The sequence below is a fragment of the Paraburkholderia gardini genome (assembly GCF_907164575.1).
Lineage (GTDB): Bacteria > Pseudomonadota > Gammaproteobacteria > Burkholderiales > Burkholderiaceae > Paraburkholderia > Paraburkholderia gardini.
This window is the reverse complement of sequence record NZ_CAJQYY010000012.1, coordinates 55,301-112,971: the sequence shown is the minus strand read 5'-3', so window position 1 is coordinate 112,971 and position 57,671 is coordinate 55,301. Positions and strand designations below refer to the sequence as shown.

The window sequence follows — 57,671 nt, the reverse complement described above, 5'->3', positions numbered from 1 at the left end:
TGCACGCTGCCGTCGACATGAAGCCCGGGTCGTACGTGAACTTGCCAGTCTGGCCGTACAGTTTGCGGATGTCGATTACATCCGGGCCCATCGTGCCCTTGTAAATCGGCATTTCAACGCTCGGCGAATTGTCGCTGAACGATAGCGTGGCTTTAACATCTGACGGGGTCATAGCACATCCTCAATCGAAGTATGGAAACAGGGTTTCGATAATTGCACGCCGGGACAAGACAGCTACGCATGCGCGCGTGATGCTCACGCTGTGCGCAGCAGCTCCAGCACCCGTTGGGTATCCGGGTCGGCAAGGTCGCCTTCTGGTTCCTTGCGCGAGAGAAGCAAGTCCATCAGGTCGTTATCGCTCAGCTCGAGCAGACGGGTAAGTGCCCCCACGTCGGCGTCGCTGAGGTCATGCTCATATCGGCTGAAAAAACGTTCGAAGATCAGATCGTTTTCCAGCAAACCGCGCCGCGCACGCCAGCGAAGGCGCGCGCGGCGAAGAGGGTCGGACTGATGCGGTGATCCGTCCATCTCAGACAGCGCGGCGAACCATCAATTCCTTGATCTTGCCAATCGCCTTCGTCGGATTGAGGCCCTTCGGGCACACATCGACGCAGTTCATGATCGAATGGCAACGGAACAGACGGTACGGATCTTCCAGGTTGTCGAGGCGTTCACCCGTCGCTTCGTCGCGGCTGTCCGCGATGAAACGATAGGCTTGCAACAGGCCCGCCGGACCCACGAACTTGTCCGGGTTCCACCAGAAGCTCGGGCACGACGTCGAACAGCTCGCGCACAGAATGCACTCGTACAGGCCGTCGAGCTCGTCGCGTTCTTCCGGCGACTGCAGGCGTTCCTTTTCCGGCGGCGGCGTATCGTTGATCAGATACGGCTTGATCGAGTGATACTGGTTGAAGAACTGCGTGAAGTCGCAGATCAGGTCGCGCACGACGGGCAGTCCCGGCAGCGGACGCAGCACGATCTTCTGCGGCAGGTCGTTCATGTTCTGCAGGCACGCCAGACCATTCTTGCCGTTGATGTTCATTGCGTCCGACCCGCACACGCCTTCACGGCACGAACGGCGGAACGACAGCGTTTCATCGACCGCTTTCAGCTTGAGCAGCGCGTCGAGCAGCATGCGCTCGTGCGAGTCGATTTCGATCTCGTACGTCTGCATGCGCGGTGCCGCGTCCTGGTCCGGATCGTAGCGGTAGATTTCAAATGTACGCTTTGCCATTTCTGAATTCCTTTGACTTGTGCCTTAGAAGGTTCGCGCTTTCGGCGGTACCGATTCGACGGTCAGCGGCTGCATGTGAACCGGCTTGTAGTCGAGGCGGTCGCCTTCGCTGAACCACAGCGTATGGCGCAGCCAGTTTTCGTCGTCGCGATGTTCGAAGTCGTCCTGTGCGTGCGCGCCGCGGCTTTCCTTGCGCGCCTCGGCGGAGACCATCGTGGCGCGGGCCACTTCGATCAGGTTCGCCAGTTCCAGCGCTTCGACGCGTGCGGTGTTGAACACCTTCGACTTGTCCTTCAGATGAATGCTGTCGACACGTTCAGCCACTTCGCGAATCCGCTCGACGCCTTCGGCCAGCAGCTTCGACGTGCGGAACACGCCGGCATGCGCCTGCATCGTGGCACGGATGTCGCTTGCGACGGCTTGCGTGTACTCACCCGACGACGACTTGTCGAGCTTGTCCAGACGCGACAGCGCGAAATCGGCAGCATCGGCGGGCAGCGGCTTGTGCTCCTTGATTTCCTTCACATGCTTGACGATGTGATTGCCGGCCGCACGGCCGAACACCACGAGGTCGAGCAGCGAGTTCGTGCCAAGACGGTTCGCGCCGTGGACCGACACGCACGAGCATTCGCCGACCGCGTAGAAACCGTTGACCGGATCTTCGTGACCCTTCGACGTGCCCACGACCTGACCGTGGATGTTCGTCGGAATGCCGCCCATCTGGTAGTGAATGGTCGGAACAACCGGAATCGGCTCCTTGATGCAGTCGACGTTCGCGAATTTCATCGCGATTTCGCGAATCGACGGCAAACGCTTCATGATCGTCTCGGCGCCGATGTGCGACAGGTCGAGCAGCACGTGATCCTTGTTCGGACCGACGCCACGGCCTTCCTTGATTTCCTGGTCCATCGAGCGCGAAACGAAGTCGCGCGGCGCCAGATCCTTCAGCGTCGGGGCGTAGCGTTCCATGAAACGCTCGCCGTTCGAGTTACGCAGAATGCCGCCTTCACCGCGCACGCCTTCGGTGATCAGCACGCCCGCGCCGGCCACGCCGGTCGGGTGGAACTGCCAGAATTCCATGTCCTGCAGCGCGATGCCCGAGCGCGCGGCCATGCCGAGGCCGTCGCCGGTGTTGATGAACGCATTGGTCGACGCCGCGAAGATCCGGCCTGCGCCGCCCGTGGCGAACAGCGTGGTCTTGCCTTCGAGGATATAGACGTCGCCGGTTTCCATTTCCAGCGCGGTCACGCCGAGCACGTCGCCCTCGGCGTCGCGGATCAGATCCAGCGCCATCCATTCGACGAAGAACTGCGTCTTCGCCGCGACGTTCTGCTGATACAGCGTGTGCAGCAGTGCGTGACCGGTACGGTCAGCCGCCGCGCAGGCACGCTGCACCGGCTTTTCGCCGTAGTTCGCCGTGTGGCCGCCGAACGGACGCTGGTAAATCGTGCCGTCGGCGTTACGGTCGAACGGCATGCCCATGTGTTCAAGTTCGTAGACTGCGTTCGGCGCTTCACGGCACATGAACTCGATCGCGTCCTGGTCGCCGAGCCAGTCGGAACCCTTGATCGTGTCGTAAAAGTGATAGTGCCAGTTGTCTTCGCTCATGTTGCCAAGCGATGCGCCGATACCGCCCTGGGCCGCCACCGTGTGCGAACGCGTCGGAAACACTTTCGACAGCACGCAGACCGACAGGCCCGCACGCGCGAGTTGCAGTGAAGCGCGCATCCCCGAGCCGCCCGCGCCGACGATGACCACGTCAAACTTGCGACGCGGCAGAGAATTTTTGATTGCAGCCATTCTTTTACACTCTCCAGAGAATCTGCGCAGCGTAGCCTGCACAACCGAGCAGCCAGACGATCGTCAGCGCCTGGAGGAACAAACGCAAACCCGCGGGCTTGATGTAATCCATCCAGATGTCACGGATGCCGACCCACGCGTGATAGAACAGCGACAGCAGCGTGACAAACGTGGCGAGCTTCATCCATTGCATCGCGAAGATCGATGCCCATCCGTCATACGAGAAATCGTGCGCGCCGAAGAAAAGCGCAAGCAGGATGACGGTGTAGACCGCCATGATGCAGGCGGTGATGCGTTGCGCGAGCCAGTCGCGCAGGCCGTAATGCGCGCCGACGACGAGGCGTTTCGAGCCGATCCGGTTATTGGCTGCCATTTTTCAGAATGCTCCAAACAGTTTTGCCGCAAACACAATCGTGAGCAGCGACGACACGACCAGCACGACGATCGACGTCTGCTTGCCACCTTCCTTCGACACTGCGTAATGCATGTCCATCACGAGGTGACGGATGCCGGCGCAGAAGTGAAACAGGAAGGCCCACGCAAGAACGAGCGTGATGAGCTTGACGATGATGTTGGAGAGGAAACCCTTGAAGACTTCGAAGCTGAGTTCTGAGGTGAGACTTTGATCGAAGAGGTACAGCAGGAACGGAAGAAATACAAAAAGCAGCCCACCGCTCAAACGATGGAGAATCGACACACGCCCCGCCAGAGGGAGACGGTATGCCGTCAAAATCTGCCCGATACCGATATTCCGGAATTCCGGTCTCGGTTTTTTTACGGCTTCAGCCATGCTAGACCCCTACTTGTAGTCACACTAATCCGCGATTTTAGCGCCTTTTCTTTTCGCGCTGCAGCGTAACAACGCTCAACACTGTTACGGCACACGCGATAAAGGCGTCTTCATACGGGCTGCGCGCCTGGCGCAGCGCCATCATTCAGCTCAAGTCATTCTGATAGTAATACCCTGTTGTGACATACCATCCACGCCGCACTTCGACGGGACGATCGCCATAGGTATATGAAACGCGTTCGACGGAGAGTAGCGGAAAGCCAGCCGGTACGTGCAGCAGGTCCGCCACCGACGGCTCCGCGGCTACCGCGCGGATCTTTTCGGTCGCGCGGATCATGCGCGTGCCGAACTCCGTTTCGAACATCGCGTAGAGCGGCCCCTTGTACTCCTGGAGACGCTCGAGCGTCAGCCCGCGGAACACAACGCCGGGCAGCCAGATTTCATCGAGTACGGTGGTTTCGCCGTCGAACTGCAGCAGGCGCTTGATGAGCACGACCGGGTCGGCCGGCTTCAGGTCGAGCTGGCGGGCAATATCGGCCGAAGCGCGCAGCCGCCTGCATTCGAGCAGCCGGCTGACGTGCGGATGTTCCACGCCGTCATCGGCCAGTAATCTGAGGAAGCGAAACTGGGCGCGGTCTTCGTTGTGCGTTGCAACAAACGTACCCTTGCCCTGACGGCGCACCAGCAGGTTGTCGGCGGCGAGCTCGTCGATCGCCTTGCGCACGGTGCCCTGACTGACCTTGTAGCGCGACGCCAGTTCGACTTCACTCGGAATGATCTCGCCCGGCTTCCATTCGCCGGACTCGAGGCTCTGCGTAATGAGCCCCTTGATCTGCTGGTAAAGCGGACTGAACGTGGGCGACATGGCAGGCACGGCAGCGGGCACTGCCTCGCCGCTGGCAGCCGGGCCGATCGGGTTCGCGGTGCTCGCCGGGTTCGAAGTCATCCGCGCATTTCATCATAAAGGGCCGTCCGCCGTCCAGAGTTTTCCCCTTTACACTTATGTCTTATATAAGACATAAGATAATGTTGACTTTGCGCTGCCTGACTTCTACACTCCTTGTCGAGCAAGGGTTTGCGGGTGGTCAGGCATTGCATTTTCTGCATGATCGCCGCGCCGCGAAAGCCGCCCTGCACCACGCCGCACCCTCCCGCAGTTCAGGTTTCGATTCGCCCGTCAGTGCTTCGTCAGACGCTTCCGGAACACGCTGTTGCAGGGCCCGCGTCATGCAGTGGCCAGATGCAGCGCTCGCCGCTCCCTGTTTTACCCGCTCAGCCGTACAGGCACAGGTTTTCCGGCATGGCGGCCTCGCCGCAGCACGCCTTCCAGCTTCATTACAGGCTGTCCGCGCGCTGCGAATTCCGCTGTGTTTAACCGACGCTTCGAGCAACGCGCATATAGAATGGCGTTTTCCCTTAGCGTCTAACGCATCGTCCTGGAGATTTCTCAATGGCTAAGCCCGCAAAGCGCGTTGCCGTCACCGGCGCCGCAGGTCAAATCGCTTACTCCCTGCTGTTCCGCATCGCCAATGGCGACCTGCTCGGCAAGGACCAGCCGGTCGTCCTGCAGTTGCTGGATCTGCCGCAGGCGCAAGCCGCCGTTAAAGGCGTCGTGATGGAACTGGATGATTGCGCATTCCCGCTGCTGTCGGGCGTCGTGATCACTGACGATCCGAAGGTCGCATTCAAGGATGCCGACGTCGCCCTGCTGGTTGGCGCGCGTCCGCGTTCGAAAGGCATGGAACGCAAGGACCTGCTGTCGGCGAACGCCGAAATCTTCACCGTTCAGGGCAAGGCGCTGAACGAAGTCGCAAGCCGCGACGTGAAGGTGCTCGTGGTCGGCAACCCGGCCAACACGAACGCCTATATCGCGATGAAGTCGGCGCCGGATCTGCCGAAGAAGAACTTCACCGCCATGCTGCGTCTCGACCACAACCGCGCGCTGTCGCAGCTGGCCGCGAAGTCGGGCAAGCCGGTCGCCTCGATCGAAAAGCTCGCCGTGTGGGGCAACCATTCGCCGACGATGTACCCGGATTTCCGCGTTGCAACGGCTGAAGGTCAGGACCTGACGAAGCTGATCAACGACGACGAGTGGAACCGCAACACGTTCATCCCGACCGTCGGCAAGCGCGGCGCGGCGATCATCGAAGCGCGCGGCCTGTCGTCGGCAGCATCGGCGGCGAACGCAGCGATCGATCATGTGCATGACTGGGTGCTCGGCACGAACGGCAAGTGGGTCACGATGGGCATTCCGTCGGACGGTTCGTATGGCATTCCGGAAGACATCATCTACGGTGTGCCTGTAACGTGCGAAAACGGCGAGTACAAGCGTGTCGAAGGCCTCGCGATCGACGCTTTCTCGCGTGAAAAGATGGACGGCACGCTGAACGAGCTGCTCGAAGAGCGCGACGGCGTGCAGCATCTGCTTGGCTAATCGCTGATGCAAATGAACCGGAGCTCCGTTGCAGCGCGGCGGGTTCCGGTTTTTTCACGTGCGGATGCGTGCATGGCGCCTCGTTCGAACGCAACCTGAACGAAGCATCGCCCACGTTTTCCTCACCTGATCCGGATGCGTTTTGCCAGCCTGCCGCCCCGCAGAGCGCGCCCGAATCGGTTTGATCAACAGACACCCACGCCCCTGACGTCGACGATGCGCGCCCTTTCCCCCGCCGAAGTGTTGTTCGAAGGCGAAGCGCCACCCGCTGTTCTGCCTGCCTGCGATCACTACGCCGGCAGCGAAAAGCTGATGCTGAAATCGCTTGCCTTGCAGCAGGCGCTCGGGCCCGTATTCGACGTCACGCTCGATTGCGAAGATGGCGCGCAGGTCGGCCGCGAGGCGGAGCACGCGGAACTCGTCGCTTCGCTGCTGGGCAGCGAGCATGACCGCTTTGGCCGCGTCGGCGTGCGGATTCACGATTTCCAGCATCCTCACTGGCGCGACGACGTGCGCCTGATCCTGCGCGCCGCGAAGCGCGCGCCGGCGTACATCACCCTCCCGAAGATCCGCAACGTGCCCGATGCCGCCGAAATGTGCGCGTTCGTCGAGGCCACGCGTCGCGAACTCTCGATTGCGCAGCCGGTTCCGGTGCAGTTGCTGGTCGAGACGCACGGCGCGCTCGCGCGCGCGTTCGATCTTGCCGCGTTGCCGGGCGTCGAGGCGCTCAGCTTCGGCCTGATGGATTTCGTTTCGACGCATGACGGCGCGATTCCCGATAGCGCGATGCGCTCGCCAGGCCAGTTCGACCATCCGCTCGTACGGCGCGCCAAGCTCGAGATTTCGGCGGCCTGCCATGCGTACGGCAAGGTGCCGTCGCACAATGTCAGCACTGAAGTGCGCGACATGAGCGTCGTCGCGAACGACGCGAGCCGCGCCCGCAACGAATTCGGCTACACGCGCATGTGGAGCATTCACCCCGCGCAGATCGAAGCGATCGTCGCGGCGTTCGCACCGCGCGACGCGGAGATCACCACCGCTGCCGAGATCCTGCTTGCCGCGCAATCGGCGCAATGGGGCCCCACGCGTCACCACGACACGCTCCACGACCGCGCGAGCTATCGCTACTACTGGTCGGTGCTGCGCCGCGCGCGTTCGACCGGCCGCGCCGTGCCCGACGAAGCCGCGCCGCTGTTCGCAACCCAGGTTGCAACCGGGAGCGCCGTCTCGTGACCGATCGACGCAATGCATTCATCCAGAAGCGCGACTTTTCGCTGGAAAGCCGCGACTGTCAGGCCGCAGGTAATCGACATACCGCCGCCACGAAAATGAGCGGATATACAGGAGATTGCTGGAGATGAGCGAGACGACACAAGCCGCGGCACCGGTCGGAAGCGGCGCATTCAAACCGAAGAAATCCGTCGCCCTGTCGGGCGTGACGGCGGGCAACACGGCGTTGTGCACGGTCGGCAAGACCGGCAACGACCTGCACTACCGCGGCTACGACATCCTCGACATCGCCACCACGTGCGAGTTCGAGGAAATCGCGTACCTGCTCGTGCACGAAAAGCTGCCCACGCAGGCTGAACTGGCGGCCTACAAGACGAAACTCAAGGCATTGCGCGGCCTGCCCGCGAACCTGAAGGCCGCGCTCGAATGGATTCCCGCGTCGGCCCATCCGATGGACGTGATGCGCACCGGCGTCTCGATGCTCGGCACCGTGCTGCCCGAGAAAGACGACCACAATCTGCCAGGCGCGCGCGATATCGCCGACCGGCTGATGGCGTCGCTCGGTTCGATGCTGCTCTACTGGTATCACTATTCGCACAACGGCAAGCGTATCGAGGTCGAAACCGACGACGATTCGATCGGCGGCCACTTCCTGCATCTGCTGCACGGCGTCGCGCCGTCGAAGTCGTGGGTCGAGGCGATGCACACGTCGCTGAATCTGTACGCCGAGCACGAATTCAACGCATCGACCTTTACCGGCCGCGTGATCGCGGGCACGGGCTCGGACCTTTATTCGGCGATCACCGGTGCGATCGGCGCGCTGCGCGGCCCGAAGCACGGCGGCGCGAATGAAGTCGCGTTCGAGATCCAGTCGCGCTACCAGACGCCCGATGAAGCCGAAGCGGATATCCGCCGGCGCGTGGAGAACAAGGAAGTGGTGATCGGTTTCGGCCATCCGGTGTACACGATCTCGGACCCGCGCAACAAGGTGATCAAGGACGTCGCGAAGAAGTTGTCGAAGGAAGCCGGGAACCTGAAGCTCTTCAGCATCGCCGAGCGGCTCGAAACGGTGATGGCCGATGCGAAGAAGATGTTCCCGAATCTCGACTGGTTCAGCGCGGTGTCGTATCACATGATGGGCGTGCCGACGGCGATGTTCACGCCGCTTTTCGTGATCGCGCGAACCGCGGGCTGGAGCGCGCACATCATCGAGCAGCGCATCGACAACAAGATCATCCGACCCAGTGCGAATTACACCGGTCCGGACAATTTGCCGTTCGTGCCGCTAAATAAGCGAAAATAGCGTCCGCTGTGCGCTCCTGAAGCGCGTGCAGTTCAAACCTGGCGGTTGCGTGGTTCGCACCGTCCACCGTTTAACTGATATTAGATAGAAAGGTTTCTCCGATGAAAAAACTGCTGATCGCCGCCATCGCTGGCGCGCTCTCCACGACGTTGCTGGTCGCCACCCCCGCCGCTTTCGCGCAGACCGCGACGGCTACCACGAAGGCCAAACCGAAGGCGCCGCAACCGAAACGCCTGATCAAACGCAAGCCGAAGGCCGCCGCAGTAGCGAAGGTCGATCCGGTACCGGATGGTTCGGAAAAATGGTCGTGCAGCGATGGTCTGTCGTTCGACATGAAGGGCGACATGAAGCGCGACCAGATCGTCACGGTTCACTGGGGCTCGAAGAACTACAACCTGCCGCGTGAAGTCACGACGACTGGCGCCGACCGTTTTCACGACGCCGCTACCGGCATGGATCTGGTCGTGATCCCGACCAAGGCCATGCTGTTCTCGGACAAGGACAGCTCGCGTCTCGCCGACGAATGCAAAACCGCTGCGATGCTGCAAGGCGCGCCGGCTCCGACGCAGTCGAACGAGCTGAACAAGACCAGCAAGTAATTATCTTCACCAGGAAGCCTCGATGTCCGCACCGATCTCCAACGTCCGGCCCGAACCGGATCAAGTTCTCGTCGATATCGTCGATTACGTGCTCAACTACACGATCGACAGCACGCTCGCGCTCGAAACAGCGCGTAACTGCCTGATCGACACGCTCGGCTGCGGACTCGAGGCACTCACGTACCCCGCCTGCACGAAACTGATGGGACCGATCGTGCCCGGCACGATCGTGCCGAACGGCGCGAAGGTGCCGGGCACCTCGTTCCAGCTCGATCCGGTGCAGGCCGCCTTCAACATCGGCGCGATGATCCGCTGGCTCGACTTCAACGACACGTGGCTCGCCGCTGAATGGGGCCATCCGTCGGACAACCTCGGCGGCATTCTCGCCACCGCCGACTGGCTCTCGCGTAACGCCATCGCCGCGGGCAAAAAACCGCTGACGATGAAAGACGTCCTGGTCGGCATGATCAAGGCGCACGAAATCCAGGGCTGCATCGCGCTCGAAAACTCGTTCAACAAGGTCGGGCTCGATCACGTGCTGCTCGTGAAGCTCGCCTCGACCGCCGTGGTCGGCCAGCTGATCGGCCTCACGCGCGATGAGCTCATCAACGCGGTGTCGCTCGCGTTCGTCGACGGTCATTCGCTGCGCACCTACCGTCACGCGCCGAACACGGGCTCGCGCAAGTCGTGGGCCGCGGGCGACGCGACCTCGCGCGCCGTGCGTCTCGCGCTGATCGCGAAGACCGGCGAAATGGGCTATCCGTCCGTGCTGAGCGCTAAAACGTGGGGCTTTTACGACGTGCTCTTCAAGGGCAACGCGTTCCAGTTCCAGCGTCCGTACGGCTCGTACGTGATGGAGAACGTGCTGTTCAAGATCTCGTTCCCGGCCGAATTCCACTCGCAGACCGCGGTGGAAGCGGCGATGACCCTGCATGAAAAGCTGCGTGCAGCCGGCAAAAAAGTCGAGGACATCAGCAAGATCACGATCCGCACGCACGAGGCGGCGATTCGCATCATCGATAAAAAGGGTCCGCTGAACAATCCGGCCGACCGCGATCACTGCATCCAGTACATGATCGCCGTGCCGCTGATTCACGGTCGCCTGACGGCAGCCGATTACGAAGATTCGATCGCCCAGGACGCGTGTATCGATGCGCTGCGCGACAAGATGGAATGCGTCGAGGACACGCAGTTCACGCAGGATTATCACAACCCGGAAAAGCGCTCGATCGCGAACGCGCTCACGGTCGAATTCAGTGACGGTTCGAAGTTCGACGAGGTCGTCGTCGAATATCCGATCGGCCACAAGCGTCGCCGCACCGACGGCATTCCGCTGCTGGTCGAGAAGTTTAAAACCAACCTCGCCCGACGTTTCCCGGCGAAGCAGCAACAGGCGATTCTCGACGTGTCGCTGGATCAGGCAAGGCTCGAAGCCACGCCGGTCAATGAATACGTCGATCTGTATGTGATCTAGTTAGTAGAAACGTAGCAACGTCATTTCCTCGAAAACCCCAGGAAAAAATCATGGCCCACAATCTCCACAAAACGCTCAAGGAATTCGACAGCGGTTCCGGCAAAGCCAGGTTCTATTCGCTGCCGCAACTTGGTAAGGCACTCAACGTCAAGATCGACCGTCTGCCGGTCTCGATCCGCATCGTGCTGGAATCCGTGCTGCGTAACTACGACGGCAAGAAGATCGCCGAAGAACACATCCAGCAACTGATCAACTGGAAGCCGAACGCAGCGCGCGTCGACGAAATTCCGTTCGTCGTGTCCCGCGTGGTGCTGCAGGACTTTACCGGCGTGCCGCTGCTTGCCGACATCGCTGCCATGCGCGGCGTCGCAAAACGCGTCGGCAAGGACCCAAAGTCGATCGAACCGCTGGTCCCGGTCGATCTGGTTGTCGATCACTCGGTGCAGATCGATCACTTCCGCGAAAAGAACGCGCTTGACCTGAACATGAAACTGGAATTCCAGCGCAACAATGAGCGCTACCAGTTCATGAAGTGGGGCATGCAGGCATTCGATACGTTCAAGGTCGTGCCGCCAGGCGTCGGTATCGTTCACCAGGTGAACCTCGAATACCTCGCACGCGGCGTGCACAAGAAGACTGACGGCAACGACACCGTGTACTACCCGGATTCGCTCGTCGGCACCGACAGCCACACCACGATGATCAACGGCATCGGCGTGGTGGGCTGGGGCGTGGGCGGCATCGAAGCGGAAGCCGGCATGCTCGGCCAGCCAGTGTACTTCCTCACGCCGGACGTGGTCGGCGTCGAGCTGAAGGGCAAGCTGCGCGAAGGCGTGACGGCCACCGACCTGGTGCTGACCGTCACCGAACTGCTGCGCAAGGAGAAGGTCGTCGGCAAGTTCGTCGAATTCTTCGGCGAAGGCACGAAGTCGCTGTCGCTGCCGGACCGCGCGACCATCGGCAACATGGCACCGGAATACGGCGCGACGATGGGCTTCTTCCCGGTCGACGAAAAGACGATCGACTACTTCAAGGGCACGGGCCGCACCGACGCCGAAATCTCCGCGTTCGAGAACTACTTCAAGGCGCAAGGCCTGTTTGGTATTCCGAAGGCTGGCCAGATCGACTACACGAAGGTCGTCACGCTCGACCTCGGCACGGTTGCACCGTCGCTGGCGGGTCCGAAGCGTCCGCAGGACCGTATCGAAATCGGCAACGTGAAATCGAACTTCACGGAACTGTTCTCGAAGCCGGTCGGCGAAAACGGCTTTGCGAAGAAGGCCGCTGACCTCGACGCGCAATACGTCACGTCGAACGGCGTGAACGTGAAGAACGGCGACATCCTGATCGCCGCGATCACGTCGTGCACGAACACGTCGAACCCGAGCGTGCTGCTGGCCGCCGGCCTGCTGGCGAAGAAGGCCGTCGAAGCCGGTCTGACGGTGGCACCGCACATCAAGACATCGCTCGCACCGGGATCGCGTATCGTCACCGAATACCTGACGAAGACGGGCCTGCTGCCGTACCTCGACAAGCTCGGCTTCACGCTCGCTGCTTACGGCTGCACGACCTGTATCGGTAACGCCGGCGACCTCACGCCGGAACTGAACGAAGCGATCACGAAGAACGACATCGTCGCGGCAGCCGTGCTGTCGGGCAACCGTAACTTCGAAGCGCGTATTCACCCGAACATCCGCGCGAACTTCCTGGCTTCGCCGCCGCTCGTCGTCGCTTACGCGATCGCCGGCAACATCACGCACGACCTGATGACGGAACCGGTCGGCAAGGGCAAGGGCGGCAAGGACATCTACCTGGGCGACATCTGGCCGACCAGCGACGAAGTCAATGCACTGCTCAAGTTCGCACTGGACGCCGACGCATTCCGCGCGAACTACGCCCATCTGACGAAGAAGGGCGACCTGTGGAGCAAGATCGAAGGCGAGGAAGGTCAGGTCTACGACTGGCCGAAGTCAACGTACATCGCTGAGCCGCCGTTCTTCGGCAAGGACTTCTCGATGACGCCGGCTGCGAGCATCGCCGCGGTCAAGGGCGCGCGCGCACTGGGCATCTTCGGTGACTCGGTCACGACCGACCACATCAGCCCGGCTGGTTCGATCAAGGAAGACTCGCCGGCAGGCAAGTGGCTGAAGGCAAACGGCGTGCAGAAGGCCGACTTCAACAGCTACGGCTCGCGCCGCGGCAACCACGACGTGATGATGCGCGGCACGTTCGCGAACGTCCGGATCAAGAACCTGATGATCCCGGTGAAGGCAGACGGTACGCGTGTGGAAGGCGGCCTGGCGATCCACCAGCCGTCCGGCGAACAGATGTCCATCTACGACGCCGCGATGAAGTACATCGCAGCGGACACGCCGACCGTCATCTTCGCGGGCGAAGAGTACGGCACGGGCTCGTCGCGTGACTGGGCAGCGAAGGGTACGCAACTGCTGGGCGTCAAGGTCGTGGTCGCGCGCAGCTTCGAGCGGATCCACCGTTCGAACCTGGTCGGCATGGGCGTGCTGCCGCTGCAGTTCAAGGGCTCGGACAGCGTCCAGTCGCTTGGCATCACCGGCGAGGAAACGTACGACATCGAAGGCCTCGGCAGCGACTTCAAGCCGCAGCAGGAAGTAACGCTCGTGATTCGCGGCAAGGACGGCAAAGAGAAGCGCGTGCAGGTTCTGCTGCGTATCGACACGCCGATCGAAGTCGACTACTACAAGCACGGCGGCATTCTGCCGTTCGTTCTGCGCTCGCTGCTCGCAGCGTAAGCGTTGCATTAGCGGAAAGCTTTTGCAGGTGCCGCGGCCCTTCGGGGTTGCGGCAATTTATGAAGCCCGACCTGGTCGGGCTTTTTTTTCGGTTATTCGCTGGATTCCGCGCGCCACGCGTTCGTCCTGCAAATGGGCGCTGCTTTCAAGAGCATCGGCCTTGTCGCCATTGCGACTAGAACTGTGCCGTCGCCTGCACGCCCACGGTCACACGCGAAGTTGAAAATCCCTTGGGCTTGTAGATCGGCGTACCCGCGAACAGGTCATAGGAAACACCGACAAAGCGCGACGGCAGACCACCGCGGATGCCGATCACTGCGCCCGCCAGTTGCGTCCCGGCGAGAAACGCCGTGTTCGGGCCGAACACGCGGCCATAGTCGATTCCCGCGTACAGTGCCTGTCCCGTCTGTCCGATGGGTAGTTGCAGCTCGTTGCGCCAGTAAAAACCTTTCTCTGCAGCCAGCATGGTTTCACCGTCGAAGCCGCGCGCGGTGTAACGGCTGCCGATGGTCAGGTCGTCCAGATAGAACAGCGTGTCGTCGGTGAACTGGCCGTGTACGGTCGTCACGTAGCGGAAGTTCTGGCTGGCGACCGCAAACGGCACCGACAGGTTCGCATCGAGCACAGCCATGTGGTAACGATATGTGGGGCCGTCTGGATACGGGTCGGATGTCGCGCCAAGCCCGCCGATCCCCTGGCGGTAAGCAAGCGTGCCGTCGAACTGCGACGCGCCGAAGTAATGCCGGTCGGTCAGGCCCGCTTCGATGAACGTGTTGTTGCGCCGCTGCTGCGGTATGTCGGTGTCGTCAATGAAGCTCTCGCCGAAACGCTTCGATAGCTGGAATTCCACGCCGAATACATCGCTCTGGCTGCGCCTTAATACGCGCGCGAGCCTGAGTGCGGCCGTCTGAGAATTGCCGCTGGACACGAACGTCTGGTTCACGCCCGCGATAATCTGGTAGTAGGTGTTCGTGTTGCCCGACAGCGTGGCCGTCCAGTAGCCCCACGGCACGGAATACGAGCCATTGAATCCGTGTGAACCGAGCGACTTGTTGCCGAACGAAAGGTCCTGGTTCGCGCCGACCGTGAACACATCGTTCAGACCGAGCGGATTGTCGATGCCGAGGCTCATGTTGCCTTGCCACTTGCCGGTCGCGTCCGTACCCGAGTTATCGACGGATGCGACAAAGCTCCACGGCTTCGAGCGCTTCACTGTCACCACGACATCGCTTTCGCCGGGTGTATCGGTCGGCTCGATCTTCATGTCCACGTCCTGCGACGTGACGCGCTTCATCTGCTCCAGCCCCTGCTCAAGGTCGCGCAGGTCCAGCAGGTCACCGTCGCTTACCGGGAATGCGGATTTCAGGGTGCCGCGTGTGTCAGGGTCCGCAAAGCGGAGCTGGTGCACGATGCCGGGGACGAGCGCTAAGGCCAGCGTGCCGCTGGACAGGTCCTGCTGCGGGACGAGCACGCGCGTCGTGACATAGCCACGGCTCAGGATCGCCTGCTGCAGCCCTTTGGTCAGTATGTAAATGCCTGACTTGCCGACGCACTGTCCCTTGTAGTGATCGAGCCACTCACGTACGAAGGCGAACGGGTCCAGTGCCAGGATTGAGGCGCCCCTGCTGCGCACGGCATCAGGCAGCGTCGTCGGGACATTGAGCGCGAACCTGCCGATGCGGAAGCATGGCGTCTCGACCGGCAGCAGTGGATGGTCCTCGAATGTGGGGACGGTCGAGCGCACTGCGGGAGCCTGCACGGTCGCGTCACGCTGCTGTGCGTCACGCTGCTGCTGGATTTGCTGGTTCTGCCCGGCGTTGGCCCGCGCGGCGGCGGCTTCGTCCGCTGGCGTGGGCGCATGCTGCGCGTTCGACGCGAGCGATACCAGGGCTGTGAGCGGCAGCGCCGCCAGCCTTTTTCTGAGTTTCATGAGGTTGCTTCTTTAGCCGTTACTTCCGGTGCGAATATATTGAATCACTACAAATATCGAGAACACCACACGCAAACATGCACCCAGAATCAGAAAAAATCGCACGTCATCAGCAGCCAAAGAATAGTGACCACCGTAGTCCCATCGCATGACTGATCGCATCTCCAGCAAAATCGTACGCCGTGCCCAACCCCCATGCCGTAGCAACCACCGGTGCAATAGCACCAGATGCGACCAAGCCAACGCCCGTGCCTGCCGCCACGCCGATCTGCGTGTGCGCGTCGTGGCCTGGCAATGCATTCTGTTCGGGTGTCAGCGAACCATCCTTGTTGCCATACACGAACGAACTGTCGTACTCCGTCGGCGTCGCCGTAAACAGTCCGTTGCCGTTCTGGTTGATATAGGCCATCGCCGCCGCATTACTTCCCGGACCTTGGCTTGCCGCTACATCGACCAAACGATACCCATTGGCCAACAGTATCTGCTGCGCCTGATCGGGCATGATCGACTGGCCAGTCTTATCCTCGCAGAACTGCGCGAATTGCTTCGCATTGTCGAATTGCCCACTTGCGTTCGTCGGGGTGTAGTTGTCGATTGAAGCGAACACACGCACCCGACACATCCGCCGTTGTCGATACAGGTTTTCTTCCAACGCGACGGGAGCGTGCAAACCGGTTTTCCATGATGCGCGTTTCCATCTGCAATTTCTTCCTCGACGCGGGTTATGGCCTAAAGACGCGAGTCTGCCAGAAGGCATGTTCCGCCCATCTCAATTACATCGCACCACGAAGCAACCCCAGCGGCACGGGGCCGTCGTGTTGCGTCCACGCTGAACGCCTGGCAGCCGGATATCGCGGATGTTTTTACCGGATGCAAATCAAGAACTGGCCGAGGCCACGACGCTGCACATCAATCAGATTCGTCGATATGAAGCAGGATCGGCTCAACCGACCTTAGAAGCCCTGACACGCCTGGCACAGACGCTCAATGTCAGTTTTGATGAACTGGTGTTTGATGAGAACGAGCGCGGCCCGTCTTATGACTTGCGTTTGCAGTTCGAGGCAGTTAGCCAGATGTCCGACGAAGTTGCCGATCTGCGTCGCCACTGCCTGACCGGCCGCGCTCGCCGCACTCATCATGTCGGCCTGCCGCTCCAGCAGGTTGTTCAGGTCCGGCGTTTTCGTGACCATCCCATTCGTATCCGACGTGTCACGGTTCCGCGACGCTGCTCGCCGTGCCGTACAACTGCCCGCCGTTGATCGCATCCTTGCTGCTCGCTGCAACCTGACCCGCCGCCAGGTTAGTCAGCATGACAGGCGTGGTCGAGCCAACACCGCCGAACGTCACCTTGTCATGCGCCGAAGTGTCGTAACGCACGCCGTCAGCAGAGCCTGTCGATGCCTTGGCATCGACGGCGGCCAACGCTGTGCCCACGTCGTTATATGTGTTGCCATCGAGGGTGTAAGCCGGGTTACTGAGCGTGCCGTCCGCGCCAACAGTCGAGTTGCCGCCGAGCGCGCTCGCGACGCTGCTCGCCGTGCCATGCAGCTGCGCGCCGTTGATCGCATCCTTGCTACCCGCGGCAACCTGACCTGCTGCAAGATTGGTCAGCATCACAGGCGTGGTCGAGCCAACACCGCCGAACGTCACCTTGTCATGCGCCGAGGTGTCGTAACGTACGCCGTCCACGGGACCCGCTGCGGCCTTCGCATCGACCGCGGTAATCGCCGAACCGACGTCGTTATACGTACTGCCATCCACCGTGTACGACGGCTTCGAAATCTTCCCGTCTGTGCCAACGGTCGAATTGCCACCGAGCGCATCCGCAACGCTGTTCGCCGTGCCGTACAGTTGCGAGCCGTTGATCGCATCCTTGCTGCCCGTTGCAACCTGACCTGCTGAAAGATTGGTCAACGCGACCGGCGTTCCGGAACTCGCGCCGCCCAACGTGACATGATCGTGCGTCGCCGAATCGTACATCACGGCATCGGGCGAACCGCCGCCCGACGACCCCGCAATCGCCGCATTCATCTGGTCCAGATTGACCGCATCGGTGCCGGCCGTGCCCTTCGCCAGGTTGATGATCTGACGCTGCATCGTGCTCGAACCCACCGATACCGCGTTACCCCGGCTTGCGACCGAACCTGAACCGAGCGCAACCGATCCGACGCTCACCGCATTTGCCCCCGAACCGAGCGCGACCGACTGGTCCAGCACCGCGTTCGAATTGGCACCCAGCGCCACCGAACCCACACCCATCGCACCGGCCCCGCGCCCGAGCGCTGTCGAGGTCGCGCCGCCCGCGAGTGCCCACGGTCCGGCTGCGACAGAGTCGCTGCCCGTGGCGCTGGCATCGCTTTCCGGCGCGTCAGAGATTGAATTGGCCTTGAAGTAACGCGTGTGTTCGTATAGCTGACCGTAGTTGATGGCATCGTTTGCGTCAGTGCCGTCGGCGACGTTGACGATTTTCGTGCCGCTCATGTCGGCGCCGGCCTGGAACGTGGCGGTACCGGTGGTGGTCGTGTCACCGCGCAACGTAATGCCGCCGGGTCCGTACAGCGTGACCACGCCCGCTCCGTTGTAGGCCGTCTGTCCCACGGTGATGTAGGCGCTCGATCCGCTTACGCCACCGTTTCCCGAGTTGTACTCGCTCATGACGACACCCGAGCCGCCGCCGCACTCGCCTTCGCCCATCGAGCCAATCGCGCCGCCCCATGCCTCGCCGTTCCACGAGGAGCCGTCCGCCGCATTCATCCACTGGCTGCTGGCCGCATCCGTTCCATTGCCCGCGCAGTTGACTATCGCCCCGGCAAACGCGGCCGGCGCGACCGACACCGCGCCCGCACCCAGCACGACCGCCGCAACCCGCGCTCGCCGCGAGGACCCCTTCTTCTTCGCCGTGCTCAGTTCGGACGCGGCGACCCACGCGCCCACCGACTCATTCCAGACAGACTTATGTACCTTGTTCATCGCCTATTACAACCTCAAAAATTGCCAATGGATTCTTTTCACTTTTGCAATGCGTAATTCACCTTGCAAAAGCCCTCTTCGGGAACCGGATATGACGATTGTCTAAACGGCTTCTCGCCGCACACAGGGTGGCAATCCTGTTTATCGCGCTGCAACTTTATCGGCTGGTTCGATCCGGTTATATCGGGCGGTACTGAATCGATGTAGGAATTTTCGTCAACACCCGGTACTTTCAGGACGTACCAGAACCGGAAACTGGGAAGCGTTTCCGGGCACTGATCAGAACCGGGCGAATTCGCCCTGACTCTTTACCGGTCGGCATCATCGGGGAATAAGGGAGAGACGGATCGCGTAGAAGATGGGGAAATTTCCGCAACCGGACATCAAGGCGTTTTTCTACAATTCCAGCCCGGTTCGATTAAACGGATCGTGACGGTAAATCAATTATCTGGATTTATTTATTTGCGTATCGCAGTTTTTTTAACCAGCGACGCATCTTCCTCCAACATTAATACCAGACATATAAACCATGCAAATTTCCCAGCTTCGCATTAAAAGCCGTCAACGCGGCCAGGGCATGACCGAATACATCATCATCGTCGCGTTGATCGCGGTTTCGGCAATCGGTGTTTATTCGCTTTTCGGCCAGACGATCCGTAACCAGACGTCGGGGCTCGCGCAGGAAATGTCGGGCAAGAACGCTTCTGGCGATATCCAGAATGCCCAGGACAACGCCGACTCTGCCTCGACCAACGGCAACCAGAAGAAAGACATGGGCACGTATAACGCGAATAACAACGGGGAAATGCAGAACCACTAAGTCTGCAACCCACCATGAACCGCTCTGCCCGCACGGGCAGGGCCAGGGTCGCCGGCGCCAGCGGGCAGGCGCTGGTCTCTGCCCTGATTTTTCTTCTGGTCGGCGGCATTGGCCTCTTTGTCGCCTTCAATTCCTTTCAGATGACAAGCGCCCGCATCAAGCTGCAGAACACCGCCGACGCCGCTGCGTACAGCGCCGCAGTGCTGCAGGCGCGCGACTACAACTTCGCCGCGTACACGAATCGCGCGATGGTCGCCAACCAGGTCACCGCCGCCCAGGCCGGTGCGCTGAAATCGTGGATCGACGACCTGGAGGCGACGTACGGACCGTCTGGGGTCGATGACACGGTTAATGTCTACGCCGATCATCCCGTGCTCTGGCAAACGCCCAAGCAGGCCGGACACGCCGAGATCGCACCGGTACGCGCGACGCTCGACGCGCTGCTGCCCACAGTAGCCAGCGGTATTGGCCGCATCACGCGCGCGCTCAGCGACGCGCAGCTCAACTATCACGCCGCCACGCTCGTCACCGCGCCGCAAACGGCGGACGCCGTCGCGCAGCAGAACCAGCCCGACACGCACGTGACGGCCGGCTATTTCACAAGCGCGCGCAACGCGACGCAGCTCGCCGCGTGGACGAACTACACGCAGATCGTGACGCCCGCAGGCTCGTCGGGCGCGGATCATTTCGCCGATGTCGTCACCGATGCCGACACACTCGATGCCTTCCTGAAAGACCGTTCCGCGACGCGCAGTACAGGCCCGCAATACCAGGAACTCGACGACTCGGGCGGTACCAGATGCCGCTTCAGCCCCAACGCGACCGTGAGCGTGCGTGCGTTTCACAACGGCGGCACGCAATTGCGTCAGGACAAGAAAGGCTGGGAGGCGATCGATGCGACGATGGCGTCCGTCTACGTCAGTTGCCTCGACATGACGTTGCCCGTTATCGCGGGAACCGGAGGCAGCGTAAACGGCGACGTGCGGGTGCAGGGTGTCGAAAGCTATCTGAAGTCGCCGCCTTTCGTCGCATGGTCCGACTGGCAGGGCTATGGCGGCTATTACAACTTCGGCGATCACACGACCGGCACACCAGGCCTCGGCGTATCCGAGGGCCTCGCGCAAAAAATCGGCGACGGCCCCGGCACATCGCTCGATCTCTCGAATGGCGGGCTGCTGCCGTACCAGGACATCAACGGCGCGCCGGTGACCAGCGCGGCACCGCGCATCACGATCGAAGTCGAGCGCGCAAGCGAGACCCGCGTCAAAACGCAGGGTCTGCAAGGCGGCGGCCGAATGGCCGTGACGCCTGCCGACGCAGGCGGCGTGATGCGCGCGCTCGCCAGCGCGAACGCGTATTTCGTGCGCCCCAACCCGGGCGCGCTGGACGCGACGATCAGCGGCGCCCTGCTTCACGCGAAAGACTGGCTGCGCGCGGACGGCAAGACCGAATTCCCCGACACGTTCAGCCCGTACTGGCAGGCCACGCTCGCGCCCACCAGCGACGCCGAACGGGACGCCGCGCGCACCGCGCAGATTCCGGCAAGCGAGGCGGTCCAGCCATGAAATGCACACACTTCCGACGGCCGCAGCAGCACGGCCAGGCGATGACCGAGTTTCTGGTCGCCACTGCGCTCGTCATGGGCGTACTGCTTCTCGCCGTCGCGACGCTCGGCAAGTTCAACGACGTGCGCAACAAGACACTGATGGGCGCGCGCTATGTCGCGTGGGAACGCACGGTCTGGGACAACGGCGCGACGATGGATTCGTCGCCGGCGACATCCGGTGACGACGACTGGTACAGCCAGTACGGTTCCGGCACGCAGCAACCCGCCAAGAGCGACATCGAACTGCAACGCGAAGTCATCCAGCGCATGCTCGCGCAAAACGGCGCGCCGATCGCGGGCGACGACCGGTTGAACAACCGGCTGCCCGCTGTCGCGCCGGCCATGTGGGAAGACCATGGCGGCCACGCGTTTCTCGGCGCAACCGATGACGTCGTCGTCAGCAGCAATCGTGGCGAAAGCCCGGCGGCGAATCTCGCGCAGTACAGCGCGGAACCGTTCGGCTCGATGTCGACGTCGGGTAGCGGCACGTTCAATGCATCGATGAATCTGGCCACGCGCAATCTGCAGACGGGTACGCTCAGCGTATCGATCGCGAAAGATAGCGACGCACTCAGGAATATCTGGCCGGGCTTCGGCGGCCTGACGTTCAGCGATACGAACGTGGTGCTCGCCAACACGTGGCTCTCCGAAGGCGCGGCGAAAGGCGAGCATCTCTTCACCGCGGCCACGCCTGCGGCGAATGCAAGCCTCGTCAGTCCATCGCTGTATATGGGCCTGAAAAAGTACGCGCCCGAAATCGACACGCTGCAGTTCGGCCGTATCGAACGTGACGTGGTTCCTGCCGACCGTCTCTCGCCATGACGATGATCCATCCGGTTCTTCGTGCTGTGGCGTTGACCTGTGCAGCACTGCTGGTGCATGCCGGCAATGCGCACGCCGCCTGCGACAAACAACCCGTCAAGGCGGAACGCGTCCAGGCGATCGGTCTCGACATGCTCGTCAACGGTGTGCCGACCTCGGTCCGCACGCTGGACTTCGCCGGAACGGCCGACGATGTGTCCAGCGCATTCCGCGAATTCTGGACGCAGGAGGACGTTCCTGCAAAAGGCGTACGCGGACCGGACGGACTCGTGCTGAGCGCACTCGACGACGCGTGCCTTTACGTGCTCACGATCCCCGATGCGCAGGAGGGTGCGCCCACGAAAGGCACGCTGAGCATCATGCAGATCAGCGAGCAGAAAGCGTCGCACGCGATTGCCGGTTCGGCGATCCCGTTGCCTGAAGGTACAACGATCAGCGATGTCGAAAGCCGCGATCCTGGTCAGGCAGGACGGACCTGGCTCATCCAGATGTCCGGCAACGCCAGAGACAACGCACGCCGCTATGCGAGTCAGCTCGCACAGCGAGGCTGGTCGACGGTTGCGCAGGCGCCCGCGTTTCAGCTCGACGGATCAGGGCGCGTGCTGGGTAGCGCGCTCGCGATGCAGCGCGGCAACGACCGGCTCGATGCGATTTTCACCGCGCGCAACGGACAAACCGAAGCCGTCATCAACGCAACAAGGAATCGTTGACATGAAACACCCCGTGCATCCAGTCCGCGATCAGCGTGGCCAGGCGAGCGTCGAATACGTCGTCGTCACGGCATGCATCGTGTCGGCGCTGCTCGTCGCGGGCGATATGCCTCTGTCGCCGATCGACACACTCACCGCAGCGTTCAGGTCGCTGTTCAGCGCCTACAGCTTCGCCCTCTCGCTTCCCTGAACGTCAGGGTTCACTCATTCGCCATGTTCAAAAGAATCAAGATTCGCTCGCTCCTCGGCAACGCGTGGGTGCTTTTTTTCTGCGCCGTACTGGTCGCGGGCGGCCTCACGTTCGTGCTCTATCGCTACCTGAACGATCGCGAAATGCGCATCAAGGCTGAGGCCGCGGGGCATCAGCAGCGCGCAGGCGTCGAAGTCGTCGTGCCGCGCCGCGACGTGCCGGTCGGCACACCGCTTTCGAGCGGCGATTTCGTCGCGCGTGAAGTCGCGGCGGACCTCGTCTACGACGACATGATCCGCGTCGCCGACTTCGACACGTACCGGACCTCACATCTCGTGAAGGCCGTGCGACGCGGACGTCCACTGCGCGCCGGCGATATCGACGCGCTGCGCGGCCGCGATTTCGCCGACATCCTGCCCGCGGGCCAGCGTGCGTTGACGCTGGAAATCGACACGGTGAACTCCACCGCGACAATGGTGAGACCCGGCAATCGCGTCGATCTGTACTGGGTCGGCAAGAATCCGGACCCACAACCTGTCGCCGTTCAATCGGGTTTGTCCAGCACGTCCGTTCAATCCGGTGACGGCAAGGCGATTCGTCTGCTGATGCCGAACGTGCTGATTCTCGCGACCGGTCAGGACATCCGCCCACGTGACGCCGGCGAGGCGATGGAACGCGCAGGCAATCCGCAATCCGTCGACAACTACAGCACGGTCACCGTGCAGGTGCCCATCGCGGACGCGCCGCGCATCGTGCTCGCGCAGAAGGTCGGTTCGTTGCGCCTGATCCTGAAGAACGCCGACGACGCCACGCCGGACGTGCCCCAGAAGCTCACGGAAGACAAACTGTTTGCGAATGCCGGCAGTGGCGGCGGTAACACATCGCTCGTCGAAATCATCACGGGTGGCGGATCGACGGCGACGACGCGGGTGCCCGGCGGGCCATCGGACGCGGCGCCGGCCGCAGCGGGTGCATCGCCGCGAGCCCGCAATCCGGTTGCATCGGCTCCGGACAATCCGCTATCAGGCGCACCTCGACCGGGCGCCTACGAACAGGCGAACGCGATCGCTCAACAACTCCAGAAACTCGATACGCGCACGACGTCGGATCGCAACTGAAAGCACACAGCAGGTTCAGAATGAAAGTCCCCCATCGTTCGACGATGTTCCGTCGTCGCGTTATCCCTTTGCTGATTGCCGGCGTCATCCTGTGCGAAGCAGCACCGGTCGCGCTCGCGCAGCGCGTCGATACGTCGCTCAACAGCGATGCAACCAGCGAGAGCAGCAACACGAGCGTGCTCGAACTTTTTCGCGGCGAAGTACACGTGATGCGTCTGCCCGGCACGATCAAACGGATCGCGATCGGCAACGGCAAGATCGTGAGCGCGAGCGTTGTCGATGGACGGCTCATGCTGCTCGCCGAAAGCGCCGGCGTGACGTCGCTCGTCGTGTGGAATGAAAAGGGCATCGCGCTGCAAACCATGGTGCGCGTCGGCAAAGGCGAGGTGAACGCGTCTGTCGAGCAGTTGCGTCGCGTGCTGCAATCCGTTTCCGGCCTGCGCATTCAGCCGGTTGGACCGAACATCGTGCTCTCGGGTGTCGTGCACCGCGACATGGTGCCGGTGATCCAGTCCGCGACCGCCGATCTCAGCAACGTCATCAACACGACCACGGTCGACGAAGGCGACGCGCTGAAAAAGACGATCCACTTCAAGGTGCAGATCATGGAAATGACGCGCACCGGCCAGGAGAGTCTCGGCATCGCGTGGGACAGCCAGTTCAATGGACCGCAGGTCGGCGGTCAGGCGCTGTTCGGCACAGGCGGCGCGGCTGCGGCGGCAACCGGCGCGACGAACTTCTTCCTTGCGGGCATCGCGTCGAACATCACGTCGAAGATCAACTTCGCGATCAACAACGGCGACGCCTATATTCTTGCGACGCCCGAACTGAACACGAAGAGCGGTGGCGTCGCGACGTTTCTCGCCGGCGGCGAAGTACCGGTGCCGAAGGCCGGCGCGCTCGGCACAACGGATGTCGACTACAAACCGTACGGTATCAAGCTGAACATCAAGCCGGTGGTGGACGCGAACAACATCATTTCGGCGAGCCTCGAAACCGAAATCAGCCAGATCGACCCTTCGGTTTCGTACGGCGGTTTTCCGGGCTTCCTGACGCGCAAGACGACCTCCGATATCTCGCTGCGTGCCGGCGAAACACTCGCGATCTCCGGGCTCGTGAGCTCGGATGCACTCGACTCGACGAACGGCATGCCGTTTCTCGGCCAGTTGCCGATCATCGGCAGACTGTTCCGCTCAGACGCCTTCCGTTCGAAGAAGAGCGACCTGGTGATCTTCGTGACGCCGCTGATTTCCGATCCATCCCTGTCGCCGAATACGGACATGCTCGCGCGCGCGGATCGTTTCGATCAGCGCTTCCGCGATCGCTATGGCGATCCGAGCCCGCTTGCGCCCGTTCAGGCAGAAGGCGCGCCTCCAGCACCGCGACAACCGGTTGCGCCCACGCCCGCACTGCCGCCTGCGCCGGTGCGCAACGCGCCGCGGCAGGCTGCTGCGCCGCAGATTGTTTTGACGCCGGCGCCAGTGCCGAACCTTCCGCCCGCTTCGAACCCGATCGGACTCGCTGAAGCTATCCGCATGCTTGATGCGCCTCCGGTATCCCAGGGCGCTACGCGCTGATCACTTCACGGACAACGCACCTCATGATCCATCTTCACGTGCAGCCGCGTAACGCACCGGCACGGACATTTCAGACCGACAGCGGCTGCTCGATCGGCAAGGACCCGGCATGCGACATCGTTCTCAAGGGCATGCTGATCGGCAAGCTGCACGCACGCGTTATCAGGGAACACAACGCGTGGTACATCGAGGACCAGGGCGGCATTCTCGCGACGCTCGTCAATGGATCGCCCGTCACGCGTTACGGGCCGCTACTGGATACCGACCAGATCGAAATCGGCACGACAGTACTTCGAATCGTCGCGGCACCCGCTGCATCGCCGGCAGTTGCCGTGACGACGGTTGCCGCGCCCGCGCCCGAAGAAGCAACACCGCTGGCCTTCGTGGCGCGAGTGGAAAACACGGCGCCCGTACACGCTCTTCCTGTTCACGCCTCGCCGCCGACAACGCCTGCGAGCATCGAACGGCCAATACCCGTCAGCGAATCTGCCCGCCCCGCGTCGCTCGCTACCCAACCGCCTTCGCTGACAAAACCGTCGGAACCCCCACGCACGCAGTTTTCGCGTACGAAAAGATCCGCGGCGCCGGCACTCGAAGTTTCGCCGATCAACAGCCCGAACGGCATTGAACTGCGAAAGCGCGCGCATATGAAGGTCATCGCGACGCTCGATCTGCGTCGCCTTAACGTCTCGCGCATGGAAGACGACGAACTGCGCCGCACTGTCAACGCCACGCTCGACGACATCCTCGGCCACGATACCAGCCTGCGCTCGCCGGACATTCCGCTCGAGGTGTTGAAGAAAAGCGTGTTCGACGAAATCATCGGGCTTGGTCCGCTCGAAGAACTGCTTGCGGATGCAAGCGTGTCGGAAATCATGGTCAATTGTCATGACGAGGTATTCGTCGAACAACACGGGCGTCTCACGCGTTCCCCGGTTGTCTTCACCGACGATCGTGCGGTGATCGGTGCAATCGAGCGGATCGTCGCGCCGATCGGCCGGCGTATCGATGAAAGCTCGCCAATGGTCGATGCACGCCTGCCCGATGGGTCACGCGTGAATGCAGTCATTCCGCCGCTCTCACTCAAGGGCCCGAGCATCACGATCCGTAAATTCTCGAAGCGCAAGCTCACCGGCGAGGACCTGATCCAGTACGGCTCGATGTCGCCAGATATGCTGGAGTTTCTGCGAACCGCCGTCGAGCAGCGCGCGAACATCGTCATTTCCGGCGGCACGGGCTCCGGCAAAACGACGCTGCTCAACGTGCTATCGGGCTACATCCCTGACGACGAACGCATCGTGACCGTCGAAGACGCCGCCGAGCTGCAGCTCTCGCAGCCGAATCTCGTGTCGCTCGAAGCACGGCCCGCGAACATGGAAGGCAAAGGCGCGATCCCGATTCGCGATCTCGTGAAAAACTGCCTGCGGATGCGTCCCGACCGGATCGTGGTAGGCGAATGTCGCGGCGGCGAAGCGCTCGACATGCTGCAGGCGATGAACACGGGTCACGACGGCTCACTCACCACGACCCACGCGAACGCGCCGCGCGACTGCATCGCGCGCCTTGAGGTGATGACCCTGATGGCGGGCCTTGATCTGCCTGCGCAGGCGATCCGCGAACAGATCTGCTCGGCCGTCGACATCATCGTCCAGCAAAGCCGCTTTTCGTGCGGCTCGCGACGCGTCACGCACGTGACCGAAGTGAACGGCATGGAATCCGGCGTGATCCAGTTGCAGGACGTATTCATCTTCAAGGAAGAAGGCTTCGGTATCGATGGACGCATCCAGGGCGAGTTCGTTTCGACCGCCTATATTCCCGACTTCTATCAGGATCTGATCCGCCGCCGTATCCCCGTGAATACCGACATTTTCACGCGTACGGACTAGCCTCGCGACCATGACCCTCGCACTTATTCTCGCGCTCGTCTTCACCGGCATCCTGGCCGTGATCTGGCTGATCGCGCGCAGCGGAAAAACCGCGCTGGCCGCGCGCTCGCAACATATGGCAAGCGAACTGGAACAGCAGCTCGCCGATGCGTTCGTGTTCGTGAACCGGCAGAAAGTCGCGACGTGGACCATGATTGCAATGGTCGCGCTGCCTGTCGTGACGTTTCTGCTAAGCGGTAGTCTGCTGGTGGGCAGCGTCGCATTGCCGCTTGCGTTGACGCTCCCGAAAAAGGTCATGGCACGCATGCGCGCAAAGCGTATCGTCGCGCTCGAAAAGCAGTTGCCTGACGCACTCCTGATGCTTGCGGGCGCGTTGCGTGCTGGTGCAAGTTTTCCGGTCGCACTCGAAAGCGTGGTCCATGAATCGACGCCGCCCATCTCCGAGGAATTCGACCTGCTGATGCGCGAAATCCGTCTTGGCATCGATCTCGACGTGGCGATGCGCAACGTCGAAAAGCGCATCCCGATTCCCGACTTCATGATGGTGACGGCGGCCATCACGATCGCGCGAGAAGTGGGCGGCAATCTCGCCGAGGCGCTCGAATCGGTTGCGCGCACGCTGCGCGAAAAGCTGCAGATGGAAGGCAAGATCCGCGCACTGACTTCACAGGGGCGCATGCAGGGCATCGTCATGACGTGTCTTCCGCTGCTTCTGATGCTCGTGCTGCGCTTCATGGAGCCCACCGCGATGGCGCCGCTCTTTGGCGAGCCCGTCGGCTGGGCCACGCTCGGCGTGATCGCCGTGATGGAGTTTCTCGGCTACAAGTCCATTTCGGCCATCACCCGTATCGACGTCTAACCATGCTGCTCTTCATTGCATTTCTGGTCAGTTGCGGCGCGGTGATCGTCGCATTCCTCGCCTTTCGCTCCGTGTCGGGTCTCACCCAGGCAGTACCCGACGAAGACCGTACATGGCTTGATCCCTTGCCCAAACCGCTCCGGCTGTTGTGGCCCGTCGTCAATTTTGTCGACCATCACTTCGGCGCATTCTTTAGCGACCGGCACGTCGCAAGAATCGAAGCGCAACTGCGGATTTCATCGCTGCTGTTTCTGATGAGCGCGCGGCAGTTTCTTGCGTTGTCGCTGCTCTCCTCGGTACTCGCCACGCTGGCTGCGCTGCTGTTGATGCTGGCGCTGCACGCGTTTTCCGTCTGGGTTCTGGCTGGCGTCGTGGTGCTCGCCTTCTTCTACCCGCGTGTGTGGATCAAGGATCTGCGCAAACGCCGCGTCTCGCAGATCCTGCGACATCTGCCGATCTACCTGGACTTTCTGACGCTCGCCGTCGAAGCGGGCCTGAACGTCAATGGCGCGATCCAGAAGGCGGTCGAGAAAGGTCCCGATGGCCCGCTGCGTCGCGAATTCGAACACGTGCTGCGCGATCTCAAGTCCGGGCTGAGCCGTACCGAAGCGCTGCGGCGTTTCGAGGACCGGCAGCGCATCAAGGAAGTATCGAACCTGGTCGGCGCCATCGTGCAGGCCGAGCGCATGGGTTCCGGTCTCGCGAAAACATTGCGTTTCCAGTCTGAACAGCGCCGCTCGGAGCGCTTTCAGCGCGCGGAAAAGCAGGCAATGGAAGCGCCCGTGAAGCTGATATTTCCGCTGCTCTTCTTCATTTTTCCGGTCACGTTCATCGTGCTCGGATTTCCAATCGTCATGAAATTCGTACAGGCAGGCATGTTGTGAAGAAGGCTCAACTGACGAGGGCCGGTGTGGATATGGGCATCCGCGTATCGATCGCAGACACGCCGCTAGAGCGCATGCGCGGCCTGCTGGGCCGCGACGGTCTCGCGCGCGACGAAGCGTTGCTGCTGTGTCCGTGCCGCTCGGTGCACACGTTCGGCATGCGCTTCGCGATCGACGTGCTGTTTCTCGACCGCCACGGCCGGCTTGTGGCGCTCCACGCCGACACGCCGGCGCGGCGCCTGCTCTTTAATTTCCACGCGACGCAAACGCTTGAAATGCCGGCAGGCACCGCGCACGGACAAGCGATCAAAACCGGCGACGTGTTTGCTTTCGAGGCTCTCCTTTGAACCCGCTTTCCTTCCCGCCGCGCGCACGCGCGGCCCGCGTCCGCCTGATGCGCCATCAGCACGGCCAGTCGATGACCGAGTTTCTCGTCATCGCACCGTTGCTGCTGTTCTTTTGTCTCGCGACCGTGCAGTTCGCCCTGCTGTATCAGGCGAAGTCCACGCTCGATGCAGCGACGCTCGAAGCCGCCCGTGAAGGCGCCGTCACGCACGGGTCGATGACGGCGATGCAGGATGGCCTTGCGCGCGGCCTTGCGCCGCTTTACGCGCGCCACGCCAGCGCCGACGGCGCGCAGGCCGCGCTGCTGAACGCACAAACCGACGTCATGACGGCAAGCCACATCACGATCGTCAGTCCGACTGCCGACATGGTTAGCGATTTCGCGCCGGCGACCTCGTTTGCCACGCAAGGCACGGCCGTCGCCGAGATTCCGAACGACACGCTGATCTATCGCAATACCGTGACAGGTCCGCGCTCGGGCGTGAACATTCAGGACGCGAACCTGCTGAAGATCCGCGTCCATTATTGCTACGACATGTACGTACCGCTGGTGAACAAGGTCCTGTATTACGCGGCGAACGTGATCGGCAATATCGGCCCCGACGGCATCCTGCCGCGCGAACCGGCCGACGGCGGTGAAGACCCGTATGGCGATCCGCAACAGCCGGACACGTGGTGCAGGGTAAAGCTCGCGGACGGCATCGCGACGGGAAAATGGCCGCTGGCGCTGGAGTCCGAGGCGCTCGTGCGGATGCAGTCCAGCTATCGCCCCTCCGCTGCAAACGATGCGACCGCAGCACGCAGCGCACCCCGACCATGAAGACGCCGCGGTCGACGTGCAACAGCATGCGTCGTGTTCGAAGTGGGTTGCTCGTGTGGGTCGTACTCATTGCGGGCGCGACCGGCATGCCGCGTTCCGCGCAGGCTTCGGACGTGGTTGTGATCGCAGGCGGTTTGAGCCACAACGACGATCGCAGTCCTGACACAAGCCCGCTCGCTGTTGTCGTCGAGCCCGCGAACCGGCAGTTGCCCTCTGTCGCGGCGCGGGATTCGCGCATCATGGCGCTCGCGCCGCTGATCAACGAAGCGGCTTACACCACCGGCATCGATCCAGCGCTGCTGATGGCGGTGATCGACGTCGAATCCGGCGGTAACGCACAGGCGGTTTCGCCGAAAGGTGCAAGCGGATTGATGCAACTGATGCCTTCGACCGCCGCGCGACACGGCGTGCTGAACGTCTTCGATCCGAAGCAGAATATCGCCGCTGGAGCGCGCTATCTGGCCCAGCTATTGCGGCAGTTCGGCGATCTGCCGCTCGCGCTGGCAGCGTATAACGCGGGCGAAACCGCTGTGCGGAAATACGGTCGCCAGATTCCACCCTTCGCGGAAACGCTTGCCTATGTGCCGCGTGTCATCGACCGGTATCAGCGTTACCGGAGCGTCGAAGAACCGCAAGGCCGCTTTTTGCTGGTGCGGCGTGGCGGTGTCCAGCAGAGCGATTGACGCGAGAGATTTCAGGCACCGGTTTGCAAAACGGTAATGTCAAACGCGTGAGCGATCTGCACGGGGCAGATTCGCAAGCCACGTATCCATTCTTTCGACATCGTGCTCCACGCTCGCGAAGAGCACGGCTGCGCGCGCCGCGTCTCCTGCCGCGGCCGCGAATTCCATCTGCGACGTCTGCTCGACGAGTTTCCTGAAACCGATCAGTCGCGCGGAACCATTGATCCGGTGTGCGGCGCTTGCCGCCTCGCTCCACGAACCGGTATGCAACGCTTCGCGCAACGTCGCTAGCGTCGTGCAATTCGTGTCAGTCAGGATACGGACGAGTTCGCGAGCAACAGCGACGTCGCCAGCGGCCAGTTCGTGGACTTTCCTTGCGAGCGCGTGTCGATCCATGTCTTCACGCAATGCGGCAACGCCGGGCGAAATCGACCAGCTCGACGAGCGTCTTGACGCTGACTTTCTTCATGATGCGAACCTTGTGGCTACTGACTGTCTTGTTGCTGATGAACAGCACCTCGCCGATGGTTTTATTCGACAGACCTCTCGCGAGCATCCGCAGGATGGCGAGTTCCTTGTCGGATAGCAGCGCAAGCCTTTCTTCATCGGTCATCGTCTGGGTGCCTGTGCGTGCACCGGTATGATGCCGCGCGGGGAACGCGGTGTAGCCTCCGAGGACCGATTCGATATGACGTCCGATGCCGTTCAGGTCCAGCGATTTGCTGACGAAACCGCGTGCGCCGGCGCGCATCGCGCGCGGCGCGAATGTCTCGGGGTCCCCGGCGGACAGCACGAGCACACGAATCCCGGGACGAATGAGCTGCAGCCTCGAAACGACATCGAGGCCGCTGATGCGCGGAATGTCGAGATCGAGCACGACGAGATCGGGTGCGTGCCGCCGGACCATGTCGATGGCATCCTGTCCGTTGTCCGCTTCGAGCACTTCGGCGACGCCGGGAATTTGCAACGCATGAGTCTTGATCACGAACCGGAATGCAGGATGATCGTCGACGATCAGGATAGTAGCCAACCGTAATTCCCTCGATGAACGCGGCGTCGTTCGGCACCGATACAGCAAAACGTGAAGCCCGGAATGCGTCCGCTAAAAAAAGCCGTGAGATGGTACAGCAGCGGATTCATTTACCCTCCTGAAAAACCTGGCCTGCGCTGTCCGCGGTGCCTGGCATTCGGAGCGGCCGGGTGTTTGACAGACTCGGCATCGACCACGTCTTGCGCTTGCGCCGGCGACGCCGGTGCGCTGCTGTGTTGCGTCGAACACGCGAGCGTGGTCCTGGCCGACGTGCGCAACAGGTTCTCCGCAGTCGCCACGCGCGCCTCGGCCTCGCCGAAGCTGCGACGCCATGCATCATGACCCGCGTGCATCAACGCGACCTCCGCGCACGCGAGCGGCGCGGCGGCATCCGGACACGAGGCAAACGCCGGATCGCGCCGCACTACGTCGACGATCGCCCACAGATCCGGACGCACCGTCACGACGGTTCGCATCGCGGGTCGCCCGGCCGGCATCGCGGCGCCCCGCTCCATGCTCGCGTACAGGACGGCGGCGGCGCCGATCGTTTCCTCGACAAAACCCCATTGATCGCCCGCTTCGAACGCCTCACGGCCAGCTTCGATCCAGCATTGCGCCTTCGTGTGAAAGTAGTCGTCACCGACGATGCCGTCGAGCTTGTGCTGCACGCTGGCGAGCGCCGCACGACGATTCGTGACCGGCGCGTACGTATCGATCCACTGACGGTCAGGCGCGCCCGCGGCGGCATCCTGTGTCGCGCCGAAGCCAGTTTGCGTGATAGCGGAATCCTGAATGCCGAGTCGCGCCCGCGCGGCCGGATCAGCGCATCCAGCAAGCAGCCATGCGCACGCAAGCACCGTGAACGGGAGTTTCATGACGAACCGCAATGAGGGAGGTATTTGACGAAGAACCGCAGGAGGATAGATGGGAAGGTCCGCGCAAGGGTGCGGAATTTTCCGCACTCATCGGCGGATGTTTCCGCAAACGGCATTCGCCGGGCACGAAACCGTGCAAGTGGTGTCGCGGGTTTAAAGCGCCGGTCCAGATCCCGCCCTGGGCGATCCGTCGTCAAAACATGGCGCGCGAATGAACGTTGATGAACGTTGCGCCCGGACGGGCGCTCGCGGCCGTGCCGCCTGACGCGACGACACGGCGACGCGTGCCCGGTCAGGCGATAGCGCGTGCCGCGTTGCGGCCGCGCAGCCATTCGAGCGCGAGTAGCAGACAGGTCGAGAAAATGATGAGGATCGTCGCGAGCGCGGCGATCGTCGGGCTGATGTTTTCGCGGATGCCGGTGAACATCTGACGCGGCAGCGTGGTCTGGTCCGCGCCCGCGAGGAACAGCGTGACAACCACTTCATCGAACGATGTCGCGAAGGCGAACAGCGCGCCCGAGATCACGCCCGGTGCGATGACGGGCAACGTGATGCGGAAGAACGTCCTCACCGGATTCGCGCCCAGCGACAGGCTCGCGCGCACGAGGTTGTAGTTGAAACCCTGCAACGTGGCGACTACCGTCGTCACGACGAACGGCACGCCGAGCGAAGCGTGCGCCATGATCAGCCCGATATACGTGTTCGCGAGCCCGAGCGGCGCGAAGAACAGGTACATGCCGACGCCGACCACCACGACCGGCACGATCATCGGCGAAATCAGGATCGCCATCAGCAGCGCCTTGCCGCGGAAGTTGGCCTTCGTGAGGCCAATCGCGGCGACGGTGCCGAGGACCGTCGCGAGAACCGTGGCCGAGGGCGCGACGATAAAGCTGTTTTTCGCCGCCATGCGCCATTCGTCGGAGGCGATCAGGTTCTGGTACCAGCGCAGCGACCAGCCCGGAATCGGATACACGAGGAACGTGCTCGACGAGAACGACAGCGGCACGATGGCCAGCACGGGCATGATCAGATACAGCAGCGTCAGCACGGCGAGGCCGCGCAGCGTGAAGTACCACATGCGCTCGACCAGCGACGTATGGGGCGCAAAGAGCGGTTTCGCGAGTTTCATCATGAGTCTCCGTGAACGCTCAACCGAGGCTCAACGAGGAACGCGTGAGGCGTCCGTAGATCACGTACAGCACGAGCGTCGCGGCGAGCAGCAGGCCGCCGAGCGCACACGCCATGCCCCAGTTGATCGTCACGTTCGTGAAGTACGCGACGTAGTAGCTGACCATCTGGTCGTTCGGGCCGCCGAGCAGCGCGGGTGTGATGTAGTAGCCGATCGCGAGAATGAACACGAGCAGCGCGCCCGCGCCGACGCCCGGATACGTCTGCGGCACGTACACGCGCCAGAACGCGGCGAACGGATGACTGCCGAGCGAAATCGCCGCGCGCTGGTACGTCGGCGGAATCGACTTCATCACGCTGTAAAGCGGCAGGATCATGAACGGCAGCAGGATGTGCGTCATCGAAATATAGACGCCGGTGCGGTTGAACAGCAGCGCGAGCGGCGCATGGATCAGGCCGGTGCCGAGGAGCGCCTTGTTCATCAGCCCCTCGCTTTGCAGGATCACGATCCATGCGGCTACGCGCACGAGGATCGAGGTCCAGAACGGGATCAGCACGAGGATCATCACGAGATTCGCGCGACGTTCGGAAAGCGTGGAAATCCAGTACGCCAGCGGATAGCCGAGCAGCAACGTGAAAATCGTGACGGCCGCGCCGATCACGAACGTGCGGCTGAATACGGCAAGGTAGATCTGCTGGTCAGGATCGGTCTGCTCGATGTGACCGAACGCATCCTGTTTATGGTCGAGAGAGGCCAGCACGTAAAACGGCGAATACTGGCCGCCGTTTTTGGCGATCGCCTGCCAGTACGCAACATCGTTCCAGCGTGCGTCGATCTCGACGAGTTTCGCGTGAACCTGCGCGGGTGCGAGCGCGTGGCCGGCGTCATCGTTGAGCGGCATCGCGCGTGCGGTCTTCGCGACCATCGAGCGATAGCCGGGAATTTCCGTGTTCAGACGGCGTGCGAGCGCGCCCATCGATTCGCCGTCCGCGACCACGGTGAGGTCGGTGGCGAGTGCGGCGTACGCGGCGTCCGGCGGCACCGACTTGCGGTCCCAGTCATGAAGCACGCTCACGGTGTGCGGCAGTGCGGTGGCGATTTCCGGATTCTGTACCGCGCGTGTCAGCAACGCGCCAATTGGCACGACGAAAATCAGCAACAGGAAAATAGCCAGCGGCGCGATCAGCAACAACGCCATTGCGCGCTTTTTCGCTTCCGCGGCTCTCAGCTCGCGCTTCAGCCGGTTCGACGATTCCGGCGTGGAATCGGCGGTGATCGTCATGGTGGTCACACCTGTCTCCATGCAAGTTTTTATTGCTGTATTGTCCGCGTCGCTTCGAAAGGCGCGTCATGCTGCCTCACACAACATCACGACCCCGCGATCCATCTTTCGATGCGGCTCCGCTTCGCATGGCGAAGCGGAGCCATCGCGGCTTTACCGCACCGCTACCACTACCCGCTTACTTCGCGGCCCACGAAGCGAAGCGTTGCTCCAGTTCGTCACCGTGGTCGGTCCAGAAACCCGCATCCTGCAGCACGGCGTTCTTGCCGTTAGCCGGCGAGTTCGGCAGATTCGCGAGCGTCTTCGCGTCGAGCGCCTTGATCGCGGCGTCGTTCACCGGGCCGTACGCGATGTGCTTCGCGTATTCCTGCTGCGGCTTCGACGACACCGTGTACGCGATGTACTTCTCGGCCAGATCCCTGTTCGGCGAGCCCTTCGGAATCGCCCAGTAGTCGAGGTCATAGATGCTGCCGTTCCACACGACCTTCAGGTTCTTGCCTTCGCGCTGCGCGGCGTCGATCCGGCCGTTGTAGGCTGTCGTCATCACCACGTCGCCGGCGACGAGGAACTGCGGCGGCTGTGCGCCCGCTTCCCACCACTGGATGTTCGGCTTCAGCTCGTCGAGCTTCTTGAACGCGCGGTCCTGGCCCGCCTTCGTGGCGAGCACCTTGTAGACGTCCTTCGGCGCGACGCCGTCAGCCATCAGCGCGAATTCGAGGTTGTAACGTGCGCCCTTGCGCATGCCGCGCTTGCCCGGGAATTTCTGCACGTTCCAGAAATCCGCCCAGCTGGCCGGGGCGGTCTTCAGCTTGTCGGCGTTGTAGGCCATCGCCGTCGACCACACGAAAAAGCCCACGCCGCACGTTTGCGGCGATTCCGGCACGAGGTCCGACTTCTTCGCGATCTTCGACCAGTCGAGCTTTTCGTACATGCCTTCGTCGCAGGCACGGCCGAGGTCGCCCGATTCCACTTCGACGACGTCCCAGTTCACGTGCTTCGCCTCGACCATCGCCTTCACCTTGGCCTGCTCGCCGTTGTACTCGACGGCCGTGACCTTCGTGCCGGTGGACGCTTCGAACGGCTCGTTGAACGCGACTTTCTGCGCGTCGCCGTTGGCACCGCCGAAGTTGACGACCGTCAGCTCAGCAGCCATGGCCTGCGCGGAACCGAGTGCCAGTGCAAACGCACCGGCGGCGACAGCACAGCGTGATTTCCCGAACTTCAACATGATGTGTCCTCTCTCTTCTGGTGGTCTGTCAGGGTTGTTGTCGTACTCAGGCGAACACGCGCAGATGCTCCGGCGCGAATTCAAGTGCGACCGGGGAACCGGGCGCGAAGGTGTCGAGCATTTCAGTGCCGAGCGGCACCTTGACGAAACACTCGTCCTGTTGAGGCAACCCGCACCGCATGCGCACGTGGTCGCCAAAATAGATGAGGCCGCGCGCTTCGCCCGCGAGCGCGTTCGAACCGTTGCGCCCGGCGCCGCCCGCGAGCTTCATGCGTTCGGGGCGAATGCAGGCGACTGCCGGCGTACCCGCTTTCGCGCCGCCGATATTGCGGCCCTTGAGGCGCGTGCCGTCGGCAAGATGGAAATCGCAGAACTCGCCGTCGACGTTCGCAATGGTGCCGCGCAGCTTGTTCGAATCGCCGATGAAGTTCGCGACGAACTCGTTGCACGGCGATTCATACAGACGATCGACGGTATCGAGCTGCTGCACGATGCCCTTGTCGAACACCGCGACGCGATCGGACATCGTCAGCGCTTCGCCCTGATCGTGCGTCACGTAGACGAACGTCACGCCGAGCTTTTCGTGCAGCGATTTGAGTTCGTACTGCATGTGTTCGCGCAGCTGCTTGTCGAGCGCGCCGAGCGGCTCGTCCATCAGCACGAGCTTCGGTTCGAATACGAGCGCGCGCGCCAGCGCGATCCGCTGCTGCTGGCCGCCCGACAGCTGTGCCGGATAGCGCTTCGCGAAGCTGTCCATGCGGACCATCTTCAGTGCGTTGTCGACCTTGTGGGCGCGTTCTTCAGCGGAGAGCCTGCGCACCGTCAGCGGATACGCGACGTTCTGCTCGACCGTCAGATGCGGGAACAGCGCGTAGTTCTGAAACACCATGCCGATGTTGCGCTTGTGCGGCGGCACGGTATTGAGCAGCGTGCCGTCGAGCCAGATCTCGCCGCCGGTCGGAAATTCGAAACCGGCAAGCATCATCAGGCAGGTGGTCTTGCCGGAACCGGATGGCCCGAGCAGCGTCAGGAATTCGCCATGGTAAATGTCGAGGTCGAGCTGTTTGACGACGAGCGTCTCACCGTCGTACGTCTTGCGCACGCCTCTAAAGCTGACGATCACTTCTTCGGTTTTCATCGTCTACGTCTCCTTCTCCATCCACGCTGGTTCCCCCGAAAGGGGCCATCGCATTGAATCGCGTGATCCACTATAGCCGGTTCCGGTTCTACAATATGGAACCATTTCATTATTCCGGATAGAACCACTTGGACACCGTCATTCTGTCGGACTGGCTTGCCGCGCGGCTCGACCGGGCGGCTGCCGAACCCGTCTACCGGCAGGTCCTGCGGCTGATGCAGCAGGCCATCCTGACCGCGCAGTTCCCGCCGGGCGCCAAGCTGCCGAGTTCGCGCACGCTCGCGGGCGAGCTCGGCATCGCGCGCAATACGGTGCTGCACGTGTATGACCAGCTGACCGCCGAGGGCTACGTCATCTCGACGACCGGAAGCGGCACCTATGTCGCCGATACGCGGCCCGACAGCGCCGCGTTCAGCGCGCGGCGCACGACACCCGGGGTTGCCGGTGCGCCCGGCAAGGCCGGTGCGACGGCGACTGCCGCGACCGACGCAGGCGACACCGCAGCATCGCGCACGGCATGCGAGCAGCGCGGCCTTTCCTCGCGCGGCAGCCGGCTGATCGACAAGGCGGGCGTGTCGCTCAAGCAATGGGGCGCGTTCATGCCCGGCGTACCGGACGTCGCCGAGTTTCCGGCGCGCACGTGGAGCCGCCTGCAGGCGCGTCTGTGGAAAGAGGCGAATCCCGATCTGCTGACGTATGCGCCAGGCGGCGGCTACCGTCCGCTGCGCCGTGCGCTGTCGGACTATCTGCGGGTTGCGCGTTCGGTGAACTGCACGCCAGACCAGATCATCATCACTACGGGTATTCACCAGTCGATCGATCTCGCGGTGCGTCTCCTGACCGACGTCGGCGATCGCGCGTGGGTTGAGGAGCCGTGTTACTGGGGAGCGCGCAGCGTGCTGGAATCGTCGGGGCTCACGCTCTCGCCCGTGCCGGTCGACGACGAAGGTCTGAACCCGCGCGAACAGGATCTGCGCGATCCGCCACGCCTTGCGCTCGTCACGCCGTCGCACCAGTATCCGCTCGGGATGGTGATGAGCCTCGCGCGCCGCCGCACGCTGCTCGAATACGCGCGGCAGCACGGCGTGTGGATCATCGAGGACGACTACGACAGCGAGTTCCGCTACGGCAGCCGGCCGCTCGCCTCGCTTCAGGGGCTCGACGAGGCGGGTCAGGTGATCTACGTCGGCAGTCTCGGCAAGATGCTGTTTCCGGGTCTGCGGATCGGCTACATGATCGCGCCTGAGCATCTCGTCGATACGTTCCGCACGGGTGTCGCGGAGCTGTATCGCGAGGGACAGCTGATGCAGCAGGCGGTGTTGACCGAGTTCATCATGGACGGCTACCTGACCTCGCACGTGCGGCGCATGCGGGCGCTCTACGGCGAGCGGCGGCAAATCCTGATCGATGCGATCACCACGCATTTCGGCGACACGCTGCCCGTCATGGGCGACGAAGCGGGCCTGCACCTCGTGCTCGGGCTGCCGGACCACGCGAACGACCGCGAAGTGGTCGCCACCGCGTACGACGCCGGCGTGATCGTGCGTCCGCTCACGGCGTACTACAGCGGTGAAGGCGCGGTGCGGCGCGGGTTGCTGCTCGGTTACGCATGCGTGCCGAACGAAAAGATCGGTCCGGCGTTCGCCACGCTCGCGCGCGTCATCGAGCAGACGGCGTTGCGCAAGCCCACGCGCGCCGCCTGATTCCGGCGCGCGCCGGCGCCGCGAAACCGGCCGCGAAAACAGACGGCGAAACCAGCGTCTATTTCAGGCCGAAATCGACGCGCGACGCCGTGCCCTTGTCCTTGATGCCTTCGGCGGTCAGCTTCGGCGCGACGATGAAGACCCGGCTGCTGTCCACCTTCCCGTCGAAGTACTGCTGCACCGCCTGCGCCCGCCGCTGCGCGAGATTGCGCAGCGCTGCGTCGTCGATCGGCGCGTGTTCGGCGATCGCGTTCTTCATGTCGTCGTCGGGCATCGACTTCGTCAGGCCGATGAAGTTGCGCGGCTTCTTGAAGTCCGCATCCTTGTACGCTTTGGTCAGGTACTTGTCGTACTCTTTCGGGTCGACCGTGATCGTCGACGTATCGACGCTCTCACCGTTGCCCACCGTGTCCTTGATTTTCTGCGCCTTCACCAGCCGGTCGACGTACAGCGTGCGCAACGCGGGCACGTCCGTCGCGGGATCGACGCGCCCGATCAGGTCGATGCGGATCGAAGGCTTGTCTACAAGCGCTTTTGCGATCGTGTCGAGCTTCGCCGTGGACGCGTCCGTGAGTTTCGCCGAGCCCGGATCGAATTCGACGTAACCCAGTTCCTCGCTATTCCCGCCGAACGCATTCGCAAGCAGCGAGAACGGCGCGGTCACGGCCTTCTCGACGAGGTTCACGATCGCGCTCCAGATCAGGCTGCCGATGCTGAACTGCGGATTCGCGAGCGACCCGGACACCGGAATGTTCACGTCGATCTCGCCGCGCCGGTTTTTCAGCAGCGAGATCGCGAGGCGCACGGGCAGCTTCGTCGCGGTGTCGTTGTCGACGTGATCGCCAAACGTGAGCTGATCGATGAACAGATGATTGTTCGCGGTCAGCTGGTCGTTGTCGAGCTTGTAATGCAGATCGACGTTGAGTTTGCCCTTCGTGATCGGATAGCCGGCGTACTTCGTCGAATAAGGCGTGAGGTTCGTCAGCTCGACGTCGTGCGCGCTCGCCGTCAGGTCGAGCGCGGGCTTCGGGATCAGCGGATTGACCGTGCCGCGAATCGAAAGCGGTCCGTTCGCCGCGAGCTTCGCGGCGACATCGACCGGCGCGGGCGTAGTCGACTGCGTGCCGAATGCGCCGATCGTCCCCTGTATCGCGACGAGATTCGCCGTGAAATTCGGTTTGATGAAGTTGTCGGTGTACGTCACGCGGCCGTTTTGCAGCACGAGCTGGCCGAAGCGCAATTTCACCGGGCTCGCGGGTGCGGTGGCCGCGGTAACGGTCGCGGACGTCGAAGCAGGTGCGGGCGCTGAAGCCATCGCGGCCTCGGATGCCGATTGCGGCGTCAGCGGAATCGGCTCGCGGCCGCTCTTGTCGCGCGTCAGCGATTTCGCGGCGCCCGACTGCTGCGCGACCACGTCTTTCAGGTTCAGCCTGCCTTGCGCATCGAGCAGCACGCGGCCGTAGAAGCCGTTGAACGTCACCTTGCCGGCATCGACATCGGTGCCACGCGCGCCGTAGTTCGCCTTCAGTTTCGTGAGCGCCAGCGAGCGCCAGCCCGCGAACGGGTCGGACGTCGCCTTGTCGAGCATCCGCACGTCGACGAGCGCCACATCCCCCTTGTATGAAGCGCTCAGCGCCTTGTCCGTCTTGCCGGACTGGCTCAGCGCCAGGTCGCCCGATGCGTTCAGCAGCGCGCTCGCAATCGTCGCGTTCAGCTTGTTGCCGAAATACGGTTCAAAGGCCGCGGCGTCGAGCCGGCTGGCGTTCACCTTCAGTGCCAGCTTGAGCGGCGTCGCGGTGATGTCGCCATTCACGCCCAATGTGCCTTTGCGATTGAGCGTGGCCTGCAGGTCGACGGGTAGCGGTTTCGAGAGATCGTCGCTGATCTGCCGCACTTTCAGCTGCAACGGCGCGACGTTGAGTTTGACGGGGTGCTCAGTCGAGTTGTCGGTGAAACTGGCCGCGCTGTCCTTCACGTTCAGTTCGCCGATCTGATAATGCCAGGCCGGCCCCTGTTCCTGCACCTTCTGAACCTTGCGCACTGCCGTGTGTTCAGCGAGCGTCTCGTGCGGACCGGCGAGCGCGGCAAGATCGATGCTGCCGTCCTTCAGGCGCTGCGCCGTGATGTTCAGGCCGGTCAGATCGACGCCGGTGATCTCGGCTGTACGGCCGGACACGTCGACTGCCTTCACCAGCACATGCCCCTGCGCCAGCGCCACAACCGGCTCCTTCGTACCCTGCGCCACGAGCTTCAGCGACTGCAGGTCCAGTTCGGATTCGCCGACCTGCACGACCGCCGGCGACTTCTCCCAGTTCGCACTGACGTTCGCGTTCAGGCTGAGCGTGCCGTCGACGACCTGTGCGGCCGTCACGCCATTGATATAAGGCTGAAGCAGCGGCAGATGCGCCGACTTGAGATTGATCTTCGAATCGGTGGTTTTCGCGGCAAGACCGAACGTGCCGGCCGCATCCAGCGAACCACCATCGACGAATGTCGTTTCGAACGTGTATTTCGCGGGCGGCTTGCCGAGCGTCGTGAAATCGGCGAGCGAAACGTGGATGCCCTTGAACGCCAGCGAGACAGGTTTGGGCACGCCCTGATCCAGCAACTGCACCTCGCCGTCGTTCAGTGCAAATGTCTTGATCGACAGATCGAGCGGAGACGCGGCCTTTTTCTGCGCGGGCGCGGTTGCTGCACCCGACGCAGCGGACGCAGCGGAAGGTGCGCTGGCCGGCGCCTGCTTTTGCGCCGATGCCTCGCCGGGCGCCGCCGTGAACATCTTCTGCACGCTCAACACGCCGGACTGATCGCGCGACAGATGCACGTTCGGCCCGTCGAGCCGGATGTCGTCGAAGCGGAACACGCTCTTCAGCGGCTCCAGCGAGGCCGCGGCGACATGCAGCGCGCGCGCCTTGAAGAACGGTGCCTTGTTTGCGTCGACGACGTCGATATCGGTGAGATCGGCGGTGCCGGTGATGCTCAACGTGGGTGTATCGTTGGACATCACGAAATGCAGTTTCAGGTCGCTCGACAGCTTGCCGGCCTGCACGGTCACCGGCAGCTTCGCCGGCACGTAGGACAGGATGCGCGGCACGTCGAGGCCGTCGAAGCGCAGCGCCACTTCCGATTCACGCGATGCCGCGAACGGCTTGGTGCGGCCGTCGATGGCGAGCGGAGAGCCGTCGATGCGCGCGCGCAGCATCGGCTCGACGAAGATGTCGGTCTTCGACGGCAACGTCGCGATAAACGGAATGCCGATCGACACGCGGTCGACCAGATGCTGCACACCGAGCAGTTTGTCGTCGAACTCGATGCTGCCGTTCTCGACGCGGATATTCGATACCGAGAAGAGCGTCGGCTTGCTGTTCGGCTTCGACGGCTGCTTCGCGAATTTCTCGATCAGATCGGTAAAGTTGAACCGTTGCGCGTCATAGCGAATGATATGAAAGCGCGGCGAATCGACCTTTACTTCGTCGATAACCGGCGCGCCGCGAAAGATCGATGACCACGACGGCTGCACGATCAGACGCTCGATATCGATGAAATTGCCCGCGCCGCCACGCTCGCCGATATGCACGCGATCGGCTTCGAAATTGAGCGTGTACGGATTAAGCGCGATGCGGCCAATGGTCGACGGCCGGTCGAGTTGCCTGCTCAGCTGCTGCCCGGCGATATGCCGGATCAGCGGCGGCGCGGCAAAAAAACCGGCCAGACCGAACAGCACCAGAAAGATCAGCAGGCCAATGACGACCCGCCGGGCGCGGCGTCCGTTCGCGACGTCGCGAACGGCCTTCAGGGAAGATGCGAGGGATGCTTTGTTGAGGCTTGCCATGCTCGGTCGCAGGTGATGCGGCGGCGGCCCACCGCGATGACGAAAATCAGACTGCGGAAAGTATATGTCCTCGATCCGACATACGGAACAAACCTCGCGAAACGTTTAACACCCGCACGCGGCCTGTTGACATGACGTATTCAATACGCATCAGGTGCGGCCGGTATGGATTCCGGCCGACACCGTTGTTTCCGCCACCTCCAGCACAGCCGGCACTGCAGGCAAACGCGCTTATTGCCGCACGACTTCTGGCGGTTGCCACGAACCGTCGCTGGCCTGCGGTTTCGGCGCATACAGGCGCATGACGAGCTGAAAATCGCCGCGCGGCACCGGCAGCCAGTTCACGGCCCTCACGCGGACTGCCGAAACCGTCACATCCAGCGAGCCGTCGCGATTCCGCTTCGCGCCGTTGCGATCGCCGACCGACACGCGCGGCGGCTTCGTTTCGCCGAGTGCGCCATCTTTCGTGTAGGCCGTGACCGACCAGAAACCGCGTACCGGCGGCACCTGGTTCGGCGCGAAGTGGATCACATAACGGTTCGCGCCGTTCAGCGCCTGACCGTCACTGTCCTGCGCGACGGTGGCGCGGATTTCATCGTCCTTCGTGCCGATGCCCGGCTGCGTGTACGCCGCGTAGGCGCGCAACGCGTAATCCGGACCATAGTTGCCGACGCCGTCGCCAAACCAGCGCCAGCCGTTGGCGGTCAGCACATTCGTCGGCGCGCTTGCCACGCGATCGCGCCCGTCCGCGAGACCGGCGGCAATGGCGTCGCTGGCGCGGGTGGGCAACTGGACCGGCGCGCCCGGCGTCACACCAAGATCGGCGAGCTTTTTCAGCGCGTCGGGATCGTCGGGCGCGGGAGGATTGTCCGCCAGCGCCTGCGCGAGCCGGTCAAAGAAGCCCGTGGCGTCGAGCGCGGCGACCTTTGCGGGCGACCCGCTCGCCACGCTCGTCTCGGGTGGCATCGTGCGCGTCACGACCGTGGCCGCGCGCGTTTCGCCGTTAAAGACGCTGAGCGGCGCCACCCGGATGCCGCGCTGAAGCTTGCGCACCGCCGTGATGTCACGCGAGCCGTTCGTCTGGATGCGCGCGCTGAACCACACGTAGCGCGTCGAAACCTCGACGCGTTTCGCGCCGGCCGGCAGATCGCCCTGCCAGCCTTTCTGCACGAACGCGATGGTCTGCGTCCTGATGCCCGCCGCGCGAGCGCCCGCTGGTGCGCGGAGCAAGGCGGTCGACCAGACCACGTTCGTCCACATGTCGAGCGCGCGGGCGTCGAGATAGCGGCCGTGCGGGTCGGGCAGCACGACAATGACAGGTTCTTCGCTGACGTCGAGCCAGCCGGTCGAATCGAGCGTATCGAGACTCGGCGTGGTCGGACGGCCCGCGCCGACAGGCGGCAAAGCCTGCGCGTGGCGCAGCGTGTTGACGGGCGCCTGGCCCGGATCGGTGCCCGTGGCCGCCTCGCGCGCGACATCCATCAGCACGAGCGGATAGCCGAATACATAGGAATCCGCGACTTCGTCCTTGATCCAGCCGGTGGATTTCGGCGAGGACACCGGCGTTGCAGCGCAACCGGCGAGGAACGCAAGGCCTGCAAGCGACGCGCAGGTCCACTGAAAAGAAAACAGTTCTCGTCGATTTTTTATCATTCGTTGATCTTGCGGAACAGACGGTCCATTGGGTGCCGACGATCATGCGACCCTGCTCTCAGGCACCCCCCGGGTCACCTGTGAAGCCGCGCGAATCTGATCCCGACAACGGGTTGTATCGTATCCTTGACAGCCAGGCAAGCGCAAAGGCGCGCAGTGACGCGTCCCGTGCACGCCAGTCCGGTTTTCGCACCCGGTCAGGCGCCCTTTCGATCATTCAAAAAACATCACCATCCGCCCGGAGCGCCGCATGTACATCCCCGCCCATTTCGAAGAAAACCGCCCCGAGGTGCTGCATGGCCTGATCGAACGGCATCCGCTGGGCGCGCTTGTCACGAACGGTCCGGACGGGCTCGACGCCAACCACGTGCCGTTCGAGTTCGATCCCGCGCGCGGGCCGCTCGGGACGTTGCGCGCGCACGTGGCGCGCGCGAATCCGGTATGGCGCGAAGCGGCGGACCGGCCCGACGCACTGGTCATCTTCCAGGGCGCGACGGCGTACATCTCGCCTACGTGGTATCCGGGCAAGCATGAGACGCACCGTCAGGTGCCGACGTGGAACTACATGGTGGTGCATGCGCATGGCCGGATTGTCGTACGCGACGATGAAACTTTCGTGCGCGGCCTCGTTGCAAGGCTCACGCGCAAGATGGAAGCCGGCGAGGCGAAGCCGTGGAAAATGGGCGACGCGCCGCCGGACTTCATCGCGCAGATGGTCGGCGCGATTGTCGGCATCGAAATCGAGGTCACGAAGCTCACCGGCAAGTGGAAACTGGGCCAGAACAAGGAATCCGTCGATCGCGTGGGCGCCGCCGATGCGCTGCGCGCACATGGCAGCGACGCGCAGCGGGACGTGGCCGACGCGATGCTGAACGCGCCACCCGCGATCTGATTTTCCCGGGCCGGAACCGGGCGAAAGCCCCGGCCGGCGCCCGCGAGACGCCCAGCCAGCGCGCAGGCGCTTCGCAGCGGGCTTCGTGCCGGTGTGGCAGGATGGGCGCAATCTGTCCTTGACCTTCCCATCATGGGAATGTCGATACTGGATTGATCGGGCAGCAACCTTGCGCCCATCGAACCCGGACTCAACCATGACCGACCTTTCCACTCCAGAGCGCATCGCGCCTGCCAGCATCGAGCTCGACATCGGCGGGATGACGTGTGCATCGTGCGCGAACCGCGTCGAGAAAGCGCTCGCGAAGGTGCCTGGCGTACACCGCGCATCCGTCAACCTGGCGACCGAAAAAGCCACCATCGAAGCCGGCCCGGCCGTCGCTGCCGAAGCGCTCGTCGCCGCCGTGACCAAAGCGGGCTACGAAGCGACGCCGGTTATCGAAGAAACCGCCGCCGGTTCCAGTCCGGCCAGCAGTTCAACCAGGCGCAGTCGTGATGCAACGCATCGCGAGTTGTACGCCGTGCTGTTTTCCGCGCTGCTGACCTTGCCGCTCGTCGCGCCGATGGTCGGCGAATGGTTCGGCGCGCACGCGATGCTGCCCGCCGCGCTGCAACTGGCGCTTGCGAGCGTCGTGCAATTTGTGGTCGGCGCGCGTTTCTACCGCGCCGCGTACCGGGCGGTGCGCGCCGGCGCCGGCAACATGGACCTGCTGGTCGCGCTCGGCACGTCGGCGGCCTGGGGGATCAGCGTCTATCAGCTGATGACGAACAGTGGCGACGCCGCGCATCTGTATTTCGAGGCGTCGGCCGTGGTGATCACGCTGGTCCGCTTCGGCAAGTGGCTCGAAGCTCGCGCCAAACGCCAGACCACCGACGCCATCCGCGCGCTGAACGCGCTGCGCCCCGACCGGGCGCGGGTTCGCGTCGGCGCCGAGGAGCGCGAAGTGCCGCTCGCGCTGGTGCGGGTCGGCACCGTCGTCATCGTGCGGCCGGGCGAGCGTGTGCCGGTCGACGGCGCGGTGCTCGAAGGCCGCACGCATATCGACGAATCGCTGATTACCGGCGAAAGCCTGCCGGTCGCGAAGCAGCGCGACGACACGGTCACCGCCGGCTCGATCAACGGCGAAGGCGCGATCGCCGTCATGACGGGCGCGATCGGCGCGGAAACCACGCTCGCCCGGATCATCCGTCTCGTCGAATCGGCGCAGGCGGAGAAGGCGCCGATCCAGCGGCTCGTCGATCGCGTGAGCGCGATTTTCGTGCCGGTGATCCTCGTGATCGGCGTGCTCACGGCCGGCGGCTGGCTGCTCGCGGGCGCGAGCTTCGAAACCGCGGTCCTGAACGCCGTCGCCGTGCTGGTGATCGCGTGCCCGTGCGCGCTCGGGCTCGCGACGCCCGCCGCGATCATGGCCGGCACCGGCGTCGCCGCGCGTCAGGGCGTGCTGATCAAGGACGCCGAAGCGCTCGAAACGGCGCATCGCGTGAACATCGTCGCGTTCGACAAGACCGGCACATTGACCGTCGGCCAGCCCTCGGTGAGCGCGTTCGAAGCGATCGACCTCCCGCACGACGAGGCGCTCGCGCTCGCCGCCGCCGTGCAGCGTCACAGCGACCATCCGCTCGCGCGGGCCGTCATGAACGCATATGGACAACGGCCGGCAGACGCGCGGGAAGTGGCATCCAGCGGCGCCCGTGCCGTGCCGGGCCGCGGCGTCGAAGCTGAAGTCGACGGTCGCAGGCTTGCGATCGGCAGCGCCCGCTGGCTCACGGAACTCGCCATCGCCGTGCCGGACGCGTTCACGCAGCGCGCGCGGCAACTGGAAGCCGAAGGCAACACGGTGTCCTGGCTGATGAGCGTCGACGCGCCTGCCACGGCGCTCGCCCTGATCGCATTCGGCGACACGGTGAAGCCCACTGCGAAGGAAGCCATCGCGCGCCTCAGGCAGATGGGCATCCGCAGCGTGCTCGTGACGGGCGACAACCGCGGCAGCGCGGCCAGCGTCGCCACCGCGCTCGGCATCGACGAATTTCATGCCGAGGTCCTGCCGGATGACAAGGCCCGCGTGATCCGCGATCTCAAGATCCGCACGACCGGTATCGTCGCGATGGCGGGCGACGGCATCAACGACGCGCCCGCGCTCGCCGCCGCTGACATCGGCATCGCCATGGCGACGGGCACCGATATCGCGATGCAGGCGGCCGGCATCACGCTGATGCGCGGCGATCCGGCACTGGTGGCCGCCGCGATCGATATTTCGCGCCGCACGTGGCGCAAGATCCAGCAAAACCTGTTCTGGGCGTTCTTCTACAACCTGATTGGCATTCCGCTGGCGGCGTTCGGCCTGCTCAATCCGATGCTGGCGGGCGCGGCGATGGCGTTTTCGAGTGTCAGCGTCGTGACGAACGCGCTCCTGCTGCGCACCTGGCGCAGCAAAAGCTGAAAGAATCGCGCGCCGGGAACGCCGTTTATTACAGGAAGCTAAAGAATTCCGGTCGACGGCCGATAAGCGGGGATAGTTGTAATGCCGTCGTGCGCGTCGCGCAGCTAACGGCACCCTGTCCTCCTAACGCCTACCATCCATGGATATTCTCTCTCTTCGTCGCGCAAGCGTCGGCGCCAGGCTTGCCATGCTCTCGTGTGCGCTCGTGGCACTTATTTTCGCGGCGTTCACGTGGGCCCTCACCCGTTCGGCCGGCAACCAGATCAGCGAACAGGTGGTTGCCCGGATCGGCGAAAAAGACCGTTCGGTCGCCTCGATGATCGCGCTCTTCGACAGCAGTCTCGATGCCGAGGTCGGCCGCTCGATGAACCTCTTCGCCAGTTTCCTGCCCACAGACTATTCGGTCGACGAGACGCAGAAGGTGGACATCAACGGCGTCGCCACGCCGACCATGAAAGCCGGCGACAAGCCGCTCAACCTCGATTTTTCGATTCCCGACCAGTTTCTGGCGCGCAGCGGCGCCATCGCGTCCGTGTTCGCGCGCACCGGCGACGACTTCGTGCGCGTCACGACCTCGCTGAAAAAGCAGGACGGCTCGCGCGCCATCGGCACGCTGCTCGATCGCAAGGGCCCAGCGTACGCGGTGGTGCTGGCTGGCAAGACGTACACCGGGCTTGCCCCGCTGTTTGGCAAACGTTACATCACGCAGTACCGGCCCGTCACCGACCCCAGCGGCCGCGTGATCGGCGCGCTGTTCGTCGGCGTCGACGTGGAGCCGCAGATCAGGTCGATCGAGGATGGCATCCGTCAGCTGAAGATCGGCGACAGCGGTTACTACTTCGTGCTGAACACGTCGAACGGGCCGGATCGCGGCAAGTTCGTCGTCCATCCTGCCGCCGCCGGCCACGCCGCCGACGACGCCAACGCACCGTATAAACAGATGCTCGAGGCGAAGGAAGGCCAGCTTGCGTACACGTCCGCGGATACGACGCTCGGCGAAAAGAATGCGCGCGAAAAGTACGTTTCCTTCGTCAGCGTGCCGGAATGGCAATGGCTGGTGGGCGGCGTCGCGCCGCGCGACGAGGTGATGGCCGAAGTCGCCGCCACCCGCAATCGCTTCCTCGTGGTCGGCTTCGTGCTGGTCGCGGCGTTCGCGGCGATCTTCCTGTTCGCCGTGCGCCGGATGGTCAGCCGTCCGCTCGACGAGGCGGCAAAAGCGTCGGAGCGGCTCGCTTCGGGCGATCTGAGCGTGCGCGTCGCGAACGGCCGCACGGACGAAATCGGCCGCCTGCTGACGGCCATCGACGGCATCGGCGAAGGACTCGCGCGCATCGTCACGCAGGTGCGCGGCGCGTCGTCGAACATGACGCAGGGCACGGCGGAAATCGCCGCCGGCAGCGGCGACATCGCGGCGCGCATCGCGACGCAGGCGAGCAGCCTCGAGGAAACCGCGGCGAGCATGGAACAGATCACCTCGACCGTGCAGCAGAACGCCGCGAACGCCGCGCAGGCAAACACGCTCGTCACGAGCGCTTCGGACGCGGCGCTCGACGGCGGCCGCGCGGTGCAGCGCGTCGTGGCGACGATGGGCGACATCAGCCGCTCGTCGCAGAAAATCGCCGACATCACGACGGTCATCGAAGGCATCGCGTTCCAGACCAACATCCTCGCGCTCAACGCAGCGGTCGAAGCCGCGCGCGCGGGCGAACACGGCAAGGGCTTCGCGGTGGTCGCCTCCGAAGTGCGCGCGCTCGCGCAGCGCAGCGCGGCGGCGGTCAAGGAAATCGAGGCGCTGATCGGCGAATCGACGGCGCGCGTCGAATCCGGCTACAGGATCGCCGAAGAAGCCAGCACGACGATGAACGGCATCGTCGAACAGGTGGAACGCGTGCGCGCGATCATGAGCGAGATCAGTGTCGCTTCGAGCGAACAGTCGGGCGGCATCGAGCAGGTGAACCTCGCCGTCACGCAGATCGGCGAGGCGACGCAGCAGAACGCGACGATCGTCGGTGTGGCCGAACACGCCGCCGCCGACCTGCGCGATCAGGCGGAACGGCTTGCGCAGGTGGTCGGTGTGTTCAAGCTGGAGACGTCCGGGCGGCAATGACGTGCAACGCGCGGCCGGGCCTGCCGGAACCGCGGGCCCGTGCGCAGTAGCGCGGCCTACGCCGTCGGCCGGAACATCTGGAACATCTCGCCGATCTGTGCGTAATCGGCGCGATAACCGGCGCGCATGATCGGCTGCGCGGCGTGCGTGTCGAACAGGCCGTCCTTCAGGAACGCCTTCTGGATATGCACGCCGACCACCTGACCGAGCGCCAGATAGTTGTCCATCGGCGTGCCGTCGAGCGCATGCAACCGGATGATCTGCAACAGCCTGCATTCGAGCGCGGCAGGCGCCTGCGCGACATGCGGCACGCCGATGTTGCGCCCGGCGGCGGGCGTGAGCCCCGACAGTTCGAACTCGTCGACTTCGGGTCCGACCGGCGCAGACGACTGGTTCATCTGCTCCGCGAGCGGCCGCGTCGCGAGATTCCACGCGAATTCGCCGGTCGCCTCGATGTTGCGGATGCTGTCCTTGTAGCCTTCGCTGCTAAAGCCGATGATCGAAGGAGACGTCGCGAACGCGCCGAAGAAACTGTACGGCGCGAGATTCAGGCGGCCTTCGGGCGAACGCGTCGAGATCCAGCCGATCAGGCGCGGCGCGACGATCGCCTTGAATGGATCGTGCCGCAGGCCGTGGCCTTCGGCGGGATCGTAGAAATGGACGTCGGGATTCATGGGCGGCTGCCTCCAGGGGTTGAACAAATAGCGTCGTTCACCGTGCTCAACCGCGGCTGATCACGCGCCTGCGCCCTTCCTTCACCTGCGCCACGTGCGCGTCGTCCCAGTCGTAGAACCCCGCGCCGCTTCGCACGCCGACGCGCCCCGCACTCACCTGCTCGCGTAGCAGATCGATGACGTCTTCGTCTTTCGCGAGCGCCGGCATCAGATGCGAGGCGATGTCGACAAACGTATCGAGGCCGCCCATATCGGCGCTTTCGAACGGACCGACGATGCCCCAGCGACGCCCAAGCGATGCCTTCATCACACGGTCGACTTCTTCCGGCGTGGCGGCGCCCGAGCGCACGATATTGAGCGCCTCGCGCAGCACGGCGAACTGCAGCCGGTTGCCGACAAAGCCCGGAATCGCCTTCGCCAGTTGCACCGGCTCCATGCCGATCGCCGACATCAGAGCGACGGTTTTCGCCGTCACTTCCGGCGTGGTTTCGCTGCCTGGCACCACTTCGACGAGCGGGATCATGTGCGGCGGATTCCAGAAGTGCGCGATCACGAAACGCTCTTTGGCGCGCAACGGACCGGTCAGCGCATCCGGCGGAAAACCGCTCGTGTTGCTGGCAAGAATGGCGTCGGGGGCGAGAAGCGGGTCGAGCGCTTCGTACAGACGATGCTTGAGCGCCAGCACCTCGGGAATCGCTTCGATGATGAACTGCGCCGAAGCCATGATATCGAGCGCGCCGTGCGTTTCGATGCGGGCGAGCGCGGCCGTTTTAGCCGCGCGGTCGATGCGGCCGGCGTCGATCAGTTCGTCGAGCACGGCTTCGGCCTTGGGGACGACGCTCGCAAGACGCGCTGCATCGACGTCATGGACGATCGTCCGGTATCCGTGCAACGCGGATTGCGTCGCGATGCCGACGCCCATCAAACCCGTTCCGACTACACCCACCACTGCCTGATCATTGTTCAAGCCATTCTCCTGCGCCATCGATGAAAGCGTTCAAGCATAGCGCAGTGTGCTTTTTCGCGGCGGCATGCCCACATGCAACAAAGGCCGGTCTCTCTGGCGAGAGAACCGGCCTCTGCTCGCATGACGCCCTTGCGGACGCCATGCGGTTCGCGCACCCTGCGCTATCGATATCAATAGTGCTGGGGCGAGCGATGCTCGTCGTGATGATGCGGATCGTAGTCGTGCGGATGATGGCGCATCCACTCGTCGTGCTGCCAGTAACGGTGACCGTCGTAATAACGGTCGCCATGCCAGCCGATGCTGATGCTGACGCCCACCGGGATCATGTGCGGCTGGCCGTAAGCGGCCGCGGGCGGCCCGTCGTGCCTCACCATCGGAGCGTATTGTGCGAAAGCGGAACCTGCGGTGAGCAGGGCGCCACCGGCAAGCAAGGTGGCAATGACCGTGCGGGTCGTGCGGTTCAAGGTTTTCATGGTGAACCTCCGTTTTTGGATTCAACGCATGCCGGGTCTGAACAATCCGCTGCGCTACTGCTGCGAATGTCGAGCCGGCGTGTTGCGCTTGAGACCCACTTTAGCGACGCGAACCGCTCACAACCGTGAGCACTTGTAAGCATGCGTTTCAGTTCTTCGTTGCCAGATGTCATGGTCCAGCGGCGAAAATATTCAGCAAGCATCAAGACTTATGTCGGACTTCGATCCGGAGCAGCCGGCCGGTCACGTCAATTGCCGTTACATTCCTTCGGTTTGAGAAATATTGCGGCGCCCGCAAGATTACGAAAAGAATGGAAATTGAAAGAAAATCAAAAGGTTGGCGCAGAATGCAGCGGTCCGTCCGGGCAGGAACCGTGAGGGAATTCGCGCGGTGGCGGCGCGCCGCGATCCGGCGTGCGGGAACGAAAAAGCCCGATGTGGAAATTCCACATCGGGCTTTTTGAGTCTCGAGCCGGGCTGATCAGCCGCGCAGGAAGCCGAAAATTGCGATGCCCTGCGACTTGCGAACGCGTTCGGCTTCGCGATAGCGCGCTTCGTGCGAATAGTCCGAGTCCAGCGGCAGGAACGGCGACGCAAAGAGGTCGCTAACCTTTTGAAACAGTGCAAAGATCAAGCTCATGGCGACTCCCGGTTGAATGATTTGCCAAGGTTTTCCCTTATCTCGAATTATAGGGTTATCCCTTAGTTAAATCTAGTGCAGTGCAACATTTCGTTCGCCGAATTCCACGTTGCACGGCTTCACACGGGTTTGATGCGTTGCATCATTACAACAAAACAGGAGTTAACTCAGTGCGCGGGTTTGGTTTTCGTCTTGTGAGCGTGCCGGGTACTGGCTGAGTGCTTCGTCGAGACAGCCGGCGCCGCTGGCGCGGCGGGCGGCACCGGAATGATTGCCGGCGCGCTGACGGTTGCCGAATCGGTATCGAGCAGCGTCGATAGCGTCGCCTGCTGGTTCAGCATCATCTGTTCGATGCGCTGTTGCTGCGCGGTCGAATCGCGCGTGAGACGCATCAGGAGCAGCGTCTGTGTGATGCCGATCGCGACCGTCACGAGCAGCGCGGCGACCACAATCGAGAGCATCCACTTCATCCGGCGCGAATGATCGGTCGCGGCGCGGCGTTGATCGGCGATCACGCCGTAGAGCGCATCGACGGTATCCGCGAAGGCGGTCGCCCGCGCGCGATCGAGCTCAGGCGCGGCGGTGTTCGTCGCGGACGACGTTTGCGGCGTACCGGAAGACCTCGACGCGGCGCCTGCCGGCGTCGGTTGCGCCTGGGCGCCGAACGATGAGGTGCGCGGTGCGCTGGCCGACGTCGCGGCAGCGACATCGCTGGAAGCCGGGCTTTCGCCTGAAGCGCTGGTATCGCGCGAAGCGTTCGCCGCTTTCGCAAACGTCGATGCAAAGCGCGGCGGCGATGCGCCCGGCTGACTCACCGATGTCGTTTCATTCGTGCGCGCCGCCACAGCCTGACGCAACCCCGCCGACGACGCCGAAGGCGCAGCTGGAATAACCGGCGCGGCCGCGCGGGCTTCGGCCGGCTGACCGGAGACTGCCGGCGTGGCGGCCGGGGATTTCGCGGAGGCATCCGCACCGGCGCCCGTCCGTTTTGCCGATGCGTTACGCGCCGGATCTGCCGCTTCGGTGGACACACTTGCGTGACTGTCCGCGTCCGTCCCGACCGCAGCGGTCGCATCGACCTCGGGCACCGCCGAAGCCGCCGCGTTCGATCCAGTGTGAACGCCTTGCGCCGAGGTAGCGATCGCACGCGCCGGCCCGGTCGTGTCTACCGCCGCGTCGCCGATCGACGGCTCCACGCGCTCATCCAGCACGCTGGCCTGCCTCGACAGCGACGTCGCCTCGTCGATGTTCGCCGCGCGTGTCACGCGACGCGCCGGTTTTGACTCGCCTGCCAGTGCATCGTCTTCGTCCGTGATGCCCACGGCCGCCAGCACTTCGGCGGGCAGCTCGAAACCGGTGAGCGTGCCCTGTCGCGTGTCGATGGTCATGGCTTCGAGCGTGGCCCGCGTCGGATCGTCGGGGAACAGGTCGAACGTGCTGTCGTCGCGCGGGACGTCGCTCAGTTGCGCGAGCCGCTGCGCGGAGCGCGCGGCGCGGGCCAGCTTGTTTTCGGTTTCAGTGGAGACTGTCGTCTCGCCCCGCCTTGCGGAACTGGCGCGACGTGCACGGGAATTCGGGGATGCTGCCAAATCTGCGGAATCTGCCATGAGGGGAAGGAGCGGTTGTTTTAGTCGTCAGCCGGCGCGCGCCGGCCGCAGGTCGCCGCTGCAAAATGCCATCTTCGTTTTTCGAGACCGCATTGTCGCACGGCCGCACGCCCGCTTTGGTCCGCAGCGGGCAAATCGTCGAACTTCGTCGTGCAATAACCCACCCCGCTACGACGAAGCATCCTCCCGAAACTCCTTCACACCCGGCAACGCGCGAAGCTGGTCGCAAATGGCGGTGTACTCGGTCGCCGACACGCGATGCAGCGTGATGGTGATCACGTCCAGCTCAGGTGCGTCGTCGCTCTGCTGCATGACGAACTGCTTCACGCGCGGGCTGGCCGTACCCAGCGCATCGTGCAGCGTATGGAACGTCAGCGTGCCGCGTTCGACCTGCATCGTTATCTGGCGCCGCTGCTTGACCGTGATGAAGCGACGCTCGATCGGCTTGATGCCCGCGAGGATGATCAGGATGATGACCGTCGCCGCAATCGCGGCCGTGTACAGGCCGCCGCCCACCGCAAGGCCGATCGCTGCAACCGACCACAGGCTCGCCGCCGTCGTGAGGCCGCGCACGATCTCGCCGCGCAGCAGGATCGATCCCGCGCCGAGAAAGCCGATGCCGGAGACCACCTGCGCGGCGATCCGCGATGGATCGAGCACGACGTGATCGCCACCGAGTGCATCGGCGAACCCGAACGCCGAAACGATCATGATGAGCGCCGAGCCGACGCAGACCAGCATGTGCGTGCGCAATCCAGCCGCCCACGAAAGGCGTTCGCGCTCGAATCCGATCACACTGCCGAGCAACGCTGCGAACACGAGCCGCGAGACAAGTTCGACGTTTCCGGGCATGGTGGTTCCTCCGTTTCCTGAATCGGGGCGGTCACGGCGCGATACGCTGCGTAACGCGCCGCGCCACCCCTTCTGGTTTATCCTTGCGCACAACAGGTCTGACGGCGCCCGACGAAATCGCGCCGAAACGTGACCCCTACGCCCGTTTTTTTACCCGCACGATACATACCCGCCGCATGACATCATCCGCTTCCACGGCCACGCTCGCCGCCCTGCTACGCAATCATTTCACGCAGGTGGTTTTGCCGATGTGGCGCGGGCCCGGCTTCAATGCCGCGCTCGGGCTGCCCTGTGAAGCGGTCGGCCACGACCACCGGCCGCTGCCTGTCGTACGTTATCGCGCAATGGCGTGTGCGCGCCAGCTATTCGTTTTCTCGCAGGCCGGCGACATCGCGCACGCCGATGTCCTGTTCGATGCACTGCGCCGCCATTTCCATGACGCGCAGCACGGCGGCTGGTTCTATAGCGTCGATGCCGACGGGGCGCCGCTCGATACCACGAAGGATCTGTACACGCACGCGTTTGTCGTGTTCGCCTGCGCGGAATATCTTGCCCGCTCCGGCAATCGGGATGCGCTCGATGTGATGAACGAAACGTCCGCGCAGATCGTCGATCGCTTCGCCGCATACGACGGTTTGCTCAACGCCGCGCTCGACGCAGGCTTTTCCGCCGTCACCGGCACGCCGGTGCAAAACCCGCTGATGCATCTGACCGAAGCGTGGCTCGCCGCGCATGATGCGACCCGGGATGCGGCGTTCGCCACGTCGCTCACGCGTCTTGTCGAGGCCATCGCGCGCACGTTCGTGCATCGGCCGACGGGCTGCATCGCTGAATTGCCAGCGGGATCCGTCGACAATCGCCTTGAACCAGGCCATCAATTCGAATGGTTCTATCTCGTGCGACGCGCCGCCGGTCTTCTCGGGCAATCGGATCTCGACGCCGCACTCACGCGCGCGTTCGATTTCGCCGAAACGCACGGTATCGATCATGCGACGGGCGGCGTCTACGCGTCGCTCGACGAAGTGGGCGCGATAAAGGACAGCGTGCAGCGCATCTGGGCCCAGACCGAGTATCTGCGCGCGCTCGCCACGAAAGGCGGCGAAGCGGCAAACGCCCGCTTGCCGCAGCAGATCGAGCGTTTTCGCGGACGCTTTTTGCGCAGCGACGGCTGGATCGAAAGCATGACGGCCGCCGGCAAGATCATGCGCGCCGAGATGCCCTCGACCACGCCCTATCATCTGGCGACCTCATACGCTTCACTGCCGGTTTAAAGCTTCACGATACCGCGCCCGGAATCCCGGACACCGGTACCGCGTGCATGAGTTGCTGTGCCTGCTGATGCAGCGAAGCCGTGGTTGCGTCTTCGACAATCTTGCTGCGCATCGGGAACGCCTGCATTGCCAAAGGGATGACTACGGGTTTACGGCATATGCGGGAAGCCTTGAGGCCGATCCGCAAAAGAAGCGATATTCCCCGCCCGCAGCAGACTCGCGACGAATTGCCTTTGTTTTCCGCGGCAATCCGAAGGCAATGTCTTCAAATGACCTTGACGCCGTGCGCAAGCGCTTCCTAGAGTGGACAGGAACCAGACGGGCCGACGCCCGAAGGAACCGAGATGACCGATCTACTCGACCGCGCCCGCGGCGCGCTGCACGCGCAGCCATTCAGCATGCTGCTTGGCGCCGAACTCATGAATACGGGCGCGCACGAACTGACGCTCTGTCTGCCCATTCGTGACGAACTGAGGCAGCAGCATGGCTTCGTCCACGGCGGGGTGATCAGCTATCTGGCCGACAACGCGTTGACGTTTGCCGGCGCGCTCACGCTTGGGCCGCGCGTGGTGACGTGCGAATACAAGATCAACTACCTGAGGCCCGCGATCAACGGCACCTTGATGGCGCGTGCGCAGGTCCTGCACGCCGGGCGCAATCAGGCGACGTGTCAGTGCAACATCTTCGTGATGGACGGCGGCTCGGAAAAGCTCATCGCCGTGGCGCAGGGCACGATCAACCGCATGGCTGAAGGTACGGAAATCGCGGCGCCGGCCTGAGGGAGGTTTTGACGCGAACACCGGCTGAAGCAGGGTGTTCGCACAGCGCGGCCCGTCGGGCCGCGCGTCACGCTACTACACTTATTCCGCCGCGTAAGTCTTCTGGCTCTGCTCGCCGAGGCCCTGAATGCCAAGGCGCATCGTCTGACCCGGCTTCAGGAACACCGGATCCGGCTTCACACCCATGCCGACGCCCGGCGGCGTGCCGGTCGAAATCACGTCGCCCGGTTGCAGGCTCATGCACTGC

At 63.2% G+C, this 57,671-nt stretch carries 51 protein-coding genes and 1 pseudogene (2 of these 52 running past the window's edge); 26 read left to right on the top strand and 26 right to left on the bottom strand.

Translation table 11 applies throughout. The features are described from left to right. The 7 genes from gltA to LPA34_RS12240 form a co-directional block, all read right to left on the bottom strand. On the bottom strand, positions 1–172 hold the start of the coding sequence (gene gltA, locus LPA34_RS12270; RefSeq protein WP_228978386.1) for a citrate synthase. The gene continues 1,130 nt to the left of window position 1, outside the view; only the first 172 of its 1,302 coding nucleotides appear in the window; the start codon lies at positions 170–172; its stop codon lies off the left edge, out of view. A gap of 83 nt (positions 173–255) precedes the next feature. Beyond that, on the bottom strand, positions 256–528 hold the full coding sequence (locus LPA34_RS12265; protein WP_228978385.1) for an FAD assembly factor SdhE: 273 nt from the start codon (positions 526–528) through the stop codon (positions 256–258). Between the two features lies 1 nt (position 529). Then, positions 530–1,234, bottom strand: coding sequence for a succinate dehydrogenase iron-sulfur subunit (locus LPA34_RS12260; RefSeq protein WP_228978384.1), 705 nt, complete (start codon positions 1,232–1,234; stop codon positions 530–532). A gap of 24 nt (positions 1,235–1,258) precedes the next feature. Then, positions 1,259–3,034, bottom strand: a complete 1,776-nt coding sequence (sdhA, locus tag LPA34_RS12255) for a succinate dehydrogenase flavoprotein subunit (RefSeq protein ID WP_228978383.1) — start codon at positions 3,032–3,034, stop codon at positions 1,259–1,261. Between the two features lie 4 nt (positions 3,035–3,038). Continuing rightward, positions 3,039–3,407 (bottom strand): succinate dehydrogenase, hydrophobic membrane anchor protein, encoded by a 369-nt coding sequence (gene sdhD, locus LPA34_RS12250; protein ID WP_228978382.1) that lies wholly within the window; start codon positions 3,405–3,407, stop codon positions 3,039–3,041. A gap of 3 nt (positions 3,408–3,410) precedes the next feature. After that, positions 3,411–3,824, bottom strand: coding sequence for a succinate dehydrogenase, cytochrome b556 subunit (sdhC, locus tag LPA34_RS12245; RefSeq protein ID WP_228978381.1), 414 nt, complete (start codon positions 3,822–3,824; stop codon positions 3,411–3,413). A gap of 145 nt (positions 3,825–3,969) precedes the next feature. Beyond that, positions 3,970–4,770 (bottom strand): GntR family transcriptional regulator, encoded by an 801-nt coding sequence (locus tag LPA34_RS12240; RefSeq protein WP_228978380.1) that lies wholly within the window; start codon positions 4,768–4,770, stop codon positions 3,970–3,972. Between the two features lie 504 nt (positions 4,771–5,274). Between LPA34_RS12240 and LPA34_RS12235 the strand changes: the two genes are divergently transcribed. The 6 genes from LPA34_RS12235 (at position 5,275) to acnA (ending at position 13,632) form a co-directional block, all read left to right on the top strand. Then, on the top strand, positions 5,275–6,258 hold the full coding sequence (locus LPA34_RS12235; RefSeq protein WP_228978379.1) for a malate dehydrogenase: 984 nt from the start codon (positions 5,275–5,277) through the stop codon (positions 6,256–6,258). Between the two features lie 216 nt (positions 6,259–6,474). Beyond that, a complete protein-coding gene (locus LPA34_RS12230; RefSeq protein ID WP_228978378.1) occupies positions 6,475–7,491 on the top strand; it encodes an HpcH/HpaI aldolase/citrate lyase family protein in 1,017 nt (338 codons plus the stop codon). Between the two features lie 124 nt (positions 7,492–7,615). Beyond that, positions 7,616–8,791, top strand: coding sequence for a bifunctional 2-methylcitrate synthase/citrate synthase (prpC, locus tag LPA34_RS12225; protein WP_228978377.1), 1,176 nt, complete (start codon positions 7,616–7,618; stop codon positions 8,789–8,791). A 101-nt stretch (positions 8,792–8,892) separates the two neighbouring features. Continuing rightward, entirely contained in the window at positions 8,893–9,390 is a 498-nt protein-coding gene (locus tag LPA34_RS12220) for a hypothetical protein (RefSeq protein ID WP_228978376.1), read from the top strand. 22 nt (positions 9,391–9,412) lie between these two features. After that, positions 9,413–10,864 (top strand): bifunctional 2-methylcitrate dehydratase/aconitate hydratase, encoded by a 1,452-nt coding sequence (locus tag LPA34_RS12215; protein ID WP_228978375.1) that lies wholly within the window; start codon positions 9,413–9,415, stop codon positions 10,862–10,864. Positions 10,865–10,914: 50 nt separating this feature from the next. After that, on the top strand, positions 10,915–13,632 hold the full coding sequence (gene acnA, locus LPA34_RS12210) for an aconitate hydratase AcnA (RefSeq protein ID WP_228978373.1): 2,718 nt from the start codon (positions 10,915–10,917) through the stop codon (positions 13,630–13,632). A gap of 175 nt (positions 13,633–13,807) precedes the next feature. On the opposite strand, the gene LPA34_RS12205 is transcribed toward acnA, so the two are convergent. Together LPA34_RS12205 and LPA34_RS12200 are read right to left on the bottom strand one after the other, a co-directional pair. Beyond that, positions 13,808–15,562 carry a ShlB/FhaC/HecB family hemolysin secretion/activation protein gene (locus LPA34_RS12205; RefSeq protein ID WP_228978372.1) on the bottom strand — a complete coding sequence of 585 codons (1,755 nt, stop codon included), beginning with the start codon at positions 15,560–15,562 and terminating at the stop codon, positions 13,808–13,810. A 109-nt stretch (positions 15,563–15,671) separates the two neighbouring features. Further along, positions 15,672–16,232, bottom strand: coding sequence for a hypothetical protein (locus LPA34_RS12200; RefSeq protein ID WP_228978371.1), 561 nt, complete (start codon positions 16,230–16,232; stop codon positions 15,672–15,674). A 187-nt stretch (positions 16,233–16,419) separates the two neighbouring features. Here LPA34_RS12200 and LPA34_RS26965 point away from each other — a divergent pair. Further along, positions 16,420–16,692, top strand: a pseudogene (locus tag LPA34_RS26965) (helix-turn-helix domain-containing protein); the annotation flags it as partial. Positions 16,693–16,771: 79 nt separating this feature from the next. Here the strand turns inward: LPA34_RS26965 and LPA34_RS12190 are convergent. After that, a complete protein-coding gene (locus LPA34_RS12190) occupies positions 16,772–18,532 on the bottom strand; it encodes an ESPR-type extended signal peptide-containing protein (protein WP_228978366.1) in 1,761 nt (586 codons plus the stop codon). A gap of 529 nt (positions 18,533–19,061) precedes the next feature. Between LPA34_RS12190 and LPA34_RS12185 the strand changes: the two genes are divergently transcribed. From LPA34_RS12185 to LPA34_RS12125, 13 genes are read left to right on the top strand one after another with little or no spacing between them, the layout of a single operon-like run. Further along, positions 19,062–19,352, top strand: coding sequence for a Flp family type IVb pilin (locus LPA34_RS12185; RefSeq protein ID WP_228978364.1), 291 nt, complete (start codon positions 19,062–19,064; stop codon positions 19,350–19,352). Between the two features lie 14 nt (positions 19,353–19,366). Beyond that, positions 19,367–20,917 carry a pilus assembly protein TadG-related protein gene (locus LPA34_RS12180; protein ID WP_228978362.1) on the top strand — a complete coding sequence of 517 codons (1,551 nt, stop codon included), beginning with the start codon at positions 19,367–19,369 and terminating at the stop codon, positions 20,915–20,917. Beyond that, entirely contained in the window at positions 20,914–21,780 is an 867-nt protein-coding gene (locus LPA34_RS12175) for a type 1 periplasmic-binding domain-containing protein (RefSeq protein ID WP_228978360.1), read from the top strand. Before LPA34_RS12180 ends, LPA34_RS12175 begins: the two co-directional genes overlap by 4 nt. Beyond that, positions 21,777–22,490 carry a hypothetical protein gene (locus LPA34_RS12170; protein WP_228978359.1) on the top strand — a complete coding sequence of 238 codons (714 nt, stop codon included), beginning with the start codon at positions 21,777–21,779 and terminating at the stop codon, positions 22,488–22,490. Before LPA34_RS12175 ends, LPA34_RS12170 begins: the two co-directional genes overlap by 4 nt. Before the next feature lies 1 nt (position 22,491). Beyond that, positions 22,492–22,680 (top strand): hypothetical protein, encoded by a 189-nt coding sequence (locus tag LPA34_RS12165; RefSeq protein WP_228978356.1) that lies wholly within the window; start codon positions 22,492–22,494, stop codon positions 22,678–22,680. 23 nt (positions 22,681–22,703) lie between these two features. Next, positions 22,704–23,798, top strand: coding sequence for a Flp pilus assembly protein CpaB (gene cpaB / locus LPA34_RS12160; RefSeq protein WP_228978355.1), 1,095 nt, complete (start codon positions 22,704–22,706; stop codon positions 23,796–23,798). Between the two features lie 20 nt (positions 23,799–23,818). Beyond that, entirely contained in the window at positions 23,819–25,375 is a 1,557-nt protein-coding gene (locus LPA34_RS12155) for a type II and III secretion system protein family protein (RefSeq protein ID WP_228978352.1), read from the top strand. A gap of 23 nt (positions 25,376–25,398) precedes the next feature. Continuing rightward, entirely contained in the window at positions 25,399–27,261 is a 1,863-nt protein-coding gene (locus LPA34_RS12150) for an ATPase, T2SS/T4P/T4SS family (protein ID WP_228978350.1), read from the top strand. A gap of 10 nt (positions 27,262–27,271) precedes the next feature. Further along, on the top strand, positions 27,272–28,120 hold the full coding sequence (locus tag LPA34_RS12145; protein ID WP_228978348.1) for a type II secretion system F family protein: 849 nt from the start codon (positions 27,272–27,274) through the stop codon (positions 28,118–28,120). Positions 28,121–28,122: 2 nt separating this feature from the next. Further along, positions 28,123–29,004: a type II secretion system F family protein gene (locus LPA34_RS12140; protein ID WP_228978346.1), complete on the top strand. Its 882-nt coding sequence runs from the start codon at positions 28,123–28,125 to the stop codon at positions 29,002–29,004. Beyond that, entirely contained in the window at positions 29,001–29,351 is a 351-nt protein-coding gene (locus LPA34_RS12135; RefSeq protein ID WP_228978343.1) for a DUF192 domain-containing protein, read from the top strand. Before LPA34_RS12140 ends, LPA34_RS12135 begins: the two co-directional genes overlap by 4 nt. A gap of 47 nt (positions 29,352–29,398) precedes the next feature. Further along, positions 29,399–30,169: a TadE/TadG family type IV pilus assembly protein gene (locus LPA34_RS12130; RefSeq protein ID WP_228978500.1), complete on the top strand. Its 771-nt coding sequence runs from the start codon at positions 29,399–29,401 to the stop codon at positions 30,167–30,169. 26 nt (positions 30,170–30,195) lie between these two features. Further along, positions 30,196–30,852 (top strand): lytic transglycosylase domain-containing protein, encoded by a 657-nt coding sequence (locus LPA34_RS12125; protein WP_228978341.1) that lies wholly within the window; start codon positions 30,196–30,198, stop codon positions 30,850–30,852. 39 nt (positions 30,853–30,891) lie between these two features. Here LPA34_RS12125 and LPA34_RS12120 read toward each other — a convergent pair whose 3' ends face one another. The 7 genes from LPA34_RS12120 to LPA34_RS12090 all read right to left on the bottom strand — a co-directional run bounded on the left by LPA34_RS12120 (position 30,892) and on the right by LPA34_RS12090 (position 37,534). After that, positions 30,892–31,248, bottom strand: coding sequence for an Hpt domain-containing protein (locus LPA34_RS12120; RefSeq protein WP_228978339.1), 357 nt, complete (start codon positions 31,246–31,248; stop codon positions 30,892–30,894). Positions 31,249–31,252: 4 nt separating this feature from the next. Continuing rightward, positions 31,253–31,882 (bottom strand): response regulator transcription factor, encoded by a 630-nt coding sequence (locus LPA34_RS12115; RefSeq protein ID WP_228978337.1) that lies wholly within the window; start codon positions 31,880–31,882, stop codon positions 31,253–31,255. Positions 31,883–31,992: 110 nt separating this feature from the next. Continuing rightward, complete coding sequence (locus LPA34_RS12110; protein WP_228978335.1) at positions 31,993–32,757, bottom strand: hypothetical protein; 765 nt, start codon at positions 32,755–32,757, stop codon at positions 31,993–31,995. A gap of 292 nt (positions 32,758–33,049) precedes the next feature. Beyond that, positions 33,050–33,886 carry an ABC transporter permease gene (locus LPA34_RS12105; RefSeq protein ID WP_228978498.1) on the bottom strand — a complete coding sequence of 279 codons (837 nt, stop codon included), beginning with the start codon at positions 33,884–33,886 and terminating at the stop codon, positions 33,050–33,052. Positions 33,887–33,905: 19 nt separating this feature from the next. Next, positions 33,906–35,168 carry an ABC transporter permease gene (locus LPA34_RS12100; protein ID WP_228978496.1) on the bottom strand — a complete coding sequence of 421 codons (1,263 nt, stop codon included), beginning with the start codon at positions 35,166–35,168 and terminating at the stop codon, positions 33,906–33,908. Positions 35,169–35,346: 178 nt separating this feature from the next. Beyond that, on the bottom strand, positions 35,347–36,396 hold the full coding sequence (locus LPA34_RS12095) for an ABC transporter substrate-binding protein (protein WP_228978334.1): 1,050 nt from the start codon (positions 36,394–36,396) through the stop codon (positions 35,347–35,349). A 46-nt stretch (positions 36,397–36,442) separates the two neighbouring features. Next, positions 36,443–37,534, bottom strand: coding sequence for an ABC transporter ATP-binding protein (locus LPA34_RS12090; RefSeq protein WP_228978331.1), 1,092 nt, complete (start codon positions 37,532–37,534; stop codon positions 36,443–36,445). 128 nt (positions 37,535–37,662) lie between these two features. Here LPA34_RS12090 and pdxR point away from each other — a divergent pair, with 128 nt between their 5' ends. Next, entirely contained in the window at positions 37,663–39,237 is a 1,575-nt protein-coding gene (gene pdxR / locus LPA34_RS12085; protein WP_228978329.1) for a MocR-like pyridoxine biosynthesis transcription factor PdxR, read from the top strand. A gap of 58 nt (positions 39,238–39,295) precedes the next feature. Here pdxR and LPA34_RS12080 read toward each other — a convergent pair whose 3' ends face one another. Beyond that, positions 39,296–43,069 (bottom strand): DUF748 domain-containing protein, encoded by a 3,774-nt coding sequence (locus LPA34_RS12080; protein ID WP_228978327.1) that lies wholly within the window; start codon positions 43,067–43,069, stop codon positions 39,296–39,298. A gap of 231 nt (positions 43,070–43,300) precedes the next feature. Then, positions 43,301–44,722 carry a DUF1254 domain-containing protein gene (locus LPA34_RS12075; protein WP_228978325.1) on the bottom strand — a complete coding sequence of 474 codons (1,422 nt, stop codon included), beginning with the start codon at positions 44,720–44,722 and terminating at the stop codon, positions 43,301–43,303. A gap of 250 nt (positions 44,723–44,972) precedes the next feature. On the opposite strand from LPA34_RS12075, the gene LPA34_RS12070 reads away from it, so the two are divergent. From LPA34_RS12070 to LPA34_RS12060, 3 genes are all read left to right on the top strand, one after another. Beyond that, a complete protein-coding gene (locus LPA34_RS12070; RefSeq protein WP_228978323.1) occupies positions 44,973–45,614 on the top strand; it encodes an FMN-binding negative transcriptional regulator in 642 nt (213 codons plus the stop codon). Between the two features lie 196 nt (positions 45,615–45,810). Then, the gene (locus LPA34_RS12065; RefSeq protein ID WP_228978321.1) at positions 45,811–48,054 is read left to right on the top strand and encodes a heavy metal translocating P-type ATPase; all 2,244 of its coding nucleotides are present in this window, start codon (positions 45,811–45,813) and stop codon (positions 48,052–48,054) included. Positions 48,055–48,193: 139 nt separating this feature from the next. Further along, a complete protein-coding gene (locus LPA34_RS12060; protein WP_228978319.1) occupies positions 48,194–50,161 on the top strand; it encodes a methyl-accepting chemotaxis protein in 1,968 nt (655 codons plus the stop codon). A 56-nt stretch (positions 50,162–50,217) separates the two neighbouring features. On the opposite strand, the gene LPA34_RS12055 is transcribed toward LPA34_RS12060, so the two are convergent. From LPA34_RS12055 to LPA34_RS12030, 6 genes are all read right to left on the bottom strand, one after another. Beyond that, positions 50,218–50,835: a flavin reductase family protein gene (locus LPA34_RS12055; protein ID WP_228978318.1), complete on the bottom strand. Its 618-nt coding sequence runs from the start codon at positions 50,833–50,835 to the stop codon at positions 50,218–50,220. A gap of 46 nt (positions 50,836–50,881) precedes the next feature. Then, complete coding sequence (locus LPA34_RS12050) at positions 50,882–51,757, bottom strand: 3-hydroxyacyl-CoA dehydrogenase family protein (protein ID WP_228978494.1); 876 nt, start codon at positions 51,755–51,757, stop codon at positions 50,882–50,884. A gap of 215 nt (positions 51,758–51,972) precedes the next feature. Beyond that, a complete protein-coding gene (locus LPA34_RS12045) occupies positions 51,973–52,275 on the bottom strand; it encodes a hypothetical protein (RefSeq protein ID WP_228978316.1) in 303 nt (100 codons plus the stop codon). Positions 52,276–52,756: 481 nt separating this feature from the next. Continuing rightward, positions 52,757–52,915 carry a hypothetical protein gene (locus tag LPA34_RS12040; RefSeq protein WP_228978315.1) on the bottom strand — a complete coding sequence of 53 codons (159 nt, stop codon included), beginning with the start codon at positions 52,913–52,915 and terminating at the stop codon, positions 52,757–52,759. A gap of 167 nt (positions 52,916–53,082) precedes the next feature. Then, the gene (locus LPA34_RS12035; protein ID WP_324251730.1) at positions 53,083–54,504 is read right to left on the bottom strand and encodes a hypothetical protein; all 1,422 of its coding nucleotides are present in this window, start codon (positions 54,502–54,504) and stop codon (positions 53,083–53,085) included. A 186-nt stretch (positions 54,505–54,690) separates the two neighbouring features. Beyond that, complete coding sequence (locus tag LPA34_RS12030; RefSeq protein WP_228978313.1) at positions 54,691–55,374, bottom strand: MgtC/SapB family protein; 684 nt, start codon at positions 55,372–55,374, stop codon at positions 54,691–54,693. A 176-nt stretch (positions 55,375–55,550) separates the two neighbouring features. Between LPA34_RS12030 and LPA34_RS12025 the strand changes: the two genes are divergently transcribed. After that, positions 55,551–56,645 carry an AGE family epimerase/isomerase gene (locus LPA34_RS12025; protein WP_228978311.1) on the top strand — a complete coding sequence of 365 codons (1,095 nt, stop codon included), beginning with the start codon at positions 55,551–55,553 and terminating at the stop codon, positions 56,643–56,645. 344 nt (positions 56,646–56,989) lie between these two features. Continuing rightward, entirely contained in the window at positions 56,990–57,424 is a 435-nt protein-coding gene (locus LPA34_RS12020; RefSeq protein ID WP_228978309.1) for a PaaI family thioesterase, read from the top strand. Between the two features lie 81 nt (positions 57,425–57,505). Here the strand turns inward: LPA34_RS12020 and LPA34_RS12015 are convergent, their stop codons facing one another. Next, positions 57,506–57,671, bottom strand: the 3' portion of a protein-coding gene (locus LPA34_RS12015) for an ureidoglycolate lyase (RefSeq protein ID WP_228978308.1). It continues 683 nt past the right edge of the window; the window shows 166 of its 849 coding nt (coding positions 684–849); its start codon lies beyond the right edge, outside the window; its stop codon occupies positions 57,506–57,508.

Coding starts and splice junctions, on each gene's coding strand:
- LPA34_RS12150 (WP_228978350.1), top strand. CDS start 25,399: ATGATCCATCTTCACGTGCAGCCGCGTAACGCACCGGCACGGACATTT.
- LPA34_RS12155 (WP_228978352.1), top strand. CDS start 23,819: ATGAAAGTCCCCCATCGTTCGACGATGTTCCGTCGTCGCGTTATCCCT.
- LPA34_RS12165 (WP_228978356.1), top strand. CDS start 22,492: ATGAAACACCCCGTGCATCCAGTCCGCGATCAGCGTGGCCAGGCGAGC.
- LPA34_RS12145 (WP_228978348.1), top strand. CDS start 27,272: ATGACCCTCGCACTTATTCTCGCGCTCGTCTTCACCGGCATCCTGGCC.
- acnA (WP_228978373.1), top strand. CDS start 10,915: ATGGCCCACAATCTCCACAAAACGCTCAAGGAATTCGACAGCGGTTCC.
- LPA34_RS12030 (WP_228978313.1), bottom strand. CDS start 55,374: ATGCCCGGAAACGTCGAACTTGTCTCGCGGCTCGTGTTCGCAGCGTTG.
- LPA34_RS12105 (WP_228978498.1), bottom strand. CDS start 33,886: ATGAAACTCGCGAAACCGCTCTTTGCGCCCCATACGTCGCTGGTCGAG.
- LPA34_RS12175 (WP_228978360.1), top strand. CDS start 20,914: ATGAAATGCACACACTTCCGACGGCCGCAGCAGCACGGCCAGGCGATG.
- LPA34_RS12230 (WP_228978378.1), top strand. CDS start 6,475: ATGCGCGCCCTTTCCCCCGCCGAAGTGTTGTTCGAAGGCGAAGCGCCA.
- LPA34_RS12220 (WP_228978376.1), top strand. CDS start 8,893: ATGAAAAAACTGCTGATCGCCGCCATCGCTGGCGCGCTCTCCACGACG.
- sdhC (WP_228978381.1), bottom strand. CDS start 3,824: ATGGCTGAAGCCGTAAAAAAACCGAGACCGGAATTCCGGAATATCGGT.
- LPA34_RS12265 (WP_228978385.1), bottom strand. CDS start 528: ATGGACGGATCACCGCATCAGTCCGACCCTCTTCGCCGCGCGCGCCTT.
- LPA34_RS12240 (WP_228978380.1), bottom strand. CDS start 4,770: ATGACTTCGAACCCGGCGAGCACCGCGAACCCGATCGGCCCGGCTGCC.
- LPA34_RS12100 (WP_228978496.1), bottom strand. CDS start 35,168: ATGACGATCACCGCCGATTCCACGCCGGAATCGTCGAACCGGCTGAAG.
- sdhD (WP_228978382.1), bottom strand. CDS start 3,407: ATGGCAGCCAATAACCGGATCGGCTCGAAACGCCTCGTCGTCGGCGCG.
- LPA34_RS12125 (WP_228978341.1), top strand. CDS start 30,196: ATGCGTCGTGTTCGAAGTGGGTTGCTCGTGTGGGTCGTACTCATTGCG.
- sdhA (WP_228978383.1), bottom strand. CDS start 3,034: ATGGCTGCAATCAAAAATTCTCTGCCGCGTCGCAAGTTTGACGTGGTC.
- LPA34_RS12190 (WP_228978366.1), bottom strand. CDS start 18,532: ATGAACAAGGTACATAAGTCTGTCTGGAATGAGTCGGTGGGCGCGTGG.
- LPA34_RS12040 (WP_228978315.1), bottom strand. CDS start 52,915: ATGAGCTTGATCTTTGCACTGTTTCAAAAGGTTAGCGACCTCTTTGCG.
- LPA34_RS12060 (WP_228978319.1), top strand. CDS start 48,194: ATGGATATTCTCTCTCTTCGTCGCGCAAGCGTCGGCGCCAGGCTTGCC.
- LPA34_RS12235 (WP_228978379.1), top strand. CDS start 5,275: ATGGCTAAGCCCGCAAAGCGCGTTGCCGTCACCGGCGCCGCAGGTCAA.
- LPA34_RS12170 (WP_228978359.1), top strand. CDS start 21,777: ATGACGATGATCCATCCGGTTCTTCGTGCTGTGGCGTTGACCTGTGCA.
- LPA34_RS12045 (WP_228978316.1), bottom strand. CDS start 52,275: ATGAAAACCTTGAACCGCACGACCCGCACGGTCATTGCCACCTTGCTT.
- LPA34_RS12120 (WP_228978339.1), bottom strand. CDS start 31,248: ATGGATCGACACGCGCTCGCAAGGAAAGTCCACGAACTGGCCGCTGGC.
- LPA34_RS12065 (WP_228978321.1), top strand. CDS start 45,811: ATGACCGACCTTTCCACTCCAGAGCGCATCGCGCCTGCCAGCATCGAG.
- LPA34_RS12205 (WP_228978372.1), bottom strand. CDS start 15,562: ATGAAACTCAGAAAAAGGCTGGCGGCGCTGCCGCTCACAGCCCTGGTA.
- LPA34_RS12260 (WP_228978384.1), bottom strand. CDS start 1,234: ATGGCAAAGCGTACATTTGAAATCTACCGCTACGATCCGGACCAGGAC.
- LPA34_RS12215 (WP_228978375.1), top strand. CDS start 9,413: ATGTCCGCACCGATCTCCAACGTCCGGCCCGAACCGGATCAAGTTCTC.
- prpC (WP_228978377.1), top strand. CDS start 7,616: ATGAGCGAGACGACACAAGCCGCGGCACCGGTCGGAAGCGGCGCATTC.
- LPA34_RS12180 (WP_228978362.1), top strand. CDS start 19,367: ATGAACCGCTCTGCCCGCACGGGCAGGGCCAGGGTCGCCGGCGCCAGC.
- LPA34_RS12055 (WP_228978318.1), bottom strand. CDS start 50,835: ATGAATCCCGACGTCCATTTCTACGATCCCGCCGAAGGCCACGGCCTG.
- LPA34_RS12090 (WP_228978331.1), bottom strand. CDS start 37,534: ATGAAAACCGAAGAAGTGATCGTCAGCTTTAGAGGCGTGCGCAAGACG.
- LPA34_RS12095 (WP_228978334.1), bottom strand. CDS start 36,396: ATGTTGAAGTTCGGGAAATCACGCTGTGCTGTCGCCGCCGGTGCGTTT.
- LPA34_RS12025 (WP_228978311.1), top strand. CDS start 55,551: ATGACATCATCCGCTTCCACGGCCACGCTCGCCGCCCTGCTACGCAAT.
- LPA34_RS12070 (WP_228978323.1), top strand. CDS start 44,973: ATGTACATCCCCGCCCATTTCGAAGAAAACCGCCCCGAGGTGCTGCAT.
- LPA34_RS12050 (WP_228978494.1), bottom strand. CDS start 51,757: ATGGGCGTCGGCATCGCGACGCAATCCGCGTTGCACGGATACCGGACG.
- LPA34_RS12075 (WP_228978325.1), bottom strand. CDS start 44,722: ATGATAAAAAATCGACGAGAACTGTTTTCTTTTCAGTGGACCTGCGCG.
- cpaB (WP_228978355.1), top strand. CDS start 22,704: ATGTTCAAAAGAATCAAGATTCGCTCGCTCCTCGGCAACGCGTGGGTG.
- LPA34_RS12185 (WP_228978364.1), top strand. CDS start 19,062: ATGCAAATTTCCCAGCTTCGCATTAAAAGCCGTCAACGCGGCCAGGGC.
- LPA34_RS12130 (WP_228978500.1), top strand. CDS start 29,399: ATGCGCCATCAGCACGGCCAGTCGATGACCGAGTTTCTCGTCATCGCA.
- LPA34_RS12080 (WP_228978327.1), bottom strand. CDS start 43,069: ATGGCAAGCCTCAACAAAGCATCCCTCGCATCTTCCCTGAAGGCCGTT.
- LPA34_RS12140 (WP_228978346.1), top strand. CDS start 28,123: ATGCTGCTCTTCATTGCATTTCTGGTCAGTTGCGGCGCGGTGATCGTC.
- LPA34_RS12020 (WP_228978309.1), top strand. CDS start 56,990: ATGACCGATCTACTCGACCGCGCCCGCGGCGCGCTGCACGCGCAGCCA.
- LPA34_RS12110 (WP_228978335.1), bottom strand. CDS start 32,757: ATGAAACTCCCGTTCACGGTGCTTGCGTGCGCATGGCTGCTTGCTGGA.